The organism is Propionivibrio sp., from assembly GCF_049316945.1.
Classification (GTDB): domain Bacteria; phylum Pseudomonadota; class Gammaproteobacteria; order Burkholderiales; family Rhodocyclaceae; genus Propionivibrio.
Window position 1 is genome coordinate 1 of record NZ_JBMOJE010000021.1, and the last position, 52,661, is coordinate 52,661.

A 52,661-nucleotide genomic window follows, 5' to 3' on the forward strand; every position below is an offset into this window, starting at 1 on the left:
TAGAGGAATTTCTCGCTCAAATTCAAAGTTATCTTTTGCGTCCATGGGGTGATCACCCCGTATCTTGGTTATTCGCAGGTGAAATCGAAGGCGGTCACGCTGAAGACGCCGCTGCCGCCGCCGCTCATTGCTCGGTTATCCCTGCTCACCGCAGGGACGCATAGCGACCAGCACACGGTGTCGATTGGTACACGCTGGGATTTCCAGAAAAACCTGGCGCTGAAGGGGCAAGTCGATCTTGTCCGCGGCACCCCCCAGTAGGTCTTTCCATTCCGTGACCCAGCCCTTGGCTGGGACGGCCGCATGAACGTATTCAGTGTGGCGCTGGATTTCGTGTTCTAGCCCGACGATGAATTTTATGCGCCCCCTCCTTGTTTCCGTCCTGCTGAGTTTGAACCTCGGCGGACAGGCGCTGGCCGACGTGGTGGTCGTCACGCGTGCGCTGAGCGGGGTCGAACGACTCAGCCCCGACGATGTGACGGACATTTTTCTCGGCCGCTACCGCAAGCTTCCTTCGGGGGCCAGTGCCATACCGATCGACCAGCCTGCCGGCAGCAGCCTCAAGGCCGAGTTTTATCGCCAACTGGTTAACAAGGATCTCTCCGAAATAAATTCCTACTGGGCCCGCCTGTATTTTTCCGGCAAGACTTCGCCGCCCGTGCAGGCTACCAGCAATGCCGAGGTGCTCAGCCTGCTGGCCAGAACGTCTGGTGCGATCGCTTATATCGAGCGCAAGCAAGCAGACTCGCGCTTCAGTATCGTCCTCGATTTTTCCCAATAGAAAAACGAAAGTGCGGACCATGTTGTTTACGATGCGGTCGACAATGCGCGGCCTGTTGAAAGACGGAATCCTCCTCAGATCAATCATCGCTACCGCGCTGGCCTTCATCCTGGTCGGCATCGCCACCGTGGCCCACACGGCCTATACCAACAGGGAAACGGCGCTGCGCGAATCGGTCACGCACCTGAACCAGTTGCTTGACACCGTCGAAAGCACCTTGCGTGTCGCCTGTTTCGTCAAGGACGAGGCGCTGGCCAAGGAAGTGGCGCGTGGTCTGTTGAGCAACACCAACGTGCTGCGCGTCGCCATTCTGCAGGGTTCGGAAACCATGGCTGACATGCAGCTCAGCAAGCCCGGCCGCCCGGAAAGGCCGGAAGCCGAAAATGTCCTGCAGCGCGATATCGACTCCCCGTTCAAGGCCGGGCAGGTTATCGGGCAGATCCGGCTGACTCCTGATCCAGCAGTCATCGCTGACCAGGTGCGCGAAGAGGTGATCCTCGCCGCCATTCAACTCGGCTTGCAACTGGCGCTCATTTCCGGCGCCGTCGTCGTTACCCTGCTGTTGTTCGTCGTTCGACCGATCAGCGCCATGTCCCGGCATCTGCACCGCATGGACCCGACGGCGGGCGATCGCTTGTCGCCGAAGGCGTCGAGACCGAAGCCCACCTGCACATCTTGCGCGAGATGGGCTGCCACTATGCCCAGGGCTACTACCTCTCACGGCCGCTGCCGGCCGAGGATTTCGCCATTGCCGCCGAACGTATAAGCACCCTCCTGGCCGCGCCGCGTTCATAGACTCTGCGGTGAGTTCTCCCGGGTTTTACCTTGTCTTCTCCTCGCTGGCTTCCGGTGCTTGTGCGCCAGGCTGGAGTGCCGAGTTGTCGTACTCGTAGGCCGGGATATCGATCTGTACCGAATCGGCATTGATGCCGGTTCCTTTGTCGAGGCTGAAAGTGACCATCTGCGGGAACAGGATGACCAGACCGACCATGATGATCTGGATGCCGACGAAGGGGATGGCGCCCCAATAGATGTCACTGGTTTTTACCGACGCCGTGGCGACCGAGCGCAGGAAGAAGAGCGCGAAACCGAACGGCGGATGCATGAACGATGTCTGCATATTGACGCCGAGCAGCACGCCGACCCAGATCAGGTCGATGCCCAGCTTTTCGGCGACCGGCCCGAGCAGCGGGATGACAATGAACGACAACTCGAAAAAGTCGAGGAAGAAGGCGAGAAAAAATACTAGAATCCGTGGCGGAGAAGGGCGATTTCCGGCACACTTTTGGATGATTGCTGTTAAAGCTGCCTTGGACAGTTGAGCACCGTCTGATCCAGGCCTGAAAAGGGGAAAAGATTATTGCACAGAATGTTCCCATGCGAATGCTGCCACCCCACTTGGCTTGCCAGCGGGCAAGCTTGACCAAGCACCTTGTCATGTCGATATTTTTTGAATGAGCAACCCGAATTCATGATCAGCGAAACAACACGAATCTGCTTTGTCCGCCACGGTGAGACAGACTGGAATATTGAACAGCGCATGCAGGGGCATATCGACTTGGCGCTCAACGCGAACGGCCAGGCACAGGCGGTTGCAGCCGGACCTCATTTTTCCGGTTTGCCGGCCGCCGCGCTGTACAGCAGCGATCTGTTACGCGCCCGGCAAACGGCGCAGCCGATAGCGGATGCGCTTCGCCTTCCGGTTATCTTGCTGCCGGCACTTCGCGAACGTAACTTCGGCCGCTGCGAGGGGATGACCTTTGAGGAAATCGCCGCCAGCAATGAAGAAGATGCGCGCGCGATTGAAAGCCGCGATCCGGATTACGCTACGCCAGGCGGTGGCGAAAGCCGGCGCCAGCACGAAACGCGAATTTTTGGCTGCATTGGCAGGCTGGTAAGCGACCATCCCGGGCAGACCATCGTGGTGGTCACCCACGGCGGCGTGCTCGATGTCATCTATCGCCGCGTGCGTGGCTTGCCGTCCGACGCGCCCCGTGACTACCCGATCCCGAACACCGGAATCAACTGGGTGGCCATCAACGGCGAGCAGTGGCTGATCGAGAGTTGGGGCGAGACGGCGCATCTCGAATAGCATTGCGCCGCTCTGGACCGCTATCAGCCGCCGTCATTGCGGCTGGCCGCTACGCGCTTACTGTCCTTGGCAATATCGAGAAAAGCCTGCGCTCTACCGGAGCCTTCGAACTCGCCCAACTCGCCGCGATCGAAAACGATCCGCAGGTCATCGGCGAAATATAGCTGATCTCTCTGGACGTCTTGTGGCGATTGCGAAATCTCGGGCGCAACACCCGACCCGCTCCCGCAAGGGAATGCCTGACCAGGCTGCGGGGAGCGCGAGCGTCCGTAATCTGCCGTATTTCGTGGTCTTGAACCTCACGTACCCCGATCAATTTTCTTTCGCTAACCACTTGAGCAGGGTCTCGAACAGTTTGTCCGGGTCTACCGGCTTGCCAATGTGGTCGTTCATCCCGGCATCGATACAACGTTGCCGGTCTTCGTCAAAGGCATTGGCGGTCATTGCCAGAATCGGCGTGTTCTGCCGTCCGGGGATGGCGCGGATCGCTTGCGTGGCTTCGATCCCGTTCAGCCTGGGCATCTGAATGTCCATCAGGATCAGGTCGTAGTCGATATGCTCGGCCATCTCCAGCGCTTCAACTCCGTCCTCCGCAAGATCAACCGTAAGCCCGGTTTCCTCGAGCAGCCAGCGCGACACTTCCTGATTGATCGGTTCATCTTCAACCAGCAGGATGCGCGTGCCTGAGAAATGGGTTTTCAGATGTTCTTCGGCAGAGCGGACGTTCAGCCCGTGAGCCTGTTCCTCGACATGGGTGCCCTTGTCGAAACGGGCGGTGAACCAGAAGACGCTGCCCGTGCCGGGCTGGCTTTCGACTCCGATGCTGCCGTCCATCATCTGGACCAGGCGCTTGCTGATGGCGAGTCCGAGGCCGGTACCGCCATAGTGGCGCGTCATCGATCCATCTCCTTGTTCAAAGGCGGTGAACAGACGTTTTTGGTCTTCGCTTGAAATACCGATGCCGGTGTCCCGTACTTCAAAGCGCAGGAAAACGTGAGCGGGATGCGCTTCGGCCAGGAGAACGCGGATGGTGATGAAACCCTGAGCAGTGAATTTGATGGCGTTGCCGGCCAGATTGAGCAGGATCTGCCCAAGGCGCAGGGGATCGCCCTGTAACGGCTGATTGGCAAGTTCGGGGGTAACGTCGATGAGGAGTTTCAGGCCTTTTTCGGTGACCTTGTGTCCGATCAGGCTGCCCAGGTTTTCGAGGACGCTGCCCAGTTTGAAGCTTATCTGTTCGAGACTGAGCCGTTCGGCCTCGATCTTGGAAAGGTCGAGGATGTCGTTGATGACGCCGAGCAGATGCTGGGAGGCCAGCGTGACCTTGGTCAGCTGATCGGTCTGGCGGGGGTCGGTGGCCCGGCGCAAAGCCAGGTTGGTCATGCCCATGATGGCGTTCATCGGGGTGCGCAGTTCGTGGCTCATGTTGGCGAGGAAGGTGCTCTTCGCCCGGTTGGCTGCTTCGGCGGCTTCCTTGGCGATGGAGAGTGCAGTGGTGCGTTCCTGCACCAGATCTTCAAGATGCTGCCGATAGTGGTCGAGTTCTTCGGAAATCCGCCTTTTCTCGCTGACATCTTCCTTGACCGCGACGTAGCTGGTGATTTCGCCGCCCGCATCGCGAATCGGGGTGATCCGCACATATTCGTAAAAAATCTCGCCATTCTTTTGCCGATTGCAGAATTCGCCGGCCCAGGACTTGCCTTGGACAAGGGTTGCCCAAAGTTCGTCGAAGACTCCCCGCGGGGTCAGTCCGGAGTTGAAAATACTCGGGTTCTGTCCGAGCAACTCCTCTGCCGAGTAACCGGATGATATTACGCAGGCAGGATTGACGTATTCAATCACCGAATCCTTATCGGTAATGACGATGCTTTCCGGGCTTTGCTCGACGGCACGGGAAAGTTTGCGCAGCTGATTCTCGGCGTCTACCCGGTCGGTGATGTCCAGGCAGTGGCCGATGTAGCCGATAAATTGACCTGTACTATCGTAGCGTGTCGTCCCGTTATCCCTGATCCAGCGGTACTCGCCGTCCTGATGACGGAGTCGGTAATCGATGCTGAACGCTTTGCGTTCATCAAAGTTGCGGCCATAGGTTTCGTTGTAGCGCTCAAAGTCATCCGGGTGAACACCCTCGGCCCAGCCATTGCCCAGTTCCTGCTCCAGGGTGCGCCCAGTGAATTCCAGCCAGCCCTTGTTGATGTAGTAGCGCGATCTGTCGGTAGTTGCGGCCCAGATCAGGGTCATGCTGCTGTCGGCCAGGGTGCGAAGATTGTGTTCGCTTTCGCGCAGCGCCATTTCGGTGCTCTGGTCAACCAGCACCAGCAAGGTTCGCCCTTCGTGCTGTGATTCTTCATGCAAGTGGATGACGTGCACATCACAGTGGATGGTATGGCCGGCACTGCCCTTCAGACCAAGCAGATCAATGGTCTGTGGCGCCAGGTTGGCCCGGTCGCGGAGGACCTGGTAAATCTGGCTGCGGCTATCCATCTCGAAGAGCTGGAGCGCCGAACGACGTTGCAGTGACACATTCTGGCTCAAGCCAAGAAACTCGCTGGCTTGCAGGTTGGCCTCGACGATGAAGCCCTGGCCATCAACGATGATTCCTGGAAGCGGGAGATTTTCAAACAGGGCACGATATTTTTCGAGCGCCAGCGAGATCTCGCTTTGCGCACTGACCAGTTCCTGATTCTGAATCTCAAGCTCGGTCTGATAGACCCGCAACTCTTCGACCAGATGCCGGACTCCACTTTCTCCATGGCTTCCAGGGGCATCAATCAAGCCGGATTGGCTGCGTTCGATGGCGGCTTCCGCCCGTTCGCGCAATTCTGTAAGGTTGACCTGGCGATGGTTCATGGTGTTGTCCGCAGATACCCGCTTGAAATATTGACGTGACTGATCACCGCCCCGAAATCCCCGCCCAGTACCGGGGCGGCATTCATCACGAACCAGCGCTGTTCGGTGGGTGAGTGGCAAGGATAGTCGAGGGAGAATTGCGGCAGCGTGCCTTCGAGAACTTCGCGCAAGCCCTGGACGGCGGCGCTGGCAATGGCGTCATCCGCATGGATACCCGCCTGGCAGGCGTTGAAATAATTGGCCCCCGGGCCGGATGCCTTGAGATCAAGGTCGCCATTGGCACGCGCAAAGCGGCGCCACGCCGTATTGATCATGACGATGGTTCCCGCCGGGTCGACCACCGCGATATGCTCGGGCAAGGCGTCGATGATCGATTGCAGCCGTTTTGCATCATGGTAGGCGGTGACGTCCACAAAGGTTGCCACCGCCCCACGGACGGTGGTCGAAGCCACGAGATAAGGCAAGATGCGGATCAGATAGGTTCGTTTATCGTCGTTCGAATCGATTTCACGTTCGATCATGCGCCCCGTATCGAGCGTTTTCTGCAAGTCTTCCATCAGGTCCGGGTAGTTGAGCACATTGGAAACTTCATCCAGCGGGCGACCCAGATCCGAATCGCGCAGCTTGAAAATCTGCGTGGCGTCCGGGCTGAAACGGGTAATCAGCAACTTGGAATCGACGAACACCGTGGCCACGCCAGCGGCCTTGGCCATGCCGTCAAGGTCGGCATTGGCGCGGTTCAGCAGCAACATTTTTTCCTGGAATTCGGCATTGACCGTATTCATTTCTTCGTTGACCGATTGCAACTCCTCGTTCGAGCTTTGCAGTTCTTCGTTGGAGGACATCAGTTCTTCGTTGGTCGCCTGCAGTTCTTCATTGGACGTTTCCAGTTCCTCGATGGTGGACTGCAGGCTGTCGCGCGTTGCTGCGAGTTCACGTTCAAGGATGGCGACGCGCTCAATGGTTTCCGCGTCGACATTGACCGACCCCAACTGCGCCGGGTCTCGGGCCGTTTCAGGCTCGAAGCAAAGCAGCGTCAGACGCTCCTCGCTTTCGCTCTCGATCGGATGCGCCGACAAGCGAAGCGTTCGTCGCTCGCCGTTGTTCAGCGTTGCTTCAACCAGATCGGACGCCAGCGGGCAGCGGTCACGAGCCGCTTTGTAAAGCAGCGCCGAGGCGACAGGAACCAGCGAATCGGGCAGCAGCCGGTTGATTTCAAGGCTCGCCGTTCCCGCCCTGGCATGCAGGTAAACATTCACATCGCCATATAGATGAACGGCCTCCTGGTTTTCATTGACGATGATGGCCGGCGGTGCAAATTTGTTGATCAGGGTGGCAATGCCGGCATCGGAGACGCTGCTGTCGGTTGGCCGACGCCGCACCTTGCTGCTTTGGGCGGCCCTGCCGAGAACCGGATGCGGATAAATCGCGCCGCCTTTGCGATCGAGGAAGGGGAGCTTCATCACCCCTTTGCGCCGGAACAATTTGTGTTTGGCATTGATCGTCTGCAAGCCTTCGGTCATCGCCGCCAGCGACTCGCTGGGCCCGAGCAGCAAGGCGCCGCCCTGGTTGATGGCGTATTGCAGCGAACGCAAGGCGCGTTCCTGTGCGGCTGACTTGAAATAGATCAGCGTGTTGCGGCAGGACACCAGATCCATCTTGGTGAAGGGCGGGTCCGAGAGCAGATTGTGGCGCGCAAAGACGATGCACTGACGCAATTCGGTTTTGACCACGAAGTTATCGCCATTGCGGACGAAAAATCGTTCAAGACGCTCCGGTGACAATTCCGCCGCCGCCGACTCCGGGTACTGGCCGATGCCTGCTGTTTCAACGCACTGCGGATCAACATCGGTGGCGAATATTTTCAGATTGGGCCAGCGCCGCTCGCGCTCGAAGGCTTCGAGGAACAGCATGCCAATGGTGTAAGGCTCCTCGCCCGAGGCAACGCCGGCGACCCAGACGCGAATCGTGTCGCCGGTCAGCTTTTCGGCAACCATCGGCGTAATAACCTTCTCAGAAAGCTCGGCGAAGGTATCCGGGTCGCGAAAGAAGCTGGTGACCGAGATCAGCATTTCGCGGCGCAGGGTAATGACTTCGCCGCGGTCGTTTTCCAGCAGGTCCAGGTAGAGGTAGAGTTCGGGCGTGTGGCGCACCTGCATGCGCCGTTCAATCCGGCGCATGACGGTGGCCGGCTTGTAATCGGAGAAGTCGATGCCGCCAATCTGATGCAGCAACTGCAGGATGGCGGACAGAACATCGTCGCTGGTCATCGTTGCATAAGGGATGGCTTTGGCTGTCGCCTGCACTTCCTTGTACGGCAGATTGAGAATGTGGGCGACAAGCCTGGCCGGCAGTTCTTCTGCCGGCAAGATGGCATCGACCACGCCGGTGGCGATGACGCTGCGCGGCATGCCGTCGAATTTGGCCGATTCCGGTTCCTGGGCCATCAGGAAACCACCGGCGGCATTGATCGCCACCGCACCGCGCGTGCCATCGGTGCCGGTGCCGGAGAGGATGATGCCCAGCGCGTATTTGCCGTAGATGTTGGCCAGCGACGACAGGAAAATGTCGATCGGCAGCGTCAGTCCGCGTGGATTCTTCGGCGTCAGGTGGAGGTGGCCGGCCGTGACATGCATGATCGCACCGGGCGGAATGAGGAAAACGTGATTGCCCTCGATCGGCATGTCGTCTTCGACCATGTTCACCGGCATTTCCGTATGGCGGGCCAGCAGGTTGCTCATCATGCTTTTGTGGTCGGGCGACAGATGCTGGACGACGACAAACGCCGCACCGGTATCTACCGGGCAGAAATTGAAGAATTTCTCCAGGGCGTCAAGCCCGCCTGCCGAGGCGCCAATGCATACGATGTAACCGTCAAAGCCTTTGGCCTCGGGCGCCGATGGCGCCAGCCGGGACGATGTCTTTTTTCTCATAAGGGGACTTTCTCAGTTTGGTGCACGGGCTCTACGGGTTCGGATGTTGATTTGCATGCCTCCCGGCTCACTGGCGCATCCTCGGATTGCCTGTTTTTTTCTCAAACCACCACAGTACGCTGTTTTCCCCGCTCGTTGGCGTCCGGGATTGCAGCATTGACCTGCCGGTACTTGTCGTCATGCTTGTCTTGGCCCGAAGGCTCCCTGGTCTGGGCGCTTGCCCTTGCGCCAGCAATAGATCCCGGCGAATAAACTGAGGCCACACTGCTGGTGGTCTTTTCCCGCTCCGGATGTACAGCAGGGTCTGGTCGTTTTCTTCGTAGCGCGAATCTACGCTCGCCAAATAAATTTGCGCCATTTAACTCAGTGCGTCCGAAAACCGGTTCATCTCAGGCGAGAAGGCAGGATTCATGCAGGTGGTCATTGGCGTGACCAGCCTGATTGCCGGCCAGGCGTAAACTGCAAACGAGGGCGAGGAGAAAGAACACCGCTACCGTCAGTTAATGGGGCAGCAGAAAGGATGTGCATTTTTTGCATAATGAATACTAACCAAAGTAGTGCCCGTTTTCAATCGAAAGGGGCGGGGTGAATAATGCCCATGACGCAGAACGGCCTGCTCGGCCCCACGAAGTCTGGTCGCACATTGGCAGCGGAAGCCAACAACCCGATTGCGGCCGGGAATGAAGTCGAATGCGCGGCTTAATTCGTATCAAGGATTGTATTGACTCAGCGATCCCAATTACACTCTTCAACAAATGGATTGCGTCAGGTAGCCAAAGAGTTGCCGTTCGCAAAATCCTGCCAGGGAGAACGCATTGAACCGCAAAGCAGTCATGCGACTGGCCGGCGATCTCGCCTGTTGTCAGCCCGCCTTTGCCCGCGCTATTGATCCAGACCGTGCGCATATAAGCGCTAGCGCCCATCGCGTGCCAATGCTGTTTCGGGATGACTCTTCCGCACGTCCTGGATGAATGGTGTCGCGCTGGCCCGGCCCTTCAGCGAACAAGATGATTCTCTGCGCCGAATAACACTCGAGGAAATCTGATATGCCACTGACCACCCACCCGCTGCTGACCAACCCCCAGCAACTCCCCGGAAAGCGCAACAAGATCGTCAGCGCCGCCGAAGCCGTACGCCTGATCCGCGACGGCGACACGGTATCTACCGGCGGCTTCGTCGGCATCGGTTTTGCCGAGAATATTGCCGTCGCCATCGAACAGCGCTTTCTCGGTGCTGACCCGCAATCGCCGGCCGGCAGTCCGCGCAACCTGACGCTGGCCTATGCCGCCGGACAGGGTGACGGTAAGGAGCGCGGCCTCAACCACCTCGGCCATGCGGGACTGGTGGGGCGCGTTATCGGCGGACACTGGGGGCTGGTGCCCAAGCTCCAGCATCTCGCCGTCAGCAACCGCATCGAAGCCTACAACCTGCCGCAAGGCATCATCACCCATCTCTTCCGCGACATTGCGGCAGGCAAGCCCGGACTGCTCTCGCGCGTCGGCCTCGGCACCTTCGTCGACCCGCGTCATGGCGGCGGCAAGATCAACGAGATCACCAAAAAAGATCTGGTCGAACTGATGATCATCGACGGCGAGGAATACCTCTTCTACAAGACCTTCCCGATCAACATCGGCATCATTCGCGGCACCACCGCCGACCCCGACGGCAACATCAGCATGGAGAAGGAAGCGCTGACGCTCGAAGCGCTGGCCATCGCCATGGCCGCGCACAACTCGGGCGGCATCGTCATCGCTCAGGTCGAGCGCATCGCCGAGCGCGGCTCGCTCAATCCCCGGCAGGTAAAAATCCCCGGCATCCTGGTCGATTGCGTGGTCGTCTCGGAGCAGCCCGAATATCAGATGCAGAGCTTCTTCGAGACCTACAATCCGGCCTTTTCCGGTGAACTCCGGGTACCCATGTCGTCGATTCCGAAGATGGCACTTTGCGAACGTAAGGTCATCGCCCGCCGCGCCGCGATGGAACTGAAAGCCAATAATGTGGTGAACCTTGGCATCGGCATGCCCGAGGGTGTGGCCAGCGTTGCAGCCGAAGAAAAGATCATCGACCTGTTGACGCTTACCACCGAGCCTGGAGCGATCGGCGGCATTCCGGCCGGCGGCCTGAGCTTCGGTGCGGCAATCAACGCCGAAGCGGTCATCGACCAGCCCTATCAGTTCGATTTCTACGACGGTGGCGGGCTCGATCTTGCCTTCCTTGGCCTGGCCCAGGCCGATGCCTGCGGCAATCTCAATGTCAGCAAGTTCGGCAAGCGCCTGGCCGGAGCTGGCGGCTTCATCAACATCAGCCAGAACGCCAAGAAGGTCGTCTTCGTCGGCACCTTTACGACCGGCCATCTGGCGGTGGCGGTCAGTGATGGCGGCTTGAAGATTCTCAAGGAAGGCGAAACGACCAAGTTCGTCGCCAGCGTCGAGCACCGCACCTTTAGCGGCGAATACGCATTCAAGCGCAAACAGACGGTACTTTACGTGACCGAGCGCTGCGTTTTCCGCTTGATCGAGAGCGGGCTGGAATTGATCGAAATCGCTCCCGGCGTCGATCTCGAACGCGACATCCTGGCGCACATGGCCTTCCGTCCGGCGATCAGCCCGGAGCTGAAGCTGATGGATGCGCGCATCTTCCGCGACGAGCCGATGGGCATGCGCGACGACATGCTGACGCTACCGCTGGAACAGCGCTTCGGCTACGACGAAAAACACAACATCTTCTTCATCAATTTCGAAGGCCTCATGGTGCGCAGCAAGACCGACATCGCGCATCTGCGCAGCGTCATCGAAGCCTGGCTGGAACCTATGGGCCACCAGGTCTATGCGATCGTCAACTACGACAACTTCATCCTCAACCCGGAGCTGCTCGACGACTACATGGACATGGTGCGCGACCTGGGCGAGCGTTTCTACATCCGCGTCACGCGCTACACCACCAGCACTTTCACCCGCGCCCGCCTCGGCGATGCGTTGGCCGAGCGGGATGTCAAAGCGTTATTTTTCACCACTTCGGAAGAAGCTCTGGCCGAATTGCAGAAACCGGCGGAATAGCGCCTGCTAATCAAACGAGGAGCAAGTCCGATGACTCCGAAATTGCCGGACACTTCCTGTGGAGCGCATGAATAGGCGATCTACGGACAATAAGGCTGAAGAGCGGCGTATTCATTGGCTCTTAAGCCACAGCAAGGCGTAGAGCGCCATTCTGCGCGGGTTGCGTGGCAGGTGGCTGCGGGATTTGTTTGGCAAAGGGAAAAGTCTGTTTCAGCACGCGGATCGCCCCCGCGTGCATCGACGTACTTGATTCGCTTGGAGGTGCGCAACGCTTCGCGTTTCACACCCTACAAAACCGCAGTCCCCGCCAACGTCTCCGGTCGGTAGCTGATGCGACAACGGCCCGGCCCGCCCCTTGAATTCACCACCCGGCGGATATAACATGAAAAAATGTTATACGGAGCACCCGCATGAACTTCAACATCTACCTTGACGACGAGACCGGCCAGCAGCTGACTCAAGCCGCAGCGCAGGCCGGAGAAACCCGCAATGCCACGATCCGGCGTGCCGTCAGCGAGTGGCTGTCACATCACAGCCAGCAGCATTGGCCGGAGGCCGTGCAGAGCTTCAAAGGCATGGCCGACATGCCGATCTTCGAAGCCAGTCGTGACCGGCTGAAACCACCTGTGGCTGATCCTCTGGCATGAAATACCTGTTCGACACCTGCACGGTCAGTGACTTCGTCAAGGGTCAGCCGAATGTTCTGGCGCGGATCAAGGCCACCTCACCCAGCCTGATTGCCGTCTCCGTCATCACGCGCATGGAAATCGGTACTTGATTCGCTTGGTGGTGCGCAACGCTTCGCGTTTCACACCCTACAATACGGCACTTGGGTACATTAATCAAAGGGGCCAGGGTCGCATTAATCAGCAATTAAAAGGAGTCAGATCGCATGGCCCCGCTTTTTCGCACCTGGAATACCAGATCATCAGGGTGGTTCCGGGAAATCTTCCAAACTTCCAATAATCGCCTCCAGGGAACTGGATTATTTCTGGCATACTTTTCCGTAGAGTCGATGCGTGGGGTCCGCACCTTGTAGGCCGCTTTGTGCGACGGCGATGCTCACTGAGACAACCCCCGAACTGCTATTGGAGGCCTGAATGAAGTACCGACTGGTTGCACTTGATCTCGACGGAACCTTGCTGGATAGCCAGTTGCAGATTCGTAGCGAGACGATCGAAGCGCTGCAGCGCGTGCGGGCGAATGGCGTGCAGGTAATGATCGTTACCGGTCGCCATCACGTCGCCGCCTATCCTTACTGGCATCAGCTCGGCCTGGAACTGCCGGCCATCTGCTGTAATGGTACCTATATGTACGATTACCGGCTGGGCCGTCCGCTGACCGGCAATCCGCTGCCCCGGCAGCAAGCCCGCAGCCTGCTGGAACTGGTCCGCAAGCACGCCATCTACACCATGATCTACGTCGACGAGTTCATGGCCTACGAAGCGGAAAGCAAGCACCTCAAGCTTCTCCTCGAATGGGCGGCCGCTTTGCCGGTTGAAGTGCGCCCGCGCATCGACCGGGTGCCGTCCTTTGAGCGCTTGCTTGAAGAAAGCGGGACGATCTGGAAGTTTGCCTCGGCCGGTGACGACCTGCCGATCATGAGCGCCTTCGCCGCAGATATGGAACAAACGCTGGGTCTCAGTGGCGAGTGGTCGGCCCACAACCGGCTCGATATTGCTCGCGCCGGCAACAGCAAGGGCAATCGCCTTGCCGAGTGGATCGCCGAACAAGGCATCGCGCGTGAGCAGGTGATTGCCTTTGGCGACCAGCAGAACGACATGGAAATGCTGCGTGTGGCAGGCATCGGGGTGGCCATGGGAAACAGCCGGGCAGAGGTGCAGGCGTGTGCCGACTGGGTTACCGGCAGTAACGACAGCGACGGCATCGCGTCCGCCCTGAAGCGTTTTGTACTGACACCTTGATAGCATCTGGCTAAAATAATAGACAGCCTATGGATTTGAAATCGCGCTCCATTTTATTTATTGGCTATCTATCGATGTCATCTTTGTGCTAATTGACAAATTTTTCAATGGATCTGGGGGTAAGCAAATGGTTTCTCAAGCTGCGCTGGCCAATGCAATACGTGTGCTGGCCATGGATGGTGTGCAAGCGGCCAATTCGGGGCACCCGGGTGCCCCGATGGGTATGGCTGAAATTGCGGTGGCCTTGTGGAGTCGGCACCTAAAGCACAATCCGGCCGACCCGAAATGGTCTAACCGGGACCGTTTCGTACTCTCCAACGGGCATGGCTCGATGTTGCTCTATGCGCTGCTGCACCTGACCGGCTACGCCCTGTCGCTCGATGAGCTGAAGCGCTTCCGCCAACTGCACAGCAAGACCCCCGGCCACCCGGAATACGGCCACACGGCCGGCGTCGAAACGACCACCGGCCCCTTGGGGCAAGGCATTGGCAACAGCGTCGGTTTCGCCCTGGCCGAAAAGCTGCTGGCCGCCGAATTCAACCGCGAAGGCTTCCCGATCATCGACCACTACAGCTACGCCTTGATGGGCGATGGCTGCATGATGGAAGGAATCTCCCACGAAGTGTGTTCGCTGGCGGGCACCTGGAAGCTCTCCAAACTGATCGCCTTCTACGACGACAACGGCATCTCCATCGACGGCCACGTTGAAGGCTGGTTCACCGACGACACCCCCAAACGCTTCGAAGCCTATGGTTGGAACGTCATTCGTGACGTCGATGGTCACGATGTCGAGGCCGTCGATCTGGCCATACGCGCCGCCAAGGCGCAGCATGACAAGCCGACCCTGATCTGCTGCAAGACGGTCATCGGCAAGGGCTCTCCGAACAAGGCGGGGACGCACGACGTGCACGGCTCCCCGCTCGGCAAGGACGAAATAGTCGCAACACGCGCCGCGCTGGGCATCACCGAGGGCGTCTTTGAAGTGTCTGAGGCGGTTCGAGGTGCCTGGGATGGTCGCGCTGCTGGAGCCAAATATCAAGCCGAGTGGCAGGCAATGTTTGCCGCCTATCGCGCCGCGCATCCGGCGCTGGCCACCGAGTTTGTGCGCCGTTCGAAGGGCGGGCTGCACCCCGAGTTCTCCGCCAAGGCGGACGAAGCCCTGAAAGCCATCGCGGCCAAGGCGGAAGTGATTGCCACGCGCAAGTCGTCGCAAAACGCCATTCAGGCCCTGGCCCCGGTGATGCCGGAATTCATTGGCGGCTCCGCCGACCTGGCCGGGTCCAACCTGACGCAGTGGAAGGGTTGCCGCAGCGTGCGTCCGGAAGCCATGGCCGCGGGCGGCAACTACATCCATTATGGCGTACGTGAATTCGGCATGGCCGCGATCATGAACGGTCTGGTCCTGCATGGCGGCTTCCGCCCCTTTGGCGGCACCTTCCTGATGTTCTCCGAGTACGCGCGCAACGCCATCCGCATGGCCGCGCTGATGCAGATCAATCCCATCTATGTCTTCTCGCATGACTCCGTCGGTGTCGGCGAAGACGGCCCGACGCACCAGCCGATCGAGCAGACCGCCACCCTGCGCATGGTGCCGAACCTGGATGTCTGGCGCCCCTGCGACAGCGTGGAAACATTCGTCGCCTGGCAGGTCGCCATCGAACACCGCAGCACCCCGACCGCCTTGATCCTGACGCGCCAGAATCTTCCGCATCAAACTCGCGACGCAGATCAAATCCGGGCGATTCGGCACGGTGGTTACATCCTCAAGAATTGCATCGGCCAGCCTGCGGCCGTGATCATCGCCACCGGCTCGGAAGTGGGCCTGGCGGTGGATGCCCAGCAAGCCCTCGCCGAGAAAGGGATCGCCGTGCGCGTCGTGTCCATGCCGTCGAGTTTCGAGTTCGATCACCAGGAGGCGGCTTATCGTGAATCGGTGCTGCCGCGCGGTGTGCCTCGCGTAGCGGTCGAAGCCGGCGTCACCGGTTACTGGCGGCAGTACGTGGGTCTGGAAGGCGCAGTGGTCGGTATCGATCGTTTCGGCGAGTGCGGACCCGCCAGCCAGGTGTTCGAATACCTCGGCATCACGGCCGCCAAGGTGGTTGCGGCGGTGCAGGGGGTGATCGCACGCTGATTCAGGGCTTCGGCTAACGCCGCTCGCGAAAACTGAATAAAAGACCCGGCGATCCTGTCGGGTCTTTTTCATTCAGTCATGGAGATTGATCGGCAGTTAAGGACAAGCGGGCTACAAGCCAATGAATGCGGGCATCTTCAATGGCAATGCCATGGCAGCCAATGTTTACGCCGATCTCGCGGCATGCATCGCCAGGATGGTGTATTGACGGCCTTGTAGCCTGAGAGGGTGTGAAAAAAGCCTGAACACCCACCGCAGAGACGCAAAGGGGCAAAGAAAACGCAGAGGAACCCCCTCGTTTTTTTCAAGGTTTTCTCTGCGAAACCTCTGCGGCTCTGCGGTGGATTTTTGATATTTTCACGGACTATGCTGCCGAAAAACAGCACCATAACAAGGTGCGTCCTGCCGTTCGCCGGATTACTCACCCGAACTTGAGTTTCATCACCAGCACGGCGCCAGCCAGTATCAGGGTGACGACGTTGGCCAGAATCACCGGCCACGATTCAATGAGCACGCCATAGACCAGCCAGGCGGCGATACCCAGCGTGAATAACAGGTACATGCCGAGCGAAACGTCCTTGGCCGATCGCGTTCGCCAGACCTTTAACACCTGCGGCACGAATGAGACGGTCGTCAGGATGGCGGCGATAAAGCCGATAATGGAAGTTGTGGAATTCATGAGTCACCTATTGTGATGAGAATGATAGACCAGCCTGCTCGCCTCTTGCGGGTTTAATGCGTTGTCAGGCTACAATCCTGCCTCGATCAAGGAGATATCTGTGACCTGGTGGCTGGCGTATAGCGGACTTGGCCTGTTTGCCGGCTTCTTTGCCGGCATGCTGGGGATTGGTGGCGGGCTGGTGATGGTGCCGCTGCTGACCATGATGTTTGCGGCTCAAGCCGGATTCCCGCCCGGTGAAGTGCTGCATCTGGCGCTTGGCACTTCCATCGCAACGATTCTTTTCACTTCGCTTTCGAGCCTGCGCACTCATCATCAACACGGCGCCGTACTCTGGAAAGTGGTGATCCAGATTACCCCGGGAATTCTTTTCGGCACATTGCTCGGTACCAAGTTCGCCTCCTATGTGCCGGCCAAACCGCTGGCGCTTTTTTTCACCGTCTTTGTCTGTTTTGTTGCCATGCAGATGATTCTCAACCTGAAGCCCAAGGCTTCGCGTGAGTTGCCGGGATCCGGCGGGGTGTTTGCCGTTGGTACGGGAATCGGCGCCGTCTCGGCACTGGTGGCCATCGGCGGGGGCTCGCTGACCGTGCCCTTCCTGACCTGGTGCAATGTGCGCGTACAGAATGCGATCGGCACCTCGGCCGCCATCGGCTTCCCGATTGCCGTGGGCGGCAGCCTGGGCTACATCTACAACGGCTGGGGGCACATCGATCTGCCAGCGTGGAGTCTCGGTTTCGTCTATCTGCCGGCGTTGCTCTGGCTGGTTCCATCCAGCATGCTGATCGCCCCGCTTGGCGCCAGGCTGGCACATCGCCTGCCCGTGGCCACCCTTAAACGGATCTTTGCCTGTGTACTTATCGCCTTGGCGGCGAAGATGATGTTGAGCCTGTTTTCCTGATCAGGAACTATGCAAAAAGGCTGCTTCACGGAGCCTTGATTTCGAACGTGTAATATTGGCTGCAAGGCCTGTTTTCACTTGCCTTGAAGCCGGGTATTAAGTAGCATTATGAACTCGTGTCGAGTTTGCAGCCGCAGTTCGGCGCACCGCATACCAGCGGAATACGTTTTTCTGTGATTTTCTGTGAATTTCTGTATCTCCGATTGAAAAACGTCCCCAAGTTATTTACCTTCTGAAAGGTCTAGTCATGTCCAACGAGAGCAATCCTCCGCTGCTTGATTCATCAAATATCGACGCCTGGAAAAAAGCCGCTGCCAAATCGGCGCCCGGCGGCAATATTGATGCCATAAACTGGGTGACCCCGGAAGGTATCGTCGTCAAGCCCCTGTACACCAAGCAGGATGTTGCCGGACTGCAATACACCGACACGCTTCCCGGCTTGGCGCCTTTTGTTCGCGGCCCGCAGGCCACCATGTATGCCGTGCGTCCGTGGACCATCCGTCAGTACGCCGGATTCTCGACCGCCGAAGCCTCCAACGCCTTCTATCGCAAGGCGCTGGCCGCCGGCGGACAGGGCGTTTCGGTGGCCTTCGACCTGGCCACGCACCGCGGCTACGACTCCGATCATCCACGCGTTACCGGCGACGTCGGCAAGGCCGGCGTGGCGATTGACTCGGTCGAGGACATGAAGATACTGTTCGACGGCATCCCGCTGGAAAAAATCTCGGTATCGATGACCATGAACGGTGCGGTGCTGCCGATTCTCGCCGGCTACATCGTTGCCGCTGAAGAGCAGGGCGTCACGCAGGAAAAGCTTTCGGGGACGATCCAGAACGATATCCTCAAAGAGTTCATGGTGCGCAACACCTACATCTACCCGCCGACACCGTCGATCAAGATCATCTCCGACATCATCGGCTACACCTCGCAGCACATGCCGAAGTTCAACTCGATCTCGATCTCCGGCTACCACATGCAGGAAGCCGGTGCGACGCAGGCGCTTGAACTGGCCTTCACGCTGGCCGACGGCCGCGACTACGTCAAGACCGCCATCGCCTCGGGCCTGGATGTCGACGTCTTTGCCGGACGCCTTTCCTTCTTCTTCGCCATCGGCATGAACTTCTATCTCGAAGTGGCCAAGCTGCGCGCCGCCCGTCTGCTGTGGTGGAAAGTCATGCAGGAGTTCAACCCGAAGAGCCCGAAGTCGTCGATGCTGCGCACCCACTGCCAGACCTCCGGCTGGTCGCTCACCGAACAGGACCCCTACAACAACGTCGTGCGTACCACCGTCGAAGCAATGGCGGCCGTATTCGGCGGCACCCAGTCGCTGCATACCAACGCACTCGACGAAGCCATCGCCCTGCCGACCGATTTCTCGTCACGCATCGCGCGCAACACCCAGCTCATCATTCAGGAAGAAACGCACATCACCAATGTCGTCGATCCGTGGGCTGGTTCCTACATGATGGAAAGGCTGACGCAGGATCTGGTCGACGAAGCCTGGAAGATCATCAAGGAAGTCGAAGCCATGGGCGGCATGACGCACGCCGTCGAATCGGGCTGGGCCAAGATGCGCATCGAAGCCTGTGCGGCCGACAAGCAAGCGCGCATCGATTCCGGCAAGGACGTCATCGTCGGCGTGAATAAATACAAACTGCCCAAGGAAGACGCGATCGATATTCGCGATATCGACAACAACGCGGTTCGTGATTCCCAGATTGCCCGCCTGAAGAACATCCGCGCCAGCCGCGACAGTGCGGCCGTGCAGGTCGCACTCGACGCCTTGACCAAGTGCGCCGATAGCGGTGAAGGCAATCTGCTCGACCTGGCGGTCAAGGCCATGCGTGTGCGTGCGACAGTCGGTGAAGTTTCCGACGCTCTGGAGAAGGTATTCGGTCGCTTCCGCGCCACGCAACAAACCGTATCCGGTGTCTATGGCGCTGTCGTTGAAGGCATTGCCAGTTGGGAGTCGCTGAAGGCCGATATCGAAAAATTCAAGGAGGAAGAAGGCCGTCGTCCGCGCATCATGATTGCCAAGCTTGGTCAGGATGGCCACGACCGTGGCGCCAAGGTGGTGGCCACCGCCTTCGCCGACCTCGGCTTCGACATTGACGTTGGCCCGCTCTTCCAGACACCGGCAGAAGCGGCGCGACTGGCCATTGAAAACGACGTGCATGCCATCGGCGTCTCCTCGCTGGCTGCCGGCCACAAGACGCTGCTTCCCGAGCTGGTCCAGTCCCTCAAGGACCAGGGCGCCGATGACATCATCGTGTTTGCTGGTGGTGTCATTCCGGCCCAGGATTACGACTATCTGCTCAACGCCGGCGCCAAGGCCATTTTCGGACCAGGCACGCGCATTGAGGATTCGGCAACGACGGTGATCGCCGAAATACGGAAGGCACGCGCCAACGCCAAAGCCTGAGCACGAACAGATCGTAAGCCATTGCCAATGGACGAGATCCTCACGCCCTACGCGCAACTAGACGCCGTCGACCAGCAACTGGTCGACGGCGTACTGGCGAATAACCGGCGCTCGCTGGCAAAAACCATCACCCTCGTCGAATCGACGCGCAGCGACCATCAAGTCCGCGCGCAGCAGGTATTGACAGCGCTTCTGCCGCACACCGGCAAGGCCATCCGCGTCGGCATCTCCGGCGTGCCTGGTGCCGGCAAGTCAACCTTCATCGAAACCCTTGGCATCTATCTGATCGAGAGCGGAAAACGCGTCGCTGTCCTGGCCGTCGATCCGTCTTCTTCGGTGTCCGGAGGCTCCATTCTTGGCGACAAGACCCGCATGGAGCTCCTCTGCCAGCAGGAATCCGCTTTCATTCGTCCGAGCCCGACGGCCGGTTCGCTGGGCGGCGTTGCTGACAAAACGCGTGAGGCGATGCTGCTTTGCGAGGCGGCCGGATTCGATGTCATCATCGTTGAAACGGTCGGTGTCGGGCAATCCGAAACAACCGTTGCCGGCATGGTCGACATCTTCGTCCTGCTGCAACTGCCGAACGCCGGCGACGACCTGCAGGCCATCAAGAAGGGAATCGTCGAGATTGCCGACCTGATTGTCTTCAACAAGGCAGACATTGACGAGCGCGCCGCAGAAATTGCCCGTGTCCAGATGCGCACTGCACTCACCATGCTGCGCTCGGCCAGCCCCAACTGGCGGCCGCCGGTACTCACCTGCAGCGCCCTGGCCAAACGCGGCATTCCCCAATTCTGGGCAGAAATCGAGCGTTATCGTGAAACAATGGACGCCAGCGGCGAGTTCGAAAGCAAGCGACGCCGGCAGGCGGTTGACTGGATGTGGAGTCTGATAGACTCGGGATTACGCCACTATTTCCGCGAACATCCGGCGGTACATGTCGCCCTGCCTGGATTGTCGCGTGATGTTGCTGAAGGCCGCACGACACCTGGCTCTGCAGCGTATCGACTGCTTTACAGTTTGAAGGTTTGAAAAGGTTTTGAACAGCACGTTTTGATTAACCTGAAACATCTCGATTAACAGGGAGAATGCCTCATGCACGACATCATTCGCCAGCTTGCAGACAAGCGCGCCGCCGCTTGCCTCGGTGGTGGCCAGAAACGTATTGACAGTCAGCACGCCAAGGGAAAACTTTCCGCCCGCGAGCGCATTGAACTACTTCTCGATGCCGGTTCCTTTGAAGAGTGGGACATGTTCAAGGAGCATCGGTGTACGGATTTCGGCATGGCCGAGCAATCCGTTCCGGGTGACGGCGTTGTAACCGGCTATGGCACGATCAATGGCCGCCTGATGTTCGTCTTCTCGCAAGACTTCACCGTCTTCGGCGGTTCGCTTTCCGAATCGCATGCCGAGAAGATCTGCAAGCTGATGGATCACGCCATGAAGGTCGGCGCACCACTGATCGGCCTCAATGACTCCGGTGGCGCACGCATCCAGGAAGGCGTTGCATCGCTCGGCGGCTACGCGGATGTTTTCCAGCGCAACGTAATGGCCTCCGGCGTCATTCCGCAGATTTCCCTGATCATGGGACCGTGCGCGGGCGGGGCGGTGTATAGCCCGGCAATGACCGATTTCATCTTCATGGTCAAGGATTCATCGTACATGTTTGTCACCGGGCCGGAAGTCGTCAAGACCGTGACCCACGAAGATGTCACCGCCGAAGAACTCGGCGGCGCCATAAGCCATACCAGCAAGTCCGGCGTTGCGGATCTGGCCTTCGAAAACGACGTCGAAGCACTGATGATCCTGCGTCGCTTTGTCGGCTTTCTGCCGGCCAATAACCGCGAAAAACCGCCGGTGCTGCCGGCCCAGGACCTGGCCGATCGCCTCGACTTCTCGCTCGATACACTGGTTCCGGATAATCCGAACAAGCCCTACGACATCAAGGAATTGATCATCAAGGTCGTTGATGATGGCGATTTCTTCGAACTGCAACCCGATTACGCCAAAAACATCATCATCGGTTTTGGCCGCATGGATGGTTCGCCCGTTGGCATCGTTGCCAATCAGCCACTGGTGATGGCCGGTTGCCTGGACATCAAGAGCTCGACCAAAGCGGCACGCTTCGTCCGCTTCTGCGACGCCTTCAATATTCCGGTGGTTACCTTTGTCGACGTTCCCGGCTTCATGCCTGGTACCGCGCAGGAATACGGCGGCATCATCAAGCACGGCGCCAAACTCTTGTACGCCTACGCTGAATGCACGGTGCCGAAGATTACCGTCATTACGCGCAAGGCTTACGGTGGCGCCTATGACGTGATGTCCTCGAAGCACCTGCGTGGCGACGTCAACTTCGCCTGGCCTTCGGCTGAAATCGCGGTGATGGGGCCGAAGGGCGCCGTCGAAATCATTTTCCGCGAAGAAAAAGGCAATCCGGCCAAGCTGGCAGAGCGCGAAGCCGAGTACAAAGCCAAGTTTGCCAACCCCTTCGTCGCCGGAGCCCGGGGATTCATCGACGACGTCATCATGCCGAACGAAACGCGCAAACGCATCTGCCGTTCGCTCGCCATGTTGCGCGACAAGCAGCTTGAGAATCCCTGGCGCAAACACGGCAACATTCCCCTCTAATTAACGATTAACCGCAGCAGACAGGGAGAGCGCGAAGACACGGAGACCAGTGAGAAAGCACTAAATTGTTCTCTCTTACCTCCGTGCCCTCTGTGCCTCTGTGTCCTCTGCGTTGAAAGAGGCTTTCCAAATGTTCAAGAAAATTCTGATCGCTAATCGTGGTGAAATTGCCTGCCGCGTAATCAAAACTGCCCGACTCATGGGCATCGCTACCGTAGCCGTTTATTCCGAAGCAGACAAAGACGCGCTGCATGTCCTGAGTGCGGACGAATCCGTATGCATCGGACCGGCGGCGTCGAAGGACTCCTATCTGTCCATCGACAACATCATCGCCGCCTGCAAGCAGACCGGTGCCGAGGCCGTGCATCCCGGCTACGGTTTCCTTTCCGAGAATCAGGAGTTCTCGAAGCGTCTTGAAGAAAACGGCATCATCTTCATCGGCCCCAAGCACTATTCTGTCGCCGCGATGGGCGACAAGATCGAATCGAAGAAACTGGCTATTGCTGCCAAGGTCAATACCATTCCCGGTTACAACGATGCCATCGCCGACCCCGCTCAGGCGGTCGAAATTGCCAAGGGGATCGGCTATCCGGTAATGATCAAGGCTTCAGCCGGCGGTGGTGGCAAGGGGCTGCGTGTCGCCAACAACGATACCGAGGCTTTCGAAGGCTTTGATTCCTGCCGCAACGAAGCGCGCAACAGCTTCGGCGATGATCGCGTGTTCATCGAAAAGTTTGTCGAAGGACCGCACCACATCGAGATTCAGATCATCGCCGACGCCCACGGCAACACTGTTTACCTGCTTGAGCGGGAATGTTCGATTCAGCGCCGGCACCAGAAGGTCATCGAGGAAGCGCCGTCGCCTTTCATCGACGACAGCGTCCGCAAAGCCATGGGTGAGCAAGCCGTAGCACTGGCCAAGGCGGTCAATTACCAGAGTGCAGGCACCGTCGAATTTGTGGTCGGCTCCGACAAGTCGTTCTATTTCCTCGAAATGAATACCCGTTTGCAGGTCGAACACCCGGTTACCGAAATGATTACTGGCCTCGACATAGTCGAGTTGATGATCCGGGTTGCGGCCGGAGAGACACTCCCCTTCAAACAGGAAGACATCAAGCCGAAGGGCTGGGCCATCGAGTGTCGGATCAACGCCGACGACCCATTCCGTGGTTTCCTGCCATCTACCGGACGGCTGGTGAAATTCCAGCCACCGGAAGCCGTCGAAGGCCAGGTGCGTGTAGACACCGGCGTGTACGAAGGCGGCGAGATATCGATGTACTACGACTCGATGATCGCCAAGCTGATCTGCCATGGCGATGATCGTAATCAGGCAATCGAGCGCATGCGCGACGCGCTGAATGCCTTTTTCATTCGTGGTGTCAGCTCGAACATTCCCTTCCAGGCGGCGCTGTTACAGCACCCGCGTTTCGTTTCGGGCATCTTTACTACCGCTTTCATTGCCGATGAATACCCGAATGGTTTTATCGCTGCCGAAGTTCCCTACGAAGATCCGGGACTGCTGGCCTCGGTCGCCGCTTTCGCACGACGTCGTTACATTGATCGCGCTGTACAGATCAGCGACCAGATGCTCGGGCATCCGCGCAAAGTGGCCAAGCAGTGGACGGTGGTCATCGAAGGCATAAATTACCAGGTTGAACTCGAAAAGATTCCTGGCGGCTACTCGATCACCTGCGGCGAAAAGCGTTACGACATCGTTTCCAACTGGCTGTTCAGGGATCTGGTTTTCCGCGGCACATGCAACGGCCAACCCATCTGCATGCAAGTCGAGCGCGCCGGACTGGAGTATCGCATCAGCCATTTTGGCAAGCAGGTCAAGGCCGTCGTGATGTCGGTCAAGGCTGATCGCTTGCTGGCCAAAATGCCGGTCAAGACGCCTCCGGATCTCTCGAAGTTCCTGCTTTCCCCGATGCCGGGACTGCTGCGGGAAGTTCTGGTTCAAGCCGGGCAGAAGGTCAGTGTCGGCGAGAAACTGGCCGTCATCGAAGCCATGAAGATGGAAAACATCCTCAAGGCCGAAAAAGATTGTGTGGTGAAAAAGGTCGTTACGGAAGCCGGAGAAAGCCTGTCCGTGGATCAGGTGATCATCGAGTTCGAGTAGGCAACATTCGAGTGAGCCGGGTTATTACCCGATAGGCTCACTCTGGAGTACAAGAACAAGCCCGCCGACGAATACTTATTCGTCGGCGGGTTTTTTTTAAGCTGATCAGTTCACCGCTACGGGTCAATTATTTTCTGATCGCTGTGCATCGTTGCTCATATCGTGCAACTCATCGAGGTATTTATTTGTCTTTCAGTTCGTCGAAATTTGATCTGGCGTTTTGGTGGCGAAGACCCTTACAGCCTGCTTTGTTATCTGGTTACAAAGGGTAGAATGCATAAAGTTGTGGATGAATCATGAGTAGTCAGTTGCTCTAAGAGGGGCATTGTCTGGTTCTCGCCCCCAAGAAGAGCGCCTTTAACATAATTGGGAGAAAACATGGGTCAGAACACCACCGTCAATCTTCGCTCCGTTGCTCTCGTTGGCCACGGCGCTGCCGGCAAAACCACGCTTGCAGAATCATTGCTCGCCGCCGCCGGCGCGATTAGCACTCGAGGATCGGTTGAAAGAGGCAATACCGTTTGCGATTTTGACCCGCAGGAGAAGGAACTCGGGCACTCGCTAAATTCCGCAATGATCAGTTTGAACTGGCTGGACACCCAGGTGCATATGGTCGATACGCCCGGTTACCCGGACTTCGCCGGACAGGCCATCGGTGCGCTGGCCGCTGTTGATACGGCGCTGGTGGTCATAAACGCGCAGACCGGCATCGAGCTTTCGACCGAGCGCATGATGAAGCTCGCTGCAGCCCGTGATCTCTGCCGGATGATCGTGATCAACAAGATTGACGCCGACAATGTTGACCTGCCCAAACTCGTTGGTGAAATCCGCGAAACTTTCGGACGCGAGTGCATGCTGCTCGATCTCCCGGTGCACCACGGCCAGGAGGTGGTTGAGCTACTCGGCCACGACGATGGCGAGAGCGATTTCGAATCGGTAGCCACGGCCCACCGGGCGCTGATCGACCAGATTGTCGAGGAAGATGAAGAACTCCTCGCACGCTATCTGGAAGAAGGCGCCGATCCCGGCCTTGACGAACTGCACGCTCCTTTTGTCAAGGCGCTGCGTGCCGGCCACCTGATCCCCATTCTTTTCGTTTCCGCAAAAACCGGCGCTGGCGTTACCCAATTGCTCGACGCGCTGGCCAGGCTGGCGCCCAACCCGATCGAGGGCAATCCGCCACCGTTCTACAAGGGGGAGCCGGGCGACCAGAACAGTGTTCCTTTCCACGCCGAGCCTGATCCAGGCAAGCATGTTCTGGCCCACGTTTTCAAGGTAGTCAGTGACCCCTTCATCGGTAAGCTCGGTGCCTTCCGCGTACATCAGGGCACCATAAGAAGGGACTCGCAGCTTTATGTCGGCGATGCCAAAAGGCCGTTCAAGGTTGGTCACCTGTACCGCATGCAAGGCAAGGATTACGTCGAGGTCGACGCGCTGGTGCCGGGCGACATCGGCGCCATTGCCAAGGTTGATGAAATCGAATTTGACTGCGTCCTGCATGATTCGCATGACGAAGACCACATCCATCTGAAACCGCTTGAATTCCCGCAGCCGATGCAGGGCCTGGCCGTCGAGACCAAGCGCAAGGCCGACGAACAACGCCTGTTTGATGTGTTGCACAAGCTTGAAATCGAAGACCCCTGCTTCAAGGTCGAGCGCCACCCGACGACCAACGAGACGGTCATCCGCGGGCTCGGCGAAATGCATCTGCGCGCCAAGCTGTCACGCATGGCCCAGCAGTTCAAGATCGAACTGGAGACCAAGGCGCCGCAGATTGCCTACCGTGAAACGATCACCGGCAAGGCCGAAGGTCATTGCCGGCACAAGAAGCAGAGTGGCGGAGCCGGCCAGTTTGGCGAAGTCATGTTGCGCATCGAGCCCATGGAACGTGGTGGCGGTTTCGAGTTTGTCGATATTGTCAAAGGCGGAGCCATCCCCGGCGTCTACATGGCCGCGGTCGAAAAGGGCGTGCGTCAGGCGCTGGAAGACGGCGTTGTCGGTGGTTTCCCCGTGCATGACCTGCGCGTCATCGTCCATGATGGCAAGTCGCACGCGGTCGACAGCAAGGATATCGCCTTCTTTGCCGCAGGACGGAAAGCGACTATCGAAGCCATACGCGCTGCCTCGCCGATCGTTCTTGAACCGGTTGTCGACATCGAAGTTCTGGCTCCGGATGCGTCCATCGGCGACCTGACCGGTGACCTTGCAAGCAAACGCGGGCAGGTTACCGGAACGCAACCGCGTGGCGTCGGTACCATGTCGATCAGTGGCAAGGTTCCACTGGCCGAGCTCGACGACTACCAGGGACGACTCAAGTCGCTGACCGGCGGGCAGGGTTCCTACAGCATCGCCTTTTCCCACTACGCTCCGGTGCCGGCAGCCACCCAGCAGCAACTGGCTTCGCAACACAAGACTGTCGGCCTTGAGGATGACTGAGCGCCTGTGAAAATATCAAGAATCCACCGCAGAGGCGCAGAGTCGCAGAGGTTTCGCAGAGAAAACTTTTTAAACATGGGGTTCCATTTGCATTTTCTCTGCGTCTTTGCGCTTCTGGGGTGGGTGTTCAGGCATTTCTTCACGGACTCTGAGCGGATCTGAAGCACCTGTGCAGAAAGCCGTCATGACTGGTTTTTTTGATGTCCCCGGCTGGGCTCTTCCGCTGGCCCGCCGGGTTTTGTACTTCTGGTTACGCACCACTGTATTCCCGGAAAATCCGCAGGAACTCGGCCTTGATCCGTCAAAACCGGTTTGCTATGTCTTGCAGGACCACCATCTTTCCAACCTGCTGGTGCTCTTTCAGGAATCACAGCTCGCCGGACTGCCATCGGCGGAGGCTCCTTTCAAGCTGAGCACCGGCAACTTCCCGCATTCCGTATTCTTTCTGAATCGCAAATATTCGCTCAACACTACGGCGCGCGAACGCTACGCACACTCGCCGCTGATGACCGTTCTGCTGCACGAATCATTGGCAAAACCCGGGCTGGACGTGCAGATCGTCCCCGTCGTCATTCTGTGGGGGCGCAGCCCGGACAAGCAGGAGTCCATCCTCAAGGCCCTGTTTTCCGAAACCTGGCGGCAACCTGGACCACTGCGCCGCCTGCTGACCATCCTGGTGCATGGCCGCAACGTGCTGGTTCGTTTCAACGCACCGATCTCCCTGCGGGCTCTTTCCCGCGAAAATCTGGATGAAGCAACGGCTCTGCGCAAGCTCTCCCGCGTGTTGCGCGTGCACTTTCGCCGCCAGCGACAAATGGCCATCGGGCCAGACCTTTCGCATCGCAACATGCAAGTGGAAACCTTGCTCGTCGCCCGCCCGTGCGCTTGGCGATAGCCGCAGAGAGCAGTACACACGGCATCCCGCTTGATCAGGCAACCGTTCGCGCACGCCGCTTCGCGCTGGAAATTGCCTCGGACTACTCCTATGGCGCCGTGCGCGCCCTCGAACTATTCCTTTCCTGGCTATGGACACGCCTATATGACGGCTTCGAAATACACAACATCGACGCCCTGACCCGTATCGCACCCGGCCAGGGAATCGTCTATGTGCCGACTCACCGCAGTCATGTCGACTACCTGCTGCTCTCCTACCTGCTGCACAGCAACGGATTCACCCCGCCGCACATTGCCGCCGGAACCAACCTGAACATGCCGCTCGTCGGCCCTTTGTTGCGCCGCTGCGGCGCCTTCTTCCTGCGCCGCAGCTTCAAGGGAGAACCGCTCTATGCGGCGGTGTTCCATGAATACCTGCATCTGATGCTGACCCGTGGCTTCCCGGTCGAGTACTTCATTGAAGGGGGGCGCAGCCGCAACGGAAGAACGCTCAGCCCGAAAGCCGGAATCCTGGGCATGACGGTTCGCAGTTTCATCCGGGAACATGCACGGCCACTCGTTTTCGTGCCGGTGTACATCGGCTACGAGAGACTCATCGAAGGTCGAACCTACTTGCGGGAACTGGCCGGAAAACCCAAGCAGAAAGAGTCTCTGTGGGCCATCCTGAAAAGCGCGCGCCAGATCAAACGGATCTTCGGCAAGGTACATATAAACTTTGGCGAACCGCTGGCACTGGCCGACTTCCTTGAAATCCACCACCCTGGCTGGACGAAGATTTCTTCTGACGACGCCGGCGACTGGTCGCGCGAAGCGACGCACAGCGCCGCTTCGGAACTGGCCAAACGCCTTAACTCGGCGGCCGTGATCAATCCGGTCAACCTGATCGCCCTGGCCCTGCTTTCCACTCCCCGGCACACGGCAGATGAACAGGTGCTTGATCGACTTCTCGATCATTACCAGGCGCTGGTTGCCGATGCGCCTTATTCTCCATCAACGATTTCGTGCACTCTGAAATCAGCTCAGATTGTCGCTTACGCAGAACGGCTCGGAATTGCCGAACGTATCAGGCACCCGCTCGGTGACCTGATTCGCATTCCCGACGGCGAGGCGCCTTTGCTGGCCTATTTCCGCAACAACGTGCTGCATCTTTTTGCCCTGCCGGCGCTGATTGCCTGCCTCCTGAACCACAACCGGCATCTCGGCGTGCAGCGCGTAACGGAAGCCGTTGCCGGAATCTACAGCCTGATCGGAACGGAACTGTTCTTGCGCTGGTCCCCGGAGGAACTGCCTGCGGCCACGCAAGCCGTCGTCGACGTTTTGGTCAAACGCGGCCTGCTGTTGCGTGACGATGGCGGACGGCTGTCAGCCGCCGAGCCGACCAGCGAGGAATTCGCCGAATTGCGCTTGCTCGGCGAGACCCTGCGTCCGCTACTTGAACGCCACTTCCTCATGCTGGCACTGCTGGAACATTGCGGTTCAGGCTGTCGGACGCGCCGCTCACTGGAAAACGATTGCCATCTGCTGGCTCAGCGCCTGGCACTGCTCTACGAGTTCAATACGCCGGAGTTTTCGGAGAAAACAACATTCTCTTCACTCATTGCCCAGTTTATCGACGCCGAACTTCTGCGCGAAGATGAAGCGGGGCTGTTGCATTTTGACCAGCGTATCACCACACCCCTGGCCCATGCCGAACTGGTACTTCCGATCGAAGCCCGTCAGGCGATCCGGCGCATGGCCTGCGCCGGACTGATCACTTAGCCGGTTCAGGCAGTTCAGGCATTCGGGCCAGGATTACGGCGCGCTGCTTGCTCCAGGCGCTCCTTCTCGGCCAACACCTTGTTGGCATAGCCCTGCTCCGGGTCTGAGGAGCCGGCGTATTGCTGAAGACCGGCAACCAATCCACCGCCCCGGCGAATCGCTTCATCCAGAACATGCACTCCAACCCTGATGTTGATTACCGGATCAAGGAGGGGTTTGGCTCCCGAGCCACGGGGAACCTTGTCCTTGTGAAAGCGCGGAATGATCTGCATCAATCCCTGGGCACCCATCGGGCTTTCGGCAAACGGATTGAAGCGGGATTCGATGCCGATGATGGCGACGATGAGCAGCGGATCAATGCGCCGCTCCTTGCCGATCAATTGAGCCATCTTGAAAACTGGCACCAGTGCATCTTCGGACACTCGATAGCGACGCGTCACATAGTCGAGAGCGCCCTGCATGCGCGGAGAAAGAGTGACCGGAGCGGGTTCAACCACGACTGGCTCTTTCGCGGGTTCCGCAAAAACGGATTCTTCAGTGGACTCTTTCGTAATCGAAAAATCGGCAAAAGCGGATTTCAGGATTTCAAAAGACTGGGCGCGGCTGGCAAAAACGTTGATGAGGCCGAGAACGAGGAAAAGGGCGGCAATCATCAGGAAATGCTGGATAAAGTTCAAGGCGGCATCAGTACTGCGTGCCATCGTTTTATTGAGCGTAATCGTTGCAGACATGCTCACTCTCCTTCACTGTTGTCGTCGCGCAAAAAAAATCATCGTGCGACAGCGGTTTTAGGCGGGTGCGAAGCCCAGGAAGCGGCAAAAATTTACCGTAGGGCGGATACTGCTAAGGTGTTGTTACGGTGTTGTTACCTTGCTTCAGAGTTGCAAGGAAGAAATAAAGTTCAATATCGAGCAGGTCGATAGCCAGACAGGAAACGCATTATATTGATTCTATTGAGTTTTGTCAATGAGCGCTGAAGCACACGAAGTCCTCCCGCAATGTTTCGCAAAGCAAGTGCATTAATTCAGGCGTGCGTTGAAGTAATCCGCCACCAGGTTCGGGTTGTTGTCTGTGGTTCAAAAACAGCAACGCAGCATTTGCTCGAATTCCCTGCCGCCAGGAAAAAATGGCTTTTTTGGTCTCCGATTCATGGTCGGCAATCGAGGAGCGAACTGGCCCCTGGGCTCTGCACTCCCTTTGCTCGCCTTTGCCGGGGTGAGGGCGAGGAGATCAGGCTGAAATAAATTTTTCACGGCCACTCAGGGAAACCCCCCAGAAGTATTCCCTGCAAGGCTTATGGATAAACAATCTACAAGCAATGTGCCTGAAGAGTGGCGTGTCTACTGGCTGTCCGGACGAACGCCTTGCAGAACGCCTGTTGGCGAGGCTTCCTGAGGGTATGCTCGATTCACGACGCACAGCTTGCCGACAATTTCAAAGCAATTTATCGATTTCCCATGGAAACCGCTGGTGCAGCGGCTTGTTCCTGAAAGCGGCCCGCCCGGGAATCTCTATCAACAGCAAGCTGTTGCACTGGAATGCCTGAAAACCTTGAGTCCGGTCGATAGTCAACCCCCATCAACAAAGCACGATGCGGCAGTTTGCCCCTGCCTCCACAATTCCCCGAATCCAGCGCTTATGCCGTCTGACGCGTTAGAATGGCCCCAACTTAATGCTCTCGGCCCTTGCGATGCCTTCACCCAAACCGGCGGCGGGATCTGCCGCCATCAATAAAATTGCGCCGCTACGGACGCTGTTGCCACGCTATCTGGCTTTGGCCTACGCCGTGCTGATCGTCTATGCCAGTCTGTACCCCTTCACTGGCTGGCGCGATGCGGGACTGTCGCCGATTGCCTTTCTCGACGCCGCCTGGCCTCGCTACTGGACGGTTTTCGATCTGCTGATCAATGTCGTCGCTTATCTGCCCCTGGGGTTCTTGCTTGCGCTGACGCTGCGCCGCCTGCCTGGGCGCTGGACTCCGGCATTTACCGCACTGTTGCTTGGCGCCCTGATCAGTTTCTGCCTCGAATCAGTGCAAACATGGCTGCCTTCCCGCGTCCCTTCCAATCTCGACCTGGCTTGCAACACTTTAGGCGCAGGCATCGGCGCCCTGCTCACGATCTGGCATGGCGAACGCTTTTTTCTCCGGGTCGCGCAGATGCAGCAGCGCCTGCTGGCGCCCATCCCGCATGCCGAACTTGGCCTGGTCCTGATCGGCCTGTGGTTGCTGACGCAACTCTCTCCCGAAACCATCCTCTTCGGCGCCGGCGATCTGCGTCATCTGCTGGAGATAACGCCTGCCGTGCCTTATGCGGCTCACTCGTTCTTCGCCCTGGAAACGGGAATCATCGTCTGCAATACGATTGCCATCGGTTTGATCGTGCGCGCACTGCTGGCCGACCATTACCCCCCCTGGCTGGCGCTGACCGCCTTCTTTTTCTTCGCGCTCTTGATTCGCACGCTGGCCGCCGCGGTGCTCGTCGATCCGCTCAATGCTTTCGCCTGGCTCACCCCCGGCGCCGCTTATGGCATGCTCGCCGGCGGCGTGCTGCTCTCGATAATTCTGCTGCTGCCGGTGCCGCTGCGAATTGCGCTGGCCGGTCTGGTACTCATGGCCGGCACGGTGCTGGTCAACCTCACCCCGCCCAATCCCTATTCAGCCGCCGCGCTGGCCACCTGGCAGCAAGGCCATTTTTTTAACTTCAATGGAGTGACCCGGCTGGCCGCCAGCTTATGGCCTTTCCTCGCACTTCCCTACCTGACGATGCTCGGACGACGGAGCTAACTGAATCAAGTCCGGAATCGGCGGTCTCACAGGCTGTGAAAATATGAAAAATCCATGGTCCGAGGTCAGGCTTCGCGCCCGCAGAGGCGCAAAGGTGACCGAAGGAAATGCAGAGCCGCAGAGGTATCGCAGAGAAAACATTTTAAAACAATGGGGTTCCTCTGCGTTTTCTTTGCCCCTTTGCGCCTCTGCGGTGGGTGTTCAAGCATTTTTTACAACCTCAAATATGCATAACCAACAATAAGGCGTTCTTCGGCATGAGTTACTTCAAGCATCATGTTTTTTTCTGCTGCAATCAGCGCGGCGAGGGCGAGTGCTGCTGCAATAATCTTGGCGCCACCGAAGCTCAAACCTACGCCAAGGATCGCATCGGCCAACTGAAGCTCAAGGGCAAGGGCAAGATCAGGATCAACAAGGCCGGCTGCATGGATCGTTGCGATGAGGGGCCGGTCATCGTCGTCTATCCGGAAGAAGTCTGGTACCACTACGTCGACAAGGAAGACATCGAGGAGATCATCCAGGAACATCTGGTGCATGGCCGCGTCGTTGAACGCCTGAAAATCTGAACAGAGGAATGCCCGCAGAATGAAGCTGCTTGAAGAAAAGATTCACATCGACGGCCCGGCCGGTACGATCGAACTGATCGTTGAAAATCCGGGCGCGCCACGCGGCATCGCCCTGATCTGCCACCCGCACCCGCTGTTCGGTGGCGCCAATACCAACAAGGTGGCGCAAACGCTGGCGCGTACCTTCGCACGCCTGGACTACGTAGCCTTGCGACCGAATTTTCGTGGCGTCGGCGAGAGCGCAGGAACTCACGACGATGGGCGTGGCGAATGCGAAGACATGCTGGCCATTGTGGCTGAAGCCAAACGCCGTTACGGCGATCTGCCGGTGGCCCTGGCCGGCTTCTCGTTTGGCGCCTATGTGCAAACGCGGGTGGCGCAAGCGCTGGCCGAGGCCAATCACCCGGCGCAGCGCCTGGTTCTGGTCGGCACCGCCGCCGGTCATGTCGAAGGCGCCCGCCAGTATGCGACCAAGGCCGTCGCCAACGACACCATTGTCATCCACGGCTCGATTGACGCAACGGTACCGCTGGCCAACGTCCTGGCCTGGGCCGAACCGCTGGATCTGCCGGTGATCGTCGTTCCCGGCGCCGATCATTTCTTTCACCGCCGGCTGCACGTCATCCGTGACATCGTTACCCGCGCATGGCGGCACTGACGGGCATGGCTTTGAAAGGCGCACCAAATCATGAAAGTCATGCCCGTTTCCCTCACCCCCCGCCCCCTCTCCCAGAGGGAGAGGGGAGGTTCGAGAGTCGCTGACGCGACTTCCACATTGAATACGGCCGACGCGCTCAGCGTCTGCGGCCTGCGCAAGAGCTACGATGGCAAGGAAGTCGTGGCCGGAATCGATTTCAGCGTGCCGCCCGGCACCTGTTTCGGCCTGCTCGGGCCGAACGGCGCCGGCAAGACAACCACCCTGCGCTGCTGCCTCGGGCTGACCACGCCTGACTCCGGGCGCATCATCCTCGGCGGCTGTGCGATCCCGGCGCAAGCCGAGGCGGCGCGCGAACGGGTCGGCGTCGTGCCGCAGTTCGACAACATCGACCCGGATTTCACCGTTGCCGAAAACCTGATGGTTTATGGCCGCTACTTCGGCATCAAGGACGCCATCATCCGCGCCCGCATCCCCGATTTGCTCGACTTCGCGGGACTCGCCGGCAAGGAGACGGCGCGTATCCAGACGCTCTCCGGCGGCATGAAACGGCGCCTGACGCTGGCTCGCGCGCTGGTCAACGACCCGGACATCATCTTTCTCGACGAGCCGACCACCGGCCTCGATCCACAGGCCCGCCACCTGATCTGGGAGCGGCTGAAGCAGCTCACCGCGCGCGGCAAGACGCTGATCCTGACCACGCATTTCATGGACGAAGCCGAACGATTGTGCGACCGGCTGGCCGTTCTTGACAACGGCCATCTGGTCACCGAAGGCGCGCCGCGTGAGCTGATCGCCACGCACATCGAACCGCAAGTGGTGGAAGTCTTCGGTGACGAAGCCGCCACCTGGGCGCGCTCCCGGAACACGCTGGGCGAACGCCTCGAAGTCGCCGGCGACACCGCCTTTTTCTACTGTCGCGATACAACCCCGCTGCTCGCCGCCCTCGCCGACGCGCCAACGCTCCGCTACATGCACCGCGCAGCCAGCCTTGAAGACGTTTTCATCAAGCTCACCGGGCGCGAGTTGCGGGATTGATGATGGGAAAAACTTCAAGCTCTCTTGACGCAGAGTGCGCAGAGGCGCAGAGAACGCAGAGGAAAACTTCTTTCTTTTGGTCTTTCTCCGCGACCTCTGCGCCTCTGCGCACTCTGCGTTGAAAGCGTTTAACTGACCATGCATACACCCACCATCTATTCCTTCCCACGCCCCGGTCTGCGCTGGCTGCCGGTGTGGCGGCGCAATTTTCTGGTCTGGCGCAAGCTGGCGATTCCTTCGGTGCTCGGCAACCTGGCCGATCCGTTGATCTACATGCTCGGACTCGGCTACGGGCTGGGCGGCATGTTGCCGCAGGTCAGCGGTGTCAGTTACGTAAGCTTCCTCGCCGCCGGCACGGTGGTCGCCAGCACCATGAATGCGGCCACCTTCGAGGCGCTCTACTCGGCTTTTTCGCGCATGCATGTGCAGAAAACCTGGGAGGCCATCCTCAACACGCCGCTCTCGCTCGACCATGTGCTGACCGGCGAACTGGTCTGGGCGGCGAGCAAAAGCCTGCTCTCCGGGCTGGCCATCCTGATCGTCATCGTCGCGCTTGGCCTGACCACGTCGCCGCTGGCGCTGTGGGTGATCCCGGTCATCTTCCTCACCGGCCTGGCCTTTGCCGCCATGGGCCTGATCGTCTGCGCGCTGGCCCCGTCCTACGATTTTTTCATGTACTACTTCACGCTGTTCATCACGCCGATGCTGCTCGTCTCCGGCGTTTTCTTCCCTGCCGATCAACTGCCGGTCGTGGTGCATACGGTCGCCACCTGGTTGCCGCTGTCACACGCCGTACTGCTCGCCCGCCCGCTGCTGCTTGGCGAAGTGCCAGGCAATGCCATCGGGCACGTCGCTGCACTGCTGGCCATCGCCATCGTCGCCTTCTGCATCGCTACCGTGCTGACGCGGCGGCGATTGCTTAAATGAAGGTTTTTAGTTCCATTACCATCCAGCCCAAAGGATTTACCATGAAAACCAGACTTCTCGCCATCTCCGGCAGCAGCCGCAAGGATTCCGTCAACAAGCGACTGCTCGACGCCGCCGTTGCCATCGCTCGCAAACAGGGCGCCGAGGTGACCGTTCTCGATCTGCGCGCACTGGCGCTGCCGCTTTATGACGGCGATCTCGAAGCCGCTTCCGGCCTGCCGGAAGGAGCCGTTCGTCTGAAGCAGGCGATTCGCGAGCATCACGCGCTGCTTGTGGCCTCGCCGGAATACAACGGCTTCTTCACGCCACTGCTGAAAAACGCCATCGACTGGGCAACGCGTCCGCAGGAAGGATTTTCTTCGCCGTTCACCGGTAAAACCGCCGCGCTGCTCGCCGCCTCACCCGGCGCCCTGGGCGGCATTCGCGGACTCCCCGCGTTGCGTGTCCTGCTCAGCGGCATCGGCGTTCTCGTCACGCCAGGGCAGATGTCATTGCCGCTGGCGCAGCAGGCCTTTGATGAGCAAGGCGCTTTGCTCAATGCCCAGCAGCACAAGATGCTCGAAGGCGTTGTTTCGGAACTGCTCAGAACGACTCTGGCATCCGCTTCTTATTAAACCGATAAACCTAAGTCTATCCACGAAAATCACGAAAGACACGAACAAAAACAGGAGCTTGATGCATTTTCTATATTCACCCTTTGGGTGGCGATCTTCAACTTATTATCTCCTTGATTCTTTTCGTGCTTTTTGTGTTTTTCGTGGACGAATTGCTTTTTCTAGGATAAACGACCTCCGGAAAAAAGCTAGCGCCCGTAAGCATCCTCAAAACGCACGATGTCGTCCTCGCCCAGATACGAACCGGACTGCACCTCGATCATCTCCAGCGGCAGGCGGCCCGGGTTTTCCAGGCGATGCTGGGTGCCGAGCGGGATGAAGGTGGATTCGTTTTCCGAGACCAGATAGCTCTTGCCGTCGCGCGTCACCTTGGCCGTGCCGCGCACGACGATCCAGTGTTCGGCGCGGTGGTGGTGCATCTGCAGCGACAGGCAGGCGCCCGGATTGACGATGATGCGCTTGACCAGGAAGCGCTCGCCGGCATCGACGCCGTCGTACGACCCCCACGGGCGGAACACCTTGCGGTGCAACTGTCCCTCGGCGCGACCCTCGCGCTTGAGGTGGTCGACAATCTTCTTCACGTCCTGTGTATTGCTCTTGTGCGCGACGAGGATGGCATCCGGGGTTTCGACGACGATCAGGTCTTCGACGCCGATGCAGGCGACCAGGCGACCTTCGGCCATGACCAAAGTGTTCTTGCAGTCGTAGAGCAGCACGTCGCCCTGCGCCACATTGCCCTCGCCATCCTTGGGCAGCACCTCCCACAGGGCATCCCAGGCACCGACGTCAGACCAGCCGGCGGCCAGCGGAATCACCACGCCGGACGGCAACGCGCCTTCGCCGGCAGCAATGCGCTCCATCACCGCATAGTCGATCGAATCCTTCGGGCACAGCGCGAAAGCGTCCTTGTCCACGCGCAGGAATTCGCCATCGCATGATCCCTGTTCCCAAGCGGCGCGGCAGGCGGTCAGGATATCGTCGCGGCAGGTGTCGATCGCCGACAGCCACACCGAAGCGCGCATCATGAACAGGCCGCTGTTCCAGAAATAGGTGCCTTCATCCAGATAAGCCTGTGCTGTAGCCAGATCGGGCTTCTCGACAAAGCGCGCAATCGAGCGTGCGCCGCACTCGCCAAACGGCGTGCCGGACTGGATATAGCCATAGCCAGTTTCCGGCGAATCCGGCGTGATGCCGAAGGTCACCACCGCGCCTTCATCGGCCAGCGCCGCGCCCTGGCGCACTACGGCCTGAAACGCCGGGGTGTCCAGAATCACGTGGTCGGACGGCATCACCAGCAGGATCGGGTCGTCGCCGTCGCGCATTGCAGCCAGCGCGGCCAGTGTCAGCGCCGGCGCCGTGTTGCGCCCGAACGGTTCGAGCAGGATGGCGCCCTGCTGGCCCATCAGCCGCAGTTGCTCGGCGATCACGAAGCGGTATTCCTCGTTGCACACCACCATCGGCGCCCCGAGTTTGACGCCGGCCAGCCCCTCGACGCGGCGCACCGTGGCTTGCAGCAGCGAGTCATCGCCGATCAGCGGCAGCAACTGCTTCGGATATTTTTCGCGCGAAAGCGGCCACAGGCGCGTGCCGGAGCCGCCGGAGAGAACAACTGGGATCAGTGAGTGCATCGATTTTCCCTAAGAAAAGTTGGTAAGCAAGACAAATGTCCGGTTCTCATGCGCCGAATCCCTGCGGATTCCCGCTCTGCCAGCGCCAGGCATCGGCGCACATCGCATCCAGACCGCGTTCGGCCTGCCAGCCCAGCAACTCCAGCGCCAGCTTCGGCTCGGCGTAGCAGGAGGCAATATCGCCCGGTCGACGCACTGCAATCCGGTATGGTACCGGCTTCCCGCTGGCCTGCTCGAAGGCGCGCACCATCTCCAGCACGCTGTACCCGCTGCCGGTGCCCAGATTCACCGTCAGGCACTCGGCGTGTTTCCGCAGGCGTGCCAGGGCTTTGAGGTGACCGAGCGCGAGATCGACGACATGGATGTAATCGCGCACGCCGGTGCCGTCCGGCGTCGGGTAATCATCGCCCCACACATTGAGGTATTCGCGCTGACCCACGGCCACCTGCGCCACGAAGGGCAGCAGGTTGTTCGGGATGCCCTGCGGGTCTTCGCCGATCAGGCCGCTGGCATGAGCGCCGACCGGGTTGAAATAGCGCAGCAGACCAAGTCGCCAGGACGGGTCGCTGAGATGCAAATCACGCAGGATGTCCTCGATCATCAGCTTGCTGCGCCCGTAGGGGTTGGTCGCCGACAGCGGATGATCCTCGGTCAGCGGCAGGCGCTGCGGGTCGCCATAGACGGTGGCCGAGGAACTGAAGACGAGGATTTTCACAGCGCACTCGTGCATCGCTTCAAGCAGGCGCAGGGTGCCGGCGACATTGTTGTCGTAGTACAAGAGCGGTTTTTCCACCGACTCGCCGACCGCCTTGAGTCCGGCGAAATGGATCACCGCGCCCGCCTGGCTCTGGCGCAATGCCGCGACCAGGGCCTCACGGTCGCGCACATCGCCACGCACCAGGCCAAGCTTCTTGCCGGTGATGCGCTCGACCCGCGCCAGCGCTTCCGGATGGCTGTTGCAGAAATTGTCGAACACCGTGACTTGATAGCCGGCGTTGAGCAGTTCGACGCAAGTGTGGGAACCGATATAGCCGGCACCGCCGGTAACCAGAATGCTCATGCTGTACTCCTGTGGGTGAGGCCGCATTATCCGCGATTTGTCATGCCGATGCGATGCAGCGACCTAGTCCGTTCGGACTATTGCGGCGCTGGTTCGAAACAAATTTTTGCGGTTGAATGGGAGCGCGCAATCCGAAACACCTTCCGAAAGCGCTGGCGCGTGATGGGGGCGGCGTTGATTATTGCCATCTATCGCTCTGGAAGCCACGTCAACAGGCGTTCTACAGCTAGGCTAGCTGGAAAGCCAATGAATACGGCATTCTTCACATGCATAGCCTGTAGATCGACTGTTCATAAGGTCCGTGGTCGGCCCTCTCCCCCGACCCCTCTCCCGTGGAACGGGCGAGGGGAGCTATCTTTCTCCCCTCGCCCACTTGTGGGAGAGGGGTCGGGGGAGAGGGCCGCCAATCACTCAAACACCTCCGCCTGCAGAAACGCCTGCCCCATCGCATCCTTCCCCGAAAGCAGCGGCGCGCCATTCAATACCGGCCATTCGATCGCCAGCGTCGGGTCATCCCAGGCGATGCAGCGTTCGTGCTCCGGCGCCCAGTAGTCGGTCGTCTTGTACAAAAACTCGGCACTCTCACTGAGTACCACGAAGCCGTGCGCCATTCCCGGCGGGACCCATAGTTGCCGCTTGTTGTCGGCGGACAGGATCTCGCCGACCCACTGGCCGAAGGTCGGCGAATTGCGGCGGATGTCCACCGCGACGTCGAACACCTCGCCGGCCACCACGCGGACGAACTTCCCTTGCGGCTGCCTGATCTGGTAATGCAGGCCACGCAGCACGTTGCGCGCCGACTTCGAGTGGTTGTCCTGGACGAAATCGACGTTCAGCCCGGAAAGCTCGCGAAAGGTACGCTGGTTGTAGCTCTCAAAAAAGAAGCCGCGATCATCGCCGAAGACTTTCGGTTCGATGAGCAGCACGTCGGCAATGGCGCACGAAGTGACTATCATCCGCGCACCTTCTCTTGCAGCAGGCCGAGCAGGTACTGGCCGTAGCCGGACTTGCCGAGCGGTTGCGCCAGCCGTTCGAGTTGCGCATCGTCGACCCAGCCGTGGCGCCAGACGATTTCTTCCGGTGCGGCGACCTTCAGGCCCTGCCGGCGTTCGATGGTCTGGATGAACTGGCTGGCTTCGAGCATCGATTCGTGGGTGCCGGTGTCGAGCCAGGCGTAGCCACGGCCCATGGTCTCGACGTCGAGCGTGCCTTGTTCAAGGTAGAGGCGGTTGAGGTCGGTGATTTCCAGTTCGCCGCGCGGCGAAGGCTTGATCGACTTGGCCAATTCCACCACCTGCTGGTCGTAGAAATAGAGGCCGGTCACCGCATAGCGCGACTTGGGCGCGGTCGGTTTTTCTTCGAGGCTGATGGCGCGGCCGTCGCTGTTGAATTCGACGACGCCGTAACGTTCGGGGTCGGTCACCGCGTAGGCAAAGACCGAGGCGCCCGCCGTGCGGCTGTTGGCGTTCTTGAGCAGCCCGGCCAGATCATGGCCGTAGAAGATGTTGTCGCCGAGCACCAGCGCCGAGAGGTCGTCGCCAAGGAAGTCTTCGCCGATCAGGAAGGCTTGCGCCAGGCCGTCGGGTGAGGGCTGCACGGCATAGGAAATGCCGATTCCCCACTGGTGGCCGTCGCCGAGCAATTGCTCGAAGCGCGGCGTGTCCTGCGGCGTCGAGATCACCAGCACTTCGCGGATGCCGGCTAGCAGCAGGGTGCTGAGCGGGTAGTAGATCATCGGCTTGTCGAAGATCGGCAGCAGTTGCTTGGAGACTACCTGCGTCGCCGGGTAAAGCCGGGTGCCGGAGCCACCGGCGAGGATGATGCCTTTGCGTTTGGTCATGGTGTATCCCTCAAAATTTCTTGCATTATTGAAGCTTAAGCCTGGAAAAACAACTTACCGGCAACGTGAGCCGTTAAACCCCTTGCGCAAATCCCGCCTGCCGCCAGGCCTCGAATACGGTTACGGCCACCGCATTTGACAGGTTCAAACTGCGCTGCCCGGGCAGCATGGGCAGGCGCAAGCGTTGCTCTTCAGGAAATTCGGCCATCACCGCATCCGGCAGTCCGCTCGTCTCGCGGCCAAAAACAAACACATCGTCGCTGCGGAAAGTCGGGGTGTCGTACGGCCGCCCGCCGTGCGTCGTGATGGCGAAGCGGCGACGTCCGGCCAATGCCGCTTTGCAGGCGGCCCAGTCCGGGTGGCGGAACACGCGCGCAAACTCGTGATAATCGAGGCCGGCGCGCTTCAGCGACCGGTCTTCCCAGCGAAAACCGAGCGGTTCCACCAAATGCAGTTCGGCACCGGTATTGGCGCACAGACGGATCACGTTGCCGGTGTTGGGCGGGATCTCGGGTTGGAACAATACAACTGCAGTCAAAACGGACTCCAAAAAATACGCTGGTTATTTTTAAAATCAGCTAAAATCAAAAGATTAGCGTAGTTACCTCTAAACTTACTGGAGCTTGCAATGGCACGGCCGGAAAAGATCCGCCTCGGCGATCTGCTCATTCAACAAGGCCTGCTCACCGATGAGCAGCTCAAGTTCGCACTTGACGAGCAAAAACGCAGCGGCCGCAAGCTGGGTCGTATTGTCGTCGAAAGTTCCTTTGTTACGGAAGAGGCGATTTCGCAGGCACTGGCCCGGCAGTTGCAGATTCACTTCGTCGACCTCAAGCAATTCAATCCCGAGCAGCAACTGATCAACCTGCTGCCTGAGGCGCAAGCCAGGCGGTTCCGGGCGGTAGTGCTGGACGAGAGTAACGGCCGATTGCGGGTCGGCCTGGTTGATCCTACCGACCTGCAGGCGTACGACGAAATTGTTCGTATACTGCGTTGTGACATCGATCTGGCGGTGGTTGCCGAGAGCCAGTTGCTGGCGCTGATCGATCGCGTCTATCGGCGCACCGAAGAAATCAGCGGCCTGGCCAAGGAATTGACCGCCGACCTTGGCGATGTGCCGGTCGAATTCGGCGATTTGCTGGGAACGGCCACCGGAGCCGAGGAAGCGCCAGTCGTCAAGCTGCTGCAAACGGTATTCGAAGAAGCCATGCGTTCGCGCGCTTCCGACATCCACATCGAGCCGCAGGAAAAATCGCTGCGCATCCGATTCCGTATCGACGGTGTTTTGCATGTGCAGATGGAAGCCGATGCCAAGATCGCCTCGGCGCTCTCGCTGCGTCTGAAGCTGATGTCCAGTCTCGACATTTCGGAAAAGCGCTTGCCGCAGGACGGTCGTTTCGCCATAAAGGTGCGCAGCAATCCGGTGGACGTGCGGATATCGACCATGCCGACGCAGTACGGCGAGTCGGTGGTGATGCGTCTGCTTAACCAGAACACCGGATTGCTCGGGCTGGATGGGCTCAACATGCCGCCGCACACCCTCGAGCGCCTGCGCCATGCAATACGTCGCCCGAGTGGCATGGTGCTGGTCACCGGACCGACCGGTAGCGGCAAGACGACGACGCTCTACGCTGCGCTGTCCGAACTCAACACTACCGAGAAGAAGATCATCACCGTTGAAGACCCGGTCGAATACCGGTTGCCCGGCATCAACCAGGTGCAGGTGCACGACAAGATCGAGCTCACCTTCGAGCGCGTCCTGCGCTCCGCGTTGCGTCAAGATCCGGACATCGTGCTGGTCGGCGAAATGCGCGACCAGACCACCGCTGAAATCGGCTTGCGCGCGGCCATTACCGGCCACATGGTGCTGTCCACCCTGCACACCAACGACGTCATTTCCACGCCGATCCGCCTGCTTGACATGGGCGTGCCGCGCTACATGGTCGCGTTGTCCCTGCAGTTGGTCCTGGCGCAGCGACTGGTGCGCGTGATCTGCGAAAACTGCGCGGCGCCGCATACGCCGGCACCGCACGAACACGAATGGCTGCGCTACGAACTGGGCGACACCGTCGACCAGCGTAAATACGTGCAAGGCAAGGGCTGCGGGCATTGCGGCGGAACCGGCTACACCGGGCGCACCGGCGTCTACGAAATGCTTGAAATGACCAACGACATCGTCGAAGCGATCAACATCGACGACACCGGGAGCTTTGTCCAGGCGGCACGCAAGCAGATGGCCGGCGAAACCCTGCGCCGCGATGCCGTGCGCCTGGTAGTGAAAGGTCGCACGACCATCGACGAAGCCATGCGCATCAGTAATCAGTTTGAGGATTAAAGGCTTTGTTTAACCACGGCGAACAGCGCAAAGCCTCCCTGAAGAGGGACGGCGGGCACGGCGAGAACTACCCGAAGAGCGACGGCGAAAACCAGTTGCTGGATTGTTCAAATGAGATTATTACCTTGACGCTTGATGCGGCATTCGAGGTACATCGACAGCTTGGGCCGGGTTTGTTGGAGTCAGTCTACGAACAAGCAATGGCCTTTGAGCTTTCTGACAGAGGTATTGCTTTCGAGCGGCAGGTTGATGTTAAAGCAATCTATAAAGGGCATGATTTGGGTCTTGGTTTTCGTGCCGACATGGTTGTTGATGGGCGTTTGCTGATTGAACTGAAAGCAGTAGACGAGTTGTCGACCAGCCACTTGGCGCAGACCATGACCTATCTCCGATTGCTGAAACTGAAAAGAGGTTTGCTCCTGAACTTCAATAAACGGCTGATGAAAGAAGGAATAAAGCATGTCGCCCTTTAAAAAGCTTTTCGCTGTCCCTCTTCAGGGAGGCTTCGCGCTGCCCACCGTGCACGCCGTGGTAAAAAAATAGCCACCTGACCATGCCAACCTTTACCTACAAAGGACGTAACCCCGCCGGCCAGCTCGTCGAAGGGATACTCGAAGGCGCCAATTCGGGCGCCATCGTCGATCTTCTGCGCGGCATGGGCTTAACGCCCGTCGCCATCAAGGAGACCGCAGCCAAGGCCGCCAAATCGACCTCCGGCCTGAATGCCAACCTGTTCAAGCCCAAGGTCACGCATATCGACCTGCTGCTCTTCAGCCGGCAGATGCATACGCTGCTCAAAGCCGGGGTGCCGATCTTGCGCGCCTTGAGCGGCTTGCAGGAAGCGGCGATCAACCCGGCGATGAAGCAGGTGATCGCCGAATTGCGTGAAAGCCTGGAAGGCGGGCGCGAGCTATCACAGGCGCTGGCCCGGCATCCGCGTGTTTTCTCATCGTTCTACCTGTCGATGATTCGCGTCGGCGAATCCACCGGTCTGCTTGAAGAAGTGTTTTACCGTTTGTTTGAGCACCTGGAGTTCGAACGTTACATGCGCGAGCAGGTAAAGTCGGCGCTGCGCTACCCGAGTTTCGTAATAATGGCCATGGCGGGCGCCATTGTCGTCATCAACATTTTCGTCATTCCCGCCTTTGCCAAGGTCTTTGCCGGCTTTGGCGCCGAGTTGCCGCTGATGACGCGCATCCTGCTCGGCTTTTCCAACTTCATGGTTAACTACTGGCTGGTGATGCTGGGTGGTGTGGTTGGCGCCGCGTTTGCCTTTCGCGCCTGGGTGGCCACCGTCAAAGGCCGGCACGACTGGGACCGCATGTCGCTGCAGATCCCGATTGCCGGCAAGATCTTGCACAAGGCCGCGCTATCACGCTTCGCCCGCAGCTTCGCGCTTGGCATGCGCAGCGGCGTGCCGGTCATGCAGGCGCTTTCCAACTCGGCGCAAACCGTCGATAACGCCTTTATTGCAAGGCGCATCGAGGGCATGCGCGAAAACGTCGAGCGCGGTGAAAGCCTGCTACGTTCGGCAATCAGCGCCGGCATCTTCACCCCGGTGGTGATGCAAATGGTCGCCGTGGGCGAGGAATCGGGTGCCGTTGACGACATGATGGATGAGATCGGCGGCATGTATCAGCAGGAAGTCGAATACGAACTGAAGACGCTGGGCCAGCAGATCGAGCCGATTTTGATCGTCGCGCTCGGTATTCTCGTGCTGATTCTGGCGCTCGGCATCTTCCTGCCGATGTGGGATCTCGGCAAAGTGGCGATGAAGCGTTAACAAAATGGCTGAAAGCAATCGCCGCAAGGTCGAGCTCGCCATTGTCGTGGTGATAATTGCAGCGCTGGCGTCTTTTTTGCTGCCGGCGCTGGAACGTTCACGAATGCAGATTGAAGAAGCAATGGTGCAAACGGAGGCTGCGGCTATCCGCGTGGAATTGCTGGACCGCCTGGCGCATCGCGAAGCGTTTGGTGGCGACCTGCCGCAAAGCGCCAACCCGCTACGCTGGATCGGGCGCGTGCCTGAAGCTTACCTGGGCGAACTCGATGCGGCGCCCGCGGCACGTAACGTCTGGTACTTTGACACCCGGACCGAAGTCTTGGTCTATCGTTTCCGGAGCAGCGGTGAGGCTCGGTTTCGACTCACCCGAGGTATCACCGGCGCCAACACCGCAGGCGTATTGGCCGGCGTCGGCCTGATTCGTGAATAAGGCAGCAAATAAATACCGTGAAATAATTAAAATTTCTTTACCGTTAAATACTTACAATAGCTTTTGAATGTAGTCTAATATGAAAAATTATGATTAAAGTTATAAACTCCAGAGCCGATAGATAGCGTATGCGAGCAAAACAAGCACCACGGACAAGGCCACGACAAGGCGGCTTCACGCTGATCGAACTGATCGTGGTCATCATCATTCTCGGCATTCTGGCCGCCGTGGCACTGCCGCGCTTCATCAACCTGCAGCGCGATGCGCGTATTGCCAAGTTGCAGGCGGCACGCGGCGGCGTTTTAGCAGCGGCGGCGCTGGTCCATGCCACCAGCCTGTCGCGCGGCGGCATTGCCGACCCGGCAACCTGCCCCGCCGGGGGCGGCATCGCCAGCAACAGCACCGGGGTCAGCGGCAGCGTCTGCTCGGAGAACGGCCTGATTTTCATGGTTTATGGTTACCCCGCGGTGACGGACTTTGGTGGCGATCCCGGCATCCTCTCAGCGGCGGGTTTGACCGGGATTTTCAACCCGACCAAGCTGCAACTGGAAGCCGAAGGATATTCTTATGTACAAGGAGGCGGAATAGCCACATTCCAGGTGGTCGGCGCAACGGACGCAGCAAACTGTTATTTCAACTACACCCAGCCACCAGCCGCCAACGTCGCTGCGACGATCAGCGGGCTGACAATTTCCGGCTGTTAATTTCTTTACCAGGGAGATCTATATGAAGAAGACACAACGTGGTTTTACACTGATTGAATTGGTGGTGGTCATCACCATTCTCGGCATCCTGGCGGCGATTGCTTTGCCGAAGTTTGCGGCCGTGCAGGGCGATGCGCGCTTGTCAACGATGAAAGGCGCGCTGGGCTCAGTCAAGGCGGCATCGGTCATGGCACATGCCGCTGCGCTAGCTGCTGGGCAACCTGCAAACTACTCGGCTGCTACTAGAGCGGATTCAGCCATCATGATTGAGGGGGTGAGCGTTGCTTACGTAAATGGCTATCCTGCCGCAGCTGAGATTGAAGGCTTGGCGGGTTTGGCGACTGATTATAAAACCGATGCAACTACCACCCTCGGTGTGGCCAAGGTTACGCCGTTTGGGTATGCCGGCGCCAGCTGCATGTTCACTTATACAGATGCAACATCGAGCAATCCGCCTACCTACAGCGGTACAGCAACACGTGATAATTGTTTGTAATCAGAAACGGCTGACACCGGGTGGCGCTGCCACCCGGTGGGGTGGGAATTAACTAAGGAATTTTGAAATGAAGGTCATTCAAAAGGGTTTTACCCTGATCGAGCTGGTCGTAGTCATCGTGATTCTTGGAATTCTGGCGGCGACGGCGCTGCCGAAGTTTGTTGATCTGAAGGGCGATGCAGCTCAGGCTGCCGTGCAAGGCGTAGCGGCTGCGGTATCGTCGTCTTCTGCGCTAAATTACTCAAAGTATCAGATTAGTTCTGCTGCGGCCCAATCGTTGTCCGCAGCCGGCTCTTGTAAGACTCTGATTGAGAATTCGAGAACCGGTTTGATTGGAACGACGAGTGCTTTGTCCAATGCTCACGCTTCAATAGGCACAGAGGCGGATTGTTCTTCGCCTCTTCCAGGGGAGACGGCTATCTGCACCTTGAAAAGCAGTGACGACACCACAAAGACTGCTAATGCAACGATCATCTGCACTAGTTAATGGAACAAGAAAGGGGGACATAGGGCAGACGAAGGTTTTTTTGGTAACAATAGGGGACAGACCACGGTTTTTGGTTTTATCAATAGGGCGTCGGTCTGCAAGCCTCGCCAAACATAAACGAACAATAGGGGACAGACCACGGTTTTTGGTTTTATCAATAGGGCGTTGGTCTGCAAGCCTCGCCAAATGGTGATCTTGGAGTTGAAGGCTCGGAGAATGGCTTGAATGGCCGGTCTCCGGGCCTTTGTCTTGTAGATCGCCTGTTTACGGGCTTTGGATGAAATGCGTCGTATGCCGAGCCTTGTCGGGTGTGCAAATCCCATTTGGGCGCGTGGGTCGATCGTTAAAATGCTGTGCGCCGGTTCTCCCGGCAAACGGCGTGCGCAAATTAAAATTTGCACACCCTACAACGGCCGTGGTCAACTGCTTTTTCCAGGTTCATCCACTGTCTCCAGTTGTTCGAGCAGCGGGCTCAGTTCCGGGTAGGTCGTGAGCAGATCCTTGATCTGACGGAGGGCTTTCGCGCGCTGATCCGGATGGGTTCCCAAGGCGCGGCGCAGAGCGAGTTGTGCTTCTTCGGCCTGGCCATCGAGCGCCAGCAGGCAGGCCAGGTTGAAGGTGATTTTGGCTACCGGCGAGAAGCTGATGGCGTGCTGCGAGACGATAATCTTTTCTTTCAGCGCGTCGCGGTCCACCGCCAGACTGTAGGCGTAAACCAGTTCGACATAATGGCTGAGCAGGGATTCGCGATGCAGCCGGGCCAGCGTAGCGAGGTGCTTGTCCCATGTCTCCTGGTCTCGCTGGCCGCCTTGCCAGCGCGTGTTGAGCGTTCGTTCCAGGGTACGGTAGTCATTGCCGAGCGTGAATAACGTTACCCCGCCGAGCAGCAGCATCAGGGCGACGATCAGGCGCCCCAGGCGGCTGATTTTCGGGCGAATCGTGGCGCGGCTTCCGGTGCTCCCGGCACCGAAAGCGAGCGCAGCAATGCCGAGGAAAAACGTGTACCACAGCGGGTATTCGAGCTGGCTATGCACGGCTTCAACCAGCAGCACGGCGGCAATCCACCAGTGCGCCGGCGTCCAGTTCTGACCAACGAAACCAAGCCACCAGCGCCAACCGAGCAGCAGCACCAGCAGCGGCGCAATAATGCCGAACTCGGCCAGCAGCTGGATGAACAGGTTATGCGCATGTTCGCCGCCGCCGATGTAGGTGCCATCGGCCTGCGCTCCGACAAGAATGTAGAAGTTCCATGGAAACTGGCCGATACCGGCGCCCAGCCAGGGGTGGTCGGCGAAAATGGCCAGCCCGGTGCGCCACAATTGCAGGCGCATCGAGGGGCCGCTGACTTCGCGGAAGAAGCGTTCGCCCGATACCGAGGTGCCGAGTAAATTAGCCAGATCGAAGTAAGAAAAGGTGAATTGGATTAAAAAAGTGAGTGGCAGAAGCAGCAGCGCGACGCGCGCTATTTTATACAGCGCCGGCAGTTTGTAATGCCAGGCTGCCCAGCCGGAAAGCAGGGCGAATCCGGTCGCATAGAGCAGCACGCTGCGCGACCCGGTGAGGCTGGCGCAACTCAGCAGCAGCAACGCACTGAGGGCAAAGGTGAGCTTGCCAAGGCGGCCCTGCCCGTACAGATAGATGGCCGAGGCCAGCCCAAGCCACAGGTAGTTGGCCAGATGGTTCGGTTGCGCGAGATTGCCGATACCACCGCCGCCAGCGCGCTGGAATACAAAACCAAGTCCGAGCGGGCTGCTGCTCAACTGCAAGCCGAGCAGGCCGGCTGCCAGCAATCCGCCGCTCAGCAAGGCAAAGGCCAGCGGCGTCACCAGCCCGTCCAGCCCCAGCCGTTGCCGCAGTGCGCCGCCGATAATCAGCATGAACATCGCCCACAGCAGGTAGAGGAGGAAGATCAGCGCCTGGCTGAGAAACTCGACGCTGCCGGTGGCGAACTGGGCGAGCAGCAAGGCGCCAATTCCGAGCGGCAACAAGGCAATGGCCGGCACTTCGAGCTGATTCAGGATTTCACGCCGCAGCAGCAAGGTGAGCGCCAGCAGACTGAAGGCGACGGCACTCCATTCCTGATAGAAAGTGGGGATCGGGTTGTAATGGTGCGGATTGAGAAAGGGCACAATCAGCATCAGGCACAATGCCGCCAGGCTAAAGCGCAGGTGCCAGCGGAGAGGGAGCATGCGGAGGCCGTGAGATGGGGTGGGGAAGGGGCGATTATCCTGGAAAACGCAGAGAAACCCCATTGTTTTTAAAGGTTATCTCTGCGAAACCTCTGCGGCTCTGCATTTCCTTCGGTCAGCCCTGTAGCCCTGTAGGGTGTGCAAATCCCATTTGCGCACCGGTGCTGATCGTTAAAGGGGAAAATAGCGAAAATAGGGGACAGACCACGTTTTTTTTGGTCTTAACCATATGTAGCAGGACTAGGAACCGCGCCAGTTGGTGATCTTGATATTGAAGGCTCGGAGAATGGCTTGAATAGCCGGTCTCCGGGCCTTTGTCTTGTAGATCGCCTGTTCACGGGCTTCGGATAAAAAGCCCTGTAGGGTGTGCAAATCCCATTTGCGCACCGGTGCTGATCGTTAAAATGGTGCGCGCCGGATATCCCGGATGACAGCGTGCGCAAATTAAAATTTGCACACCCTACAACGACTGGAGTCGCTATTCCGGCGCATGTGGCAAGCGTGGTGCAGAGGTGAAAAGCTGCCGAGTGAAGTAGATACTGCGGCGGTGCAATAGGGAACGGACTCTTGTTGATTTTTTGGGTGATAAGCAAGAAGAGCGCTACCATGTTCCTGCTGGCAGAACCAAATCACCTAAATAAATAATGGAGTCGAGTATGTCGACGATTACTTTTGATACGCATCAACTCGTCAAAGAGCTAAAAGCCAAGGGGTTTAGTGACGATCAGGCCGAGGGTATCAACGACGCTTTAAAGAATGCCCTTAATGTTGCCGAGGTGGCCACCAGGCGAGATTTGAAAGAGCTTGAATTGAACCTGACGATCAAAATTGGCGTGTTGATCGTTGCGGCACTTGGCTTTATGACCGCCATACAAAAAATGCTGTAGGGGAGACAATAGACGACCACCATTCTTTTTGGTCTTATCCCTGGAATGCACGGGGCTACTGATCATCGTTTTTGCCAGATAGGCCGATTGGTTGGGGGAACAGAAAGGTACGCCGGACAGAAAGCCCGGCGTACGAGAGGTTAGTGGTCGGTAAGTTCCAATCGGCGTTCGATACGCAAGATGCGTTCTTGCAACCGATCCACTGAATGCCGGTCTTGGATGATTTCGGCGTAGTTTTCCGTTTCGGAGCGTGCTATTCGAGCAATGCCACTTTCGATAGACGAAAGCCGCATCTTTATCTGCGAATTATCTTCCCGCAGCGCCGATATATCTGTCTGAATGCGCTTCAGGTGCTCCAAAACCAAGTTTTCTACTTCGCTCATATTATCTTCCTTTCGTTGCCTTAGTTTAAAGCAGGGCCTGAGACAACGTCAATGCCGCTACTCAGCCGGCGGAGACCAATCTCGTTCTCGACCGTTCGTCTTGAGTTGTCAATGCGCGCACCGATACGACGTTTTCGGATAACGGCTATCTAAAATCGTATTAGTCTGTTGTAAACAGAGGCTCTATGACTGCCCGAGAAGTTGAAGCCGCGCTACTAACCCGGTGTGCCGTGGCCGCACGGGAATCGGTGCCGACAGCCCAGGATCAACGCGAGGCCAATATGTTCCAGTTGGCGGCGATGGTCGTCAGGTCGCAGTTTCCCCGCGAATCCACGAGCCTGATGCGGGCCAGTGAGCAGTATTTCGCCACGCATCCCGATGAACGACTGACTCCGGGTGATGTAGTCAGGAATGGCTGGGTTCTGAGTCTGCCGCGTCTGCGTGACATGCTGAGTCATCAACTTCATGGGCGCTGAAACCATGCCGACAAACCACATGTTCCATACCGGCACTGCGCTGGCAGAGGGTCTGAGAGCGCTTTTCAAGCAACTTGAAGAACGGCTTTCACTGCGTAGTCCTCTCAATGTGTATTTGGCGGGAGGGATGGCAGTTCATCTATACACGGCGAGTCGTGTCACGACTGACGTTGATGCTGAATTCGGCAGCCGTGTTTTCATTCCGAACGACCTCTTAGTGAACGTTACGCTGGAGGATGGGACGCGGGAGTCGATCTATTTCGACACCAACTACAACGCGTCTTTTGCTTTGATGCACGAAGATTACCTTGACGATGCCGTTCCGCTGGAGTTCAGAGACGCCCGCGGGCAGCGCCAGATAGGCACGTTGCCGAGTCAAGAAAACGAGGGGTTGTTTTACCACCGTCCTCAGCGGCTCATATCACTAAAAAACAGCCACATATCAGTAAAGAAAATCGGTGTGGAAATCAAAATTAATTTACACTTTATTTTCACAAGTTTCTTTACGAGTCGTCATGCATACCATCCCTTCTTTTCCTTCGCCAGCACTGCTGGGGGCTTACAAGACTTTTGGCGCGTTTGGGCCGGCTTATCAGGTAATCGAACCTGTCCGACGACTCGCCGATGGTGACTGGATGATGCGCGTGCGCCTTCTTGAAACGAGCGAAGAAGTGGAATATCGCTACACCCATGTCCAAGACGACCCGAAAGCCGCCTGATGTACGCAATCGCATTTGACCTGGTGGTGGCTGATACTGAGCAATATCACCCCAAGGGTGTATCGCAGGCGTATGCCGAAATTGGCGCCACGCTGGCGCAGTAAGGATTTTGTCGTGTTCAAGGCAGTCTGTACGTGACTGAAGATGAAAACATGGCGCAACTGTTTGTCGCGCTACAGTCGCTGAAAGCGCAAGCTTGGTTTCCTCGTTCTGTGCGTGACATTCGCGCCTTCCGAATTGAGCAGTGGTCTGACTTCACCCCGGTGATAAAGGGAGTCTTGTGATTGCTAGTGGCTCCTCATCAAAGTGCTAACCGCTATATCCTCATCGATTTCCGGCCAATGCACCCCGATTCCAAGCCCGATTCCAAGCCCGATTCCAAGCCCGATTCCAAGCCCGATTCCCAGCCCGATTCCCAGCCCGATTCCCAGCCCGATTCCCAGCCCGATTAGCCGCCAGTTGTGGCGCTGCTTTTCTGTGGCATCCCGCAAGCGAGGAAACCACTCCAAGGGCGCAGAGATTTCCCGGCCGTCTGCCAGCACGAAATGCAGTGTCGACTCGTTGATCAGCACGTCTACAGCGTGAGAGTCCAACCTGACCGCTAAAGTATTCATTCCATTTCTCCAAAAAAAGCCCTCGATGCTCAATGACCAAGGCGCGAACCTTGGTTAGCTCGTGGCTTCTCAAACCTTCGGACATGGCCAGATTAGCCGGGTTCAAGCAATATTTCGCCACCTTGTCGCCGTGCTCGACGTGGATGTGTGGCGGTTCTGCGCCTTCTTGGCTGAAGAAGAAAAAGCGGAAACCCAGGATGTTGAGTATTGCTGGCATTGCTTGAGTTAATCAACAAATTTTCGCATGAGAAACTATTTGTGCTATTCCTTCAGTTATCTCCTCGGCCATCTGCGAGATTGCCAGTCTTGTAGCCTTGCAGGGCAGGGTAAATTTGTTCTACCGCTAACCCATTGATTTACCGTGGCCCGAGGCCAGGCTTCGCGCTCATTCCGGGCTTGACCCGGAATCCAGTTCGTTGAACAAATAGGTCTTTTAACAT

General features: G+C 58.4%; 48 protein-coding genes and 2 pseudogenes. 36 read left to right on the forward strand and 14 right to left on the reverse strand.

From position 1 onward, the window contains the following. Positions 1-48: 48 nt before the first annotated feature. The 3 genes from ACOYNV_RS06905 to ACOYNV_RS06915 all read left to right on the forward strand — a co-directional run bounded on the left by ACOYNV_RS06905 (position 49) and on the right by ACOYNV_RS06915 (position 1,576). The gene (locus ACOYNV_RS06905) at positions 49-261 is read left to right on the forward strand and encodes a hypothetical protein (RefSeq protein WP_422899020.1); all 213 of its coding nucleotides are present in this window, start codon (positions 49-51) and stop codon (positions 259-261) included. Positions 262-358: 97 nt separating this feature from the next. Further along, positions 359-781, forward strand: coding sequence for a hypothetical protein (locus ACOYNV_RS06910; protein WP_422899021.1), 423 nt, complete (start codon positions 359-361; stop codon positions 779-781). Between the two features lie 672 nt (positions 782-1,453). Continuing rightward, on the forward strand, positions 1,454-1,576 hold the full coding sequence (locus ACOYNV_RS06915) for a hypothetical protein (RefSeq protein ID WP_422899066.1): 123 nt from the start codon (positions 1,454-1,456) through the stop codon (positions 1,574-1,576). Positions 1,577-1,601: 25 nt separating this feature from the next. Here ACOYNV_RS06915 and ACOYNV_RS06920 read toward each other — a convergent pair. Further along, a pseudogene (locus tag ACOYNV_RS06920) lies at positions 1,602-2,033 on the reverse strand (TRAP transporter large permease subunit); the annotation flags it as partial. Positions 2,034-2,252: 219 nt separating this feature from the next. Here ACOYNV_RS06920 and ACOYNV_RS06925 point away from each other — a divergent pair. After that, positions 2,253-2,873 carry a histidine phosphatase family protein gene (locus tag ACOYNV_RS06925; protein ID WP_422899022.1) on the forward strand — a complete coding sequence of 207 codons (621 nt, stop codon included), beginning with the start codon at positions 2,253-2,255 and terminating at the stop codon, positions 2,871-2,873. 2 nt (positions 2,874-2,875) lie between these two features. Next, a complete protein-coding gene (locus tag ACOYNV_RS06930; protein ID WP_422899023.1) occupies positions 2,876-3,037 on the forward strand; it encodes a hypothetical protein in 162 nt (53 codons plus the stop codon). Positions 3,038-3,185: 148 nt separating this feature from the next. On the opposite strand, the gene ACOYNV_RS06935 is transcribed toward ACOYNV_RS06930, so the two are convergent. Together ACOYNV_RS06935 and ACOYNV_RS06940 are read right to left on the reverse strand one after the other, a co-directional pair. Beyond that, positions 3,186-5,723 carry a PAS domain S-box protein gene (locus ACOYNV_RS06935; protein WP_422899024.1) on the reverse strand — a complete coding sequence of 846 codons (2,538 nt, stop codon included), beginning with the start codon at positions 5,721-5,723 and terminating at the stop codon, positions 3,186-3,188. Further along, positions 5,720-8,656: a chemotaxis protein CheB gene (locus tag ACOYNV_RS06940; protein WP_422899025.1), complete on the reverse strand. Its 2,937-nt coding sequence runs from the start codon at positions 8,654-8,656 to the stop codon at positions 5,720-5,722. The genes ACOYNV_RS06935 and ACOYNV_RS06940 overlap by 4 nt, the downstream gene beginning before the upstream one ends. 1,046 nt (positions 8,657-9,702) lie before the next feature. On the opposite strand from ACOYNV_RS06940, the gene ACOYNV_RS06945 reads away from it, so the two are divergent. The 5 genes from ACOYNV_RS06945 (at position 9,703) to tkt (ending at position 15,768) form a co-directional block, all read left to right on the forward strand. Then, complete coding sequence (locus ACOYNV_RS06945; RefSeq protein ID WP_422899026.1) at positions 9,703-11,712, forward strand: acyl CoA:acetate/3-ketoacid CoA transferase; 2,010 nt, start codon at positions 9,703-9,705, stop codon at positions 11,710-11,712. Between the two features lie 410 nt (positions 11,713-12,122). Beyond that, positions 12,123-12,359, forward strand: a complete 237-nt coding sequence (locus ACOYNV_RS06950) for a ribbon-helix-helix protein, CopG family (RefSeq protein ID WP_422899027.1) — start codon at positions 12,123-12,125, stop codon at positions 12,357-12,359. Continuing rightward, the gene (locus ACOYNV_RS06955) at positions 12,356-12,490 is read left to right on the forward strand and encodes a hypothetical protein (protein ID WP_422899028.1); all 135 of its coding nucleotides are present in this window, start codon (positions 12,356-12,358) and stop codon (positions 12,488-12,490) included. The genes ACOYNV_RS06950 and ACOYNV_RS06955 overlap by 4 nt, the downstream gene beginning before the upstream one ends. A gap of 322 nt (positions 12,491-12,812) precedes the next feature. Beyond that, positions 12,813-13,637, forward strand: coding sequence for a pyridoxal phosphatase (locus ACOYNV_RS06960; protein ID WP_422899029.1), 825 nt, complete (start codon positions 12,813-12,815; stop codon positions 13,635-13,637). 127 nt (positions 13,638-13,764) lie between these two features. Next, a complete protein-coding gene (tkt, locus tag ACOYNV_RS06965; RefSeq protein ID WP_422899030.1) occupies positions 13,765-15,768 on the forward strand; it encodes a transketolase in 2,004 nt (667 codons plus the stop codon). 421 nt (positions 15,769-16,189) lie between these two features. Here tkt and ACOYNV_RS06970 read toward each other — a convergent pair whose 3' ends face one another. Next, positions 16,190-16,447: a SemiSWEET transporter gene (locus tag ACOYNV_RS06970; protein WP_422899031.1), complete on the reverse strand. Its 258-nt coding sequence runs from the start codon at positions 16,445-16,447 to the stop codon at positions 16,190-16,192. Between the two features lie 100 nt (positions 16,448-16,547). Here ACOYNV_RS06970 and ACOYNV_RS06975 point away from each other — a divergent pair, with 100 nt between their 5' ends. The 8 genes from ACOYNV_RS06975 (at position 16,548) to plsB (ending at position 29,605) form a co-directional block, all read left to right on the forward strand. Beyond that, on the forward strand, positions 16,548-17,348 hold the full coding sequence (locus tag ACOYNV_RS06975) for a sulfite exporter TauE/SafE family protein (protein ID WP_422899032.1): 801 nt from the start codon (positions 16,548-16,550) through the stop codon (positions 17,346-17,348). 247 nt (positions 17,349-17,595) lie between these two features. Beyond that, on the forward strand, positions 17,596-19,770 hold the full coding sequence (scpA, locus tag ACOYNV_RS06980) for a methylmalonyl-CoA mutase (RefSeq protein ID WP_422899033.1): 2,175 nt from the start codon (positions 17,596-17,598) through the stop codon (positions 19,768-19,770). Between the two features lie 27 nt (positions 19,771-19,797). Continuing rightward, complete coding sequence (gene meaB, locus ACOYNV_RS06985) at positions 19,798-20,802, forward strand: methylmalonyl Co-A mutase-associated GTPase MeaB (RefSeq protein ID WP_422899034.1); 1,005 nt, start codon at positions 19,798-19,800, stop codon at positions 20,800-20,802. Between the two features lie 63 nt (positions 20,803-20,865). Beyond that, a complete protein-coding gene (locus ACOYNV_RS06990; RefSeq protein WP_422899035.1) occupies positions 20,866-22,398 on the forward strand; it encodes an acyl-CoA carboxylase subunit beta in 1,533 nt (510 codons plus the stop codon). A gap of 130 nt (positions 22,399-22,528) precedes the next feature. Continuing rightward, positions 22,529-24,517, forward strand: a complete 1,989-nt coding sequence (gene accC, locus ACOYNV_RS06995; protein ID WP_422899036.1) for an acetyl-CoA carboxylase biotin carboxylase subunit — start codon at positions 22,529-22,531, stop codon at positions 24,515-24,517. Positions 24,518-24,895: 378 nt separating this feature from the next. Beyond that, positions 24,896-26,953, forward strand: a complete 2,058-nt coding sequence (fusA, locus tag ACOYNV_RS07000; RefSeq protein ID WP_422899037.1) for an elongation factor G — start codon at positions 24,896-24,898, stop codon at positions 26,951-26,953. A 184-nt stretch (positions 26,954-27,137) separates the two neighbouring features. Further along, a complete protein-coding gene (locus ACOYNV_RS07005; protein ID WP_422899038.1) occupies positions 27,138-27,848 on the forward strand; it encodes a hypothetical protein in 711 nt (236 codons plus the stop codon). After that, complete coding sequence (gene plsB, locus ACOYNV_RS07010) at positions 27,839-29,605, forward strand: glycerol-3-phosphate 1-O-acyltransferase PlsB (protein WP_422899039.1); 1,767 nt, start codon at positions 27,839-27,841, stop codon at positions 29,603-29,605. The genes ACOYNV_RS07005 and plsB overlap by 10 nt, the downstream gene beginning before the upstream one ends. Before the next feature lie 14 nt (positions 29,606-29,619). Here the strand turns inward: plsB and ACOYNV_RS07015 are convergent, their stop codons facing one another. Beyond that, positions 29,620-30,336, reverse strand: coding sequence for a lytic transglycosylase domain-containing protein (locus ACOYNV_RS07015; protein WP_422899040.1), 717 nt, complete (start codon positions 30,334-30,336; stop codon positions 29,620-29,622). 959 nt (positions 30,337-31,295) lie between these two features. On the opposite strand from ACOYNV_RS07015, the gene ACOYNV_RS07020 reads away from it, so the two are divergent. The 6 genes from ACOYNV_RS07020 to ACOYNV_RS07045 all read left to right on the forward strand — a co-directional run bounded on the left by ACOYNV_RS07020 (position 31,296) and on the right by ACOYNV_RS07045 (position 36,190). Next, on the forward strand, positions 31,296-32,390 hold the full coding sequence (locus tag ACOYNV_RS07020) for a VanZ family protein (RefSeq protein WP_422899041.1): 1,095 nt from the start codon (positions 31,296-31,298) through the stop codon (positions 32,388-32,390). Positions 32,391-32,647: 257 nt separating this feature from the next. Continuing rightward, positions 32,648-32,956, forward strand: a complete 309-nt coding sequence (locus ACOYNV_RS07025; protein WP_422899042.1) for a (2Fe-2S) ferredoxin domain-containing protein — start codon at positions 32,648-32,650, stop codon at positions 32,954-32,956. A gap of 19 nt (positions 32,957-32,975) precedes the next feature. After that, the gene (locus tag ACOYNV_RS07030; protein WP_422899043.1) at positions 32,976-33,614 is read left to right on the forward strand and encodes an alpha/beta hydrolase; all 639 of its coding nucleotides are present in this window, start codon (positions 32,976-32,978) and stop codon (positions 33,612-33,614) included. Positions 33,615-33,644: 30 nt separating this feature from the next. Further along, the gene (locus ACOYNV_RS07035; RefSeq protein ID WP_422899044.1) at positions 33,645-34,649 is read left to right on the forward strand and encodes an ATP-binding cassette domain-containing protein; all 1,005 of its coding nucleotides are present in this window, start codon (positions 33,645-33,647) and stop codon (positions 34,647-34,649) included. Between the two features lie 138 nt (positions 34,650-34,787). After that, positions 34,788-35,576, forward strand: coding sequence for an ABC transporter permease (locus ACOYNV_RS07040; protein WP_422899045.1), 789 nt, complete (start codon positions 34,788-34,790; stop codon positions 35,574-35,576). A 41-nt stretch (positions 35,577-35,617) separates the two neighbouring features. Continuing rightward, on the forward strand, positions 35,618-36,190 hold the full coding sequence (locus ACOYNV_RS07045; protein WP_422899046.1) for an NADPH-dependent FMN reductase: 573 nt from the start codon (positions 35,618-35,620) through the stop codon (positions 36,188-36,190). Between the two features lie 188 nt (positions 36,191-36,378). Here the strand turns inward: ACOYNV_RS07045 and ACOYNV_RS07050 are convergent, their stop codons facing one another. The 5 genes from ACOYNV_RS07050 to ACOYNV_RS07070 form a co-directional block, all read right to left on the reverse strand. Next, positions 36,379-37,818, reverse strand: a complete 1,440-nt coding sequence (locus ACOYNV_RS07050; RefSeq protein ID WP_422899047.1) for a mannose-1-phosphate guanylyltransferase/mannose-6-phosphate isomerase — start codon at positions 37,816-37,818, stop codon at positions 36,379-36,381. A gap of 46 nt (positions 37,819-37,864) precedes the next feature. Then, on the reverse strand, positions 37,865-38,878 hold the full coding sequence (gene galE, locus ACOYNV_RS07055) for a UDP-glucose 4-epimerase GalE (protein ID WP_422899048.1): 1,014 nt from the start codon (positions 38,876-38,878) through the stop codon (positions 37,865-37,867). Between the two features lie 407 nt (positions 38,879-39,285). After that, positions 39,286-39,834, reverse strand: coding sequence for a dTDP-4-dehydrorhamnose 3,5-epimerase (gene rfbC / locus ACOYNV_RS07060; RefSeq protein ID WP_422899049.1), 549 nt, complete (start codon positions 39,832-39,834; stop codon positions 39,286-39,288). Beyond that, positions 39,831-40,718: a glucose-1-phosphate thymidylyltransferase RfbA gene (gene rfbA / locus ACOYNV_RS07065; protein ID WP_422899050.1), complete on the reverse strand. Its 888-nt coding sequence runs from the start codon at positions 40,716-40,718 to the stop codon at positions 39,831-39,833. Before rfbA ends, rfbC begins: the two co-directional genes overlap by 4 nt. Before the next feature lie 73 nt (positions 40,719-40,791). Then, entirely contained in the window at positions 40,792-41,256 is a 465-nt protein-coding gene (locus ACOYNV_RS07070) for a tRNA (cytidine(34)-2'-O)-methyltransferase (protein ID WP_422899051.1), read from the reverse strand. 90 nt (positions 41,257-41,346) lie between these two features. Here ACOYNV_RS07070 and ACOYNV_RS07075 point away from each other — a divergent pair, with 90 nt between their 5' ends. From ACOYNV_RS07075 to ACOYNV_RS07105, 7 genes are all read left to right on the forward strand, one after another. Further along, positions 41,347-43,053 carry a GspE/PulE family protein gene (locus ACOYNV_RS07075; RefSeq protein ID WP_422899052.1) on the forward strand — a complete coding sequence of 569 codons (1,707 nt, stop codon included), beginning with the start codon at positions 41,347-41,349 and terminating at the stop codon, positions 43,051-43,053. 5 nt (positions 43,054-43,058) lie between these two features. Then, complete coding sequence (locus tag ACOYNV_RS07080) at positions 43,059-43,526, forward strand: GxxExxY protein (protein ID WP_422899053.1); 468 nt, start codon at positions 43,059-43,061, stop codon at positions 43,524-43,526. A gap of 80 nt (positions 43,527-43,606) precedes the next feature. Beyond that, positions 43,607-44,836 carry a type II secretion system F family protein gene (locus ACOYNV_RS07085; protein WP_422899054.1) on the forward strand — a complete coding sequence of 410 codons (1,230 nt, stop codon included), beginning with the start codon at positions 43,607-43,609 and terminating at the stop codon, positions 44,834-44,836. Between the two features lie 4 nt (positions 44,837-44,840). After that, on the forward strand, positions 44,841-45,266 hold the full coding sequence (locus ACOYNV_RS07090) for a type II secretion system protein (protein WP_422899055.1): 426 nt from the start codon (positions 44,841-44,843) through the stop codon (positions 45,264-45,266). Positions 45,267-45,394: 128 nt separating this feature from the next. Further along, entirely contained in the window at positions 45,395-45,970 is a 576-nt protein-coding gene (locus ACOYNV_RS07095; protein ID WP_422899056.1) for a prepilin-type N-terminal cleavage/methylation domain-containing protein, read from the forward strand. Between the two features lie 22 nt (positions 45,971-45,992). Further along, on the forward strand, positions 45,993-46,466 hold the full coding sequence (locus ACOYNV_RS07100) for a type II secretion system protein (protein WP_422899057.1): 474 nt from the start codon (positions 45,993-45,995) through the stop codon (positions 46,464-46,466). A 67-nt stretch (positions 46,467-46,533) separates the two neighbouring features. Further along, positions 46,534-46,953: a pilin gene (locus ACOYNV_RS07105; RefSeq protein WP_422899058.1), complete on the forward strand. Its 420-nt coding sequence runs from the start codon at positions 46,534-46,536 to the stop codon at positions 46,951-46,953. A gap of 419 nt (positions 46,954-47,372) precedes the next feature. Here ACOYNV_RS07105 and ACOYNV_RS07110 read toward each other — a convergent pair whose 3' ends face one another. Beyond that, positions 47,373-49,142 (reverse strand): Wzy polymerase domain-containing protein, encoded by a 1,770-nt coding sequence (locus tag ACOYNV_RS07110; protein WP_422899059.1) that lies wholly within the window; start codon positions 49,140-49,142, stop codon positions 47,373-47,375. Positions 49,143-49,798: 656 nt separating this feature from the next. Between ACOYNV_RS07110 and ACOYNV_RS07115 the strand changes: the two genes are divergently transcribed. Continuing rightward, complete coding sequence (locus ACOYNV_RS07115) at positions 49,799-50,029, forward strand: hypothetical protein (RefSeq protein WP_422899060.1); 231 nt, start codon at positions 49,799-49,801, stop codon at positions 50,027-50,029. 140 nt (positions 50,030-50,169) lie between these two features. Here ACOYNV_RS07115 and ACOYNV_RS07120 read toward each other — a convergent pair whose 3' ends face one another. Then, complete coding sequence (locus ACOYNV_RS07120) at positions 50,170-50,412, reverse strand: hypothetical protein (protein ID WP_422899061.1); 243 nt, start codon at positions 50,410-50,412, stop codon at positions 50,170-50,172. Positions 50,413-50,597: 185 nt separating this feature from the next. On the opposite strand from ACOYNV_RS07120, the gene ACOYNV_RS07125 reads away from it, so the two are divergent. The 4 genes from ACOYNV_RS07125 (at position 50,598) to ACOYNV_RS07140 (ending at position 51,891) form a co-directional block, all read left to right on the forward strand. Next, positions 50,598-50,888, forward strand: a complete 291-nt coding sequence (locus ACOYNV_RS07125) for a hypothetical protein (RefSeq protein WP_422899062.1) — start codon at positions 50,598-50,600, stop codon at positions 50,886-50,888. Continuing rightward, a complete protein-coding gene (locus ACOYNV_RS07130) occupies positions 50,878-51,519 on the forward strand; it encodes a hypothetical protein (RefSeq protein ID WP_422899063.1) in 642 nt (213 codons plus the stop codon). Before ACOYNV_RS07125 ends, ACOYNV_RS07130 begins: the two co-directional genes overlap by 11 nt. Beyond that, positions 51,488-51,607 carry a DUF5397 family protein gene (locus ACOYNV_RS07135; protein ID WP_422899067.1) on the forward strand — a complete coding sequence of 40 codons (120 nt, stop codon included), beginning with the start codon at positions 51,488-51,490 and terminating at the stop codon, positions 51,605-51,607. The genes ACOYNV_RS07130 and ACOYNV_RS07135 overlap by 32 nt, the downstream gene beginning before the upstream one ends. A 134-nt stretch (positions 51,608-51,741) precedes the next feature. Continuing rightward, positions 51,742-51,891 (forward strand): hypothetical protein, encoded by a 150-nt coding sequence (locus ACOYNV_RS07140; protein WP_422899064.1) that lies wholly within the window; start codon positions 51,742-51,744, stop codon positions 51,889-51,891. Between the two features lie 3 nt (positions 51,892-51,894). Here the strand turns inward: ACOYNV_RS07140 and ACOYNV_RS07145 are convergent, their stop codons facing one another. Next, a complete protein-coding gene (locus ACOYNV_RS07145) occupies positions 51,895-52,221 on the reverse strand; it encodes a DUF2442 domain-containing protein (RefSeq protein WP_422899065.1) in 327 nt (108 codons plus the stop codon). 58 nt (positions 52,222-52,279) lie between these two features. Then, positions 52,280-52,438, reverse strand: a pseudogene (locus ACOYNV_RS07150) (DUF4160 domain-containing protein); the annotation flags it as partial. Positions 52,439-52,661 lie beyond the last annotated feature (223 nt).

Excerpts from the sequence above, each read along its gene's own strand:
- ACOYNV_RS06910 (WP_422899021.1), top strand. The coding sequence starts at position 359 with ATGCGCCCCCTCCTTGTTTCCGTCCTGCTGAGTTTGAACCTCGGCGGA.
- ACOYNV_RS06925 (WP_422899022.1), top strand. The coding sequence starts at position 2,253 with ATGATCAGCGAAACAACACGAATCTGCTTTGTCCGCCACGGTGAGACA.
- ACOYNV_RS06935 (WP_422899024.1), bottom strand. The coding sequence starts at position 5,723 with ATGAACCATCGCCAGGTCAACCTTACAGAATTGCGCGAACGGGCGGAA.
- ACOYNV_RS06940 (WP_422899025.1), bottom strand. The coding sequence starts at position 8,656 with ATGAGAAAAAAGACATCGTCCCGGCTGGCGCCATCGGCGCCCGAGGCC.
- ACOYNV_RS06945 (WP_422899026.1), top strand. The coding sequence starts at position 9,703 with ATGCCACTGACCACCCACCCGCTGCTGACCAACCCCCAGCAACTCCCC.
- ACOYNV_RS06950 (WP_422899027.1), top strand. The coding sequence starts at position 12,123 with ATGAACTTCAACATCTACCTTGACGACGAGACCGGCCAGCAGCTGACT.
- ACOYNV_RS06955 (WP_422899028.1), top strand. The coding sequence starts at position 12,356 with ATGAAATACCTGTTCGACACCTGCACGGTCAGTGACTTCGTCAAGGGT.
- ACOYNV_RS06960 (WP_422899029.1), top strand. The coding sequence starts at position 12,813 with ATGAAGTACCGACTGGTTGCACTTGATCTCGACGGAACCTTGCTGGAT.
- tkt (WP_422899030.1), top strand. The coding sequence starts at position 13,765 with ATGGTTTCTCAAGCTGCGCTGGCCAATGCAATACGTGTGCTGGCCATG.
- ACOYNV_RS06970 (WP_422899031.1), bottom strand. The coding sequence starts at position 16,447 with ATGAATTCCACAACTTCCATTATCGGCTTTATCGCCGCCATCCTGACG.
- scpA (WP_422899033.1), top strand. The coding sequence starts at position 17,596 with ATGTCCAACGAGAGCAATCCTCCGCTGCTTGATTCATCAAATATCGAC.
- meaB (WP_422899034.1), top strand. The coding sequence starts at position 19,798 with ATGGACGAGATCCTCACGCCCTACGCGCAACTAGACGCCGTCGACCAG.
- ACOYNV_RS06990 (WP_422899035.1), top strand. The coding sequence starts at position 20,866 with ATGCACGACATCATTCGCCAGCTTGCAGACAAGCGCGCCGCCGCTTGC.
- accC (WP_422899036.1), top strand. The coding sequence starts at position 22,529 with ATGTTCAAGAAAATTCTGATCGCTAATCGTGGTGAAATTGCCTGCCGC.
- fusA (WP_422899037.1), top strand. The coding sequence starts at position 24,896 with ATGGGTCAGAACACCACCGTCAATCTTCGCTCCGTTGCTCTCGTTGGC.
- ACOYNV_RS07005 (WP_422899038.1), top strand. The coding sequence starts at position 27,138 with ATGACTGGTTTTTTTGATGTCCCCGGCTGGGCTCTTCCGCTGGCCCGC.
- ACOYNV_RS07015 (WP_422899040.1), bottom strand. The coding sequence starts at position 30,336 with ATGTCTGCAACGATTACGCTCAATAAAACGATGGCACGCAGTACTGAT.
- ACOYNV_RS07020 (WP_422899041.1), top strand. The coding sequence starts at position 31,296 with ATGCCTTCACCCAAACCGGCGGCGGGATCTGCCGCCATCAATAAAATT.
- ACOYNV_RS07025 (WP_422899042.1), top strand. The coding sequence starts at position 32,648 with ATGAGTTACTTCAAGCATCATGTTTTTTTCTGCTGCAATCAGCGCGGC.
- ACOYNV_RS07030 (WP_422899043.1), top strand. The coding sequence starts at position 32,976 with ATGAAGCTGCTTGAAGAAAAGATTCACATCGACGGCCCGGCCGGTACG.
- ACOYNV_RS07035 (WP_422899044.1), top strand. The coding sequence starts at position 33,645 with ATGAAAGTCATGCCCGTTTCCCTCACCCCCCGCCCCCTCTCCCAGAGG.
- ACOYNV_RS07040 (WP_422899045.1), top strand. The coding sequence starts at position 34,788 with ATGCATACACCCACCATCTATTCCTTCCCACGCCCCGGTCTGCGCTGG.
- ACOYNV_RS07045 (WP_422899046.1), top strand. The coding sequence starts at position 35,618 with ATGAAAACCAGACTTCTCGCCATCTCCGGCAGCAGCCGCAAGGATTCC.
- ACOYNV_RS07050 (WP_422899047.1), bottom strand. The coding sequence starts at position 37,818 with ATGCACTCACTGATCCCAGTTGTTCTCTCCGGCGGCTCCGGCACGCGC.
- galE (WP_422899048.1), bottom strand. The coding sequence starts at position 38,878 with ATGAGCATTCTGGTTACCGGCGGTGCCGGCTATATCGGTTCCCACACT.
- rfbC (WP_422899049.1), bottom strand. The coding sequence starts at position 39,834 with ATGATAGTCACTTCGTGCGCCATTGCCGACGTGCTGCTCATCGAACCG.
- rfbA (WP_422899050.1), bottom strand. The coding sequence starts at position 40,718 with ATGACCAAACGCAAAGGCATCATCCTCGCCGGTGGCTCCGGCACCCGG.
- ACOYNV_RS07075 (WP_422899052.1), top strand. The coding sequence starts at position 41,347 with ATGGCACGGCCGGAAAAGATCCGCCTCGGCGATCTGCTCATTCAACAA.
- ACOYNV_RS07085 (WP_422899054.1), top strand. The coding sequence starts at position 43,607 with ATGCCAACCTTTACCTACAAAGGACGTAACCCCGCCGGCCAGCTCGTC.
- ACOYNV_RS07090 (WP_422899055.1), top strand. The coding sequence starts at position 44,841 with ATGGCTGAAAGCAATCGCCGCAAGGTCGAGCTCGCCATTGTCGTGGTG.
- ACOYNV_RS07095 (WP_422899056.1), top strand. The coding sequence starts at position 45,395 with ATGCGAGCAAAACAAGCACCACGGACAAGGCCACGACAAGGCGGCTTC.
- ACOYNV_RS07100 (WP_422899057.1), top strand. The coding sequence starts at position 45,993 with ATGAAGAAGACACAACGTGGTTTTACACTGATTGAATTGGTGGTGGTC.
- ACOYNV_RS07105 (WP_422899058.1), top strand. The coding sequence starts at position 46,534 with ATGAAGGTCATTCAAAAGGGTTTTACCCTGATCGAGCTGGTCGTAGTC.
- ACOYNV_RS07110 (WP_422899059.1), bottom strand. The coding sequence starts at position 49,142 with ATGCTCCCTCTCCGCTGGCACCTGCGCTTTAGCCTGGCGGCATTGTGC.
- ACOYNV_RS07115 (WP_422899060.1), top strand. The coding sequence starts at position 49,799 with ATGTCGACGATTACTTTTGATACGCATCAACTCGTCAAAGAGCTAAAA.
- ACOYNV_RS07120 (WP_422899061.1), bottom strand. The coding sequence starts at position 50,412 with ATGAGCGAAGTAGAAAACTTGGTTTTGGAGCACCTGAAGCGCATTCAG.
- ACOYNV_RS07125 (WP_422899062.1), top strand. The coding sequence starts at position 50,598 with ATGACTGCCCGAGAAGTTGAAGCCGCGCTACTAACCCGGTGTGCCGTG.
- ACOYNV_RS07130 (WP_422899063.1), top strand. The coding sequence starts at position 50,878 with ATGGGCGCTGAAACCATGCCGACAAACCACATGTTCCATACCGGCACT.
- ACOYNV_RS07145 (WP_422899065.1), bottom strand. The coding sequence starts at position 52,221 with ATGAATACTTTAGCGGTCAGGTTGGACTCTCACGCTGTAGACGTGCTG.